The sequence below is a fragment of the Streptomyces sp. NPDC029466 genome (genome assembly GCF_055574515.1).
On sequence record NZ_JBVHZH010000008.1, the window covers coordinates 1 to 57,671 of the forward strand.

A 57,671-nucleotide genomic window follows, 5' to 3' on the forward strand; every position below is an offset into this window, starting at 1 on the left:
CCCCCCCCCCCCCCCCCCCCCCCCCCCCCCCCCCCCCCCCCCCCCCCCCCCCCAACCCCCCCCCCCCCCCCCCCCCCCCCCCCCCCCACGGCCGTTTTCCGCTTCCGGAGGGCGCCGTCCGGCCGCCCGGCGCCGGCTTCCGGATTCGTTTGTCAGTGGGTTGCACCACAATGGGTCGGGCGCGGAGCACTGCGCGGTGTGCGGGGCCGGGCACACCCGCACTCGGCGCGGCACGGGCAGGACGGAACGGCACAGGAACGGCGGACAGCGATGGCGGTATGGGACGACGTGGTCGGCCAGGACCGGGTGACGGCGCAGCTGGCCGCGGCCGCGCGCGATGCGGACGCCCTGGTCTCCGCGGAGCAGGCGGGGCCGGAGCCCGCGCGCGGTGCGGAGCCGCCGTCCGCTGAGCCCGGCGGCGCCTCCCAGATGACGCACGCCTGGCTGTTCACGGGCCCGCCCGGCTCCGGCCGGGCCACCGCGGCCCGCGCCTTCGCCGCCGCCCTGCAGTGCGTCAGCCCGGACCGCGCCCTCGGCGGCGCCCCCGGCTGCGGTTTCTGCGACGGCTGCCACACGGCCCTGATCGGCACCCACGCCGATGTCGAGATCGTCCGTACGGACCTGCTGTCCATCGGCGTCAAGGAGACCCGCGACCTGGTCCGCCGGTCCTCGCTCTCCCCGTCCGGCGGCCGCTGGCAGGTGATCGTCCTGGAGGACGCCGACCGCCTCACCGAAGGCGCCGGCAATGTCCTCCTCAAGGCCGTCGAGGAGCCCGCGCCCCGTACGGTCTGGCTGCTCTGCGCCCCCTCGGTGGAGGACGTCCTCCCCACCATCCGCTCGCGCTGCCGCCTGCTCTCGCTGCGTACGCCACCGGTCGACGCGGTCGCCGACGTCCTCGTCCGGCGGGACGGCATCGAGCCGGAAGCCGCCGGCCGGGCCGCCCGCGCCACCCAGGGGCATATCGGCCGGGCCCGCCGCCTCGCCACCGACGAGCGCGCCCGGGCCCGCCGGACGGCCGTACTGAAACTCCCCCTCCGCGTCGACGACATCGGCGGCTGCCTCAAGGCCGCCCAGGAGCTGATCGACGCCGCGGGGGAGGACGCCAAGCAGGTCGCGGAGGAGGTCGACACCAAGGAGACCGAGGAGCTGCGCGCCGCGCTCGGCGCCGCGGCCGGCACCAACGGACGGCTGCCGCGCGGCACGGCCGGCGCCATGAAGGAACTCCAGGACAAGCAGAAGCGCCGCTCGACCCGTACCCAGCGCGACAGCCTCGATCTGGCCCTGGTCGACCTCACCGGCTTCTACCGCGACGTCCTCGCCCTCCAGATGGGCGCTTCGGTACCCCTCGCCAACGACGAGGTCCGCGACAGCGTCCAGCGCATCGCCACCGCCTCGACCCCCGAACGCACCCTCCGCCGGATAGAAGCCGTCATCGCCTGCCGCGAGGCCCTGGACCGCAATGTGGCCCCCCTCCTCGCGGTCGAGGCGATGACGGTGGCTCTCCGGGCGGGCTGACGCCCTCACCCATCCATGGCGCCGGGCCTGCCGGCTGCCTGATCCCTGCCCACCGCGGCACCGGCGCCCGCCGGCCGCCCGAGCCCACCCGGCCACGGCACCGGCCCCGCCGGCCGCCCGAGCCTTCACTCCACGAGCCGCACACACCACGTCCTCGTCCGGATACTCTCCGTGCGAGAGCGTCACCGAACAACCGCCACCGTCACCGCCACCCGGCATCCACCACCCGCCGCCACTACGTACGGGCTCCACCGCACCCCACCCCAAGGACCGACACCGCACTCCACACCCCACACGCTCCAGGGACCGAGACCAAGGGACCGCCCAATGGCCACCAGCCGCCCGCTCCGCACCTCTGCCGCCGCCCTCGCGGCCACCGCTCTGCTGATCTCCGGCTGCTCCTCGGGGAGTTCGTCCCCCGACGGTGAGGCGTCCCCGGGCCGCGGGACGGCGGCCGGTGCCCAGCGCCCCGCCGGGGCCGCCTCCCTCGCGCCCCTCCCCGCCGCCACCCCGGCCCCCCTTCGCCCGTATTACGACCAGAAGCTGAGCTGGCGGCCCTGTGGGGTGGCGGGCTTCGAGTGCGCCACGATGAAGGCGCCCCTCGACTACTCCAAGCCCAGCGCGGACACCGACCTCAAGCTCACGGTGGCCCGCAGGAAGTCCACCGGCTCCGGTAGCAAGATCGGCTCCATCCAGGTCAATCCCGGCGGCCCCGGTGGTTCCGCGATCGAGTACCTCCAGCGGTACGCGCCCCAGCCCGCCGCGGTCCGCGCGCGGTACGACATGGTGGCGATGGACCCCCGCGGCGTGGGCCGCAGCGAACCGGTCGAGTGCCTGACCGACAAGCAGATGGACCGCTACACCCAGACCGATGTGACCCCGGACTCACCGGCCGAGGTCAACAAGCTCACCAGTGCCTACCGCAGCTTCGCCAAGGGCTGCGCCTCCCGCGCCGGCCAGCTGCTCCGCCATGTCTCCACCATCGAGGCCGCCCGCGACATGGACGTGCTGCGCGCCGTCCTGGGCGACAAGAAGCTCACCTACGTGGGCGCTTCCTACGGCACCTTCCTCGGCGCGACCTACGCCGGCCTCTACCCGTCCCGCGTCGGCCGGATGGTCCTGGACGGCGCGATGAACCCGGAGCTCGACTCCCGCACCGTCAACCTCAACCAGACCGCCGGCTTCGACACCGCCTTCCGGGCCTTCGCCGCGGACTGCATCAAGCACAAGGACTGCCCGCTCGGCACCAAGAGCGTCGACGACGCCGGCCGGCAGCTCTCCGCCCTCTTCAAGAAGCTGGACGCCCACCCGGTGCCCACGGGCGAGCAGCGCGAGCTCACCGAATCCCTCGCGACCACGGGCGTCGTCGCCGCCATGTATGACCAGCGCGCCTGGCCGGTCCTGCGCGAATACCTGGCCCAGGCCGAGGACGGCAACGGCCGCGGGCTGCTCACGCTCTCCGACAGCTACTACGAGCGCGACCCGAACGGCACCTACGCCAACCAGATGTACGCCAACCCCGCCGTCAACTGCCTCGACCTCGCCTCCGCCTTCAACGGCCCCGCGCAGGTCCGCGCCGCCCTGCCCAGCTTCCGCAAGGCCTCCCCGGTCTTCGGCGAAAACTTCGCCTGGGCCGCCTTGAACTGCGCGTACTGGCCGGTCAAGCCCACCGGCACGGCCCACCGCATCGAGGCCAAGGGCGCCGCCCCGATCCTCGTCGTCGGCACCACCCGCGACCCGGCCACCCCCTACGTCTGGGCCAAGGCCCTCGCCGCCCAGCTCTCCAGCGCCACCCTCCTCACCTACGACGGCGACGGCCACACCGCCTACGGCCGCGGCAGCAAGTGCATCGACACCGCGATCAACAACTACCTCCTCAAGGGCACCGTCCCCCCCAAGGGCACCCGCTGCAAGTGACCCACACCACACCCGCCCCCCTCTCCCCCCACCGCCCTCTGACCAGCTCCTGAACGAGTGACAAAGCACCCCTCCACGATGTGTAGACTGGGCCGCGCACCACGCCGCCTTAGCTCAGTTGGCCAGAGCAACGCACTCGTAATGCGTAGGTCTCGGGTTCGAATCCCGAAGGCGGCTCCACTTGCAACCCCAGCTCAGATGCTTTCTGAGCTGGGGTTTTGCGTTTCCTGGACTCGGCGTCGATGCGGGGGCCGGGGGCGTGCGGGTGCCGGCGGTCTCGGTTCTGGTCTCCGTCGCGGGGGTGGGCCGACGGCGCCGTCGGACTCCGCTGTCACGCATCCAGCCCCCAGCCCCTCACTCCGCTCGTGCCACCTGGGAAGGGTGGACGCGCAGGACGAGCAGGCCGGGGATGAGGACGCCCAGGAGGCCCAGGGCGGTGCAGCCGAGGGCTACCTGGGAGAGGGGGCCCCACGGTAGGAGGGGGAGTAGGCCCTGGGTCGGGAGGGACAGGCGGGAGGCGAGGCCCGTGAGGGAGAGGGTTACTACTGCGGTGGCGGTGGTGAGGCCGGTGAGTACGACGGCGGCGGACTCCCAGCCGAGCATGCGGAGGAGCTGGCCGCGGGTGCTTCCGGTGAGACGGAGGGTGGCGAACTCCTGTCGGCGGCGGCGGGTGGCGAGCAGCAGGGTGTTCAGGATGCCGATGGCGGAGAACGCGAGGAGGGGGACCATCAAGATGCGCAGGCCGACGGCGTTGCGCTCTTGGCGGGTGTCGGCCCGTGACGGTTGTTGCCGTGTCTCTTTGACGGCACGTTCCTGAGCTGTTTGCAGGGCCGCCGGTTCAGTGGTCCGGGGCGATGCTGACACGACGGCCGGGTGCGAATTCGTTTGCTGTGAGACGGAGTTGCCGCAGAGCAGTATCGCGCTGAGGCCCGCGGCGATGAGGACGGGGCCGGCCGTGGCAGCCACGCGGCGGGTGGCCGCCGCGCTGTTCGCCGCGGCCAGTGTGCCCGAGTAGCGGGAGAGCAGGCGGCCGGGGACGGCGCTCAGTGCGGCGATGGGGCGGACGAGGAGCGGGAGGAGCAGCCAGGCGGACAGGATCAGCAACAGGCAGAGCGCCATGGTGCCGTTGGTCGCCCCGTGCGGGCCGCCGCGGCGTCCGTACCAGTCCCAGGACGCCCAGGCGAGCCCGAGCATGACGAGCGCGCCAACGGCGCGTCCGGTCGGCATCGCGCGTCGCTCCACCTCGGCCTCGCGCAGGGCGGCGATCGGCGAGATCCGCAGCGGGCCGTTGGTCGCGGCCCACGCGGCGAGTACGGCGATGCCCGTCGTGCCCAGGAGGCCCGCGGTGAAGCCCGGCAGGGACGGCCCGCCCGTGGGCCCGGGCTCCAGAATGCCGTTGCGGATGAGCCAGGTCAGCGCGGGCCCGGCCGCGGCCAGGCCGAGGCCTGCGCCCGCCGCGGCTCCGGCGAGAGAGATCAGCAGGGCCTCGCCGACGATCCCGAGCCGCAGTTGGCGGGCCGTGGCCCCGATGGTCCGCAGTGCCCCGATCTCCCGGCGGCGCTGCTGCACCACCAGGGACAGGGTGTTGACGACGAGCAGCCAGGCGGTCAGGCCGGAGGTGCCGCCCACGAGGCCCAGTAGCGACCCGGCTGCTTTCTCGGCACCGCCCTCGGCGCTCACCTGGTGCACCCGGTCCAGCACCGTCGTCAGCGTGGTGGCCAGCGCCGCACTCATCACCACCACCACGAGCACTCCGGCGTACTGCCACAGCCGGGTGCGCAGGGAACCCAGTACGGGGAAGAACATCGTCAGACCCCCAGAGCGGCCATGCGGGCCGCGATGGTCTCGGCGGTGACCTCGGGGCCGGTGAGGCGGTCCACGAGGCGGCCGTCGGCGAGCACCAGCACCTCGTCCGCCCAGGCGGCGGCCTGCGGGTCGTGCGTGACCATGACGACGGTGGTGCTCAGGTCGTCGACCGCGTCGCGCAGCAGGTTGAGCACGTCGCGGCCGGAGGCCCGGTCCAGGGCGCCGGTCGGCTCGTCAGCGAAGACCACCTCGGGGTGGGTGACCAGCGCCCGGGCCAGGGCGGCACGCTGTTGCTGGCCGCCCGACAACTCGGCCGGCCGGCGGTGGCGCTTGTCCAACAGGCCCACGTGGGTGAGCAGTTCCTCCAGGCGGTGCGGGTCCGGGCGGCGTCCCGCCAGGCGCAGCGGCAGCGCCACGTTGGCGGCGACGCTCAGCGCGGGGACCAGGTGGAAGTCCTGGAAGACGAAGCCGATGCGGCCCCGGCGCAGCAGCGTCAACTGCCGCTCGGACAGTTCGGCGAGATCCTGCCCGGCCAGTGTCACCGAGCCGGAGGACGGGCGCTCAAGGCCCGCCGCGCAGTGCAGCAGCGTGGACTTCCCGGAGCCCGAAGGGCCCATCACCGCCGTGAACGACCCGCCGGGGATGGCGTGGTCGATGCCGTGCAGGGCGGTGACCGCCTGCCGGCCCCTGCCGTGCGTCTTCTGGAGGGACCGCAGGTCGACGGCCGGACTCCGGCCGGTGGCCGGCCTGTGGACGGTGCGGGGCGGCTGCGTGGTCTTCATGGCACGAGTCAATCCGCCCCAGGCGGCGATGTCGGTGGAGTGCGCTGGACAGCCGGGGTAGAGCGAGGTCTACCCTCGGTCCACTCCTCTGCCGGCGAAGGGCAAGAGGGCGGCAGGGAGGGCAGGTTGGGGACAAATGTCGGTGCGGCAGCAGTGCGCGGCGGCAGGTGGGCGATTACGCATCGGGAGCGTGCGGACGGCCCGGGCGGCGCTCTATCTGGCGTGCGGCTTCCCCGTCGGGCTGGCGTGGCTGACCTGCTGCGTGGTCCTGCTGGTGCCGGGCCTGGCGACGGCGCTGTTCCTCGTGGGCCTGCCGCTGATCGCCGCCGTGCTGCTGTCGGGCATCCCGCTGGGTGCGGTCGAGCGGGCCCGGCTGCGGATGTTCACCGGCACCGCCGTTCCCTCGCCGCACGCCCCGGCCTCCGGCGGCGGGCCGCGCGGCTGGCTCCGGCAGCGCGCGACCGAGCGGGCGACGTGGTGGGAACTGGCCTACGCGGTGGTCCACTGTGCACTGTCGCTCTGTGACTTCGTCCTGGTGACGGGAAGCCTGACGCTGTCCCTGGCACTGCTCGTCGCGCCGCTGCTGCGCCGCTTCACCCCGGACGGGCAGGTGCGGATCGCTGTCTTCCAGGCGCACTCGGACACGCAGGCCGTCCTGCTGGTGCTGTGCGGCGCGGTCCTGCTGGTCCTGACCCACCTCACGCTGACCAGGTACGCGGCCGCCCGTGCCCGGCTGGCCACCCGGGTCCTGACGAGACGTGATGGCGGCGCCGGTGACGGTCACGACGAACGCATCGGCCAGCTCGTCCGGTCCAGGGCGCGCATTCTGGACGCCTACGACGCGGAGCGCCGCCGGATCGAGCGCGATCTGCACGACGGTGCCCAGCAGCGCCTCACCGGCCTGATCATGACGCTGGGTCTCGCGCGGCTGGAGCTCGCCGGGGGCGACAGCGCGGCCCGTGAACTCGTCGACAAGGCCGCCGGGGAGGCGCGGACCACCCTCCGGGAACTCCGGGAACTCGTCCACGGCATCTACCCCGCGACGCTCACCGACCGGGGCCTGCCCGCCGCGCTCGCCGAGCTCGCGGAGGACGCGGTCCTGCCGGTGGAGACCGAGGTCGAGCTGGCCGAGCGCCCGCCGGAGGCCGTGGAGGCCGCCACGTACTTCGTGGCCTGCGAGGCGATGACCAACGTCACCAAGCACAGCGCCGCCACCGAGGCCCGGCTGTCGCTGCGCCGTACGGGCACCGGGCTCGTGCTGGAGGTGCGCGACAATGGCGTCGGTGGCGCCGACGCGGAGTCCGGGACCGGTCTGCTGGGGCTCGCGGACCGGGTCGCGGTCTTCGGCGGAACCGTTCATCTGTCGAGCCCGGTCGGCGGGCCGACCCTCGTGCATGTGGAGATTCCATGCGGATCGTGATGGCTGAGGATTCCTCCCTGCTCAGGGAGGGCCTGGTGCAGATCCTCACCAAGTTCGGTCACCAGGTCGTCGCCGCCGTCGACAATGCGCCCTCGCTCATCGCCGCGGTGCGGGAACACCGGCCCGATCTCGCCCTGGTGGACGTCCGATTACCGCCGGGCTTCAAGGACGAGGGCCTGCGCGCGGCCCTCGACCTGCGCGCGGAGCACCCCGGCCTCGGCGTGCTGGTGCTCTCGCAGTACCTGGACGCGGACTACGCGGCGGAGTTGCTGGAGGCGAACCCGTCGGGTGTGGGGTACCTGCTCAAGGACCGGGTGGGCGACATCCCGGAATTCCTCGGCTCGGTGCAGCGCGTGGCCGACGGCGGGACCGTGATCGACACGGAGATCATCCGGCGGCTGCTGGGCCGTCGCAGAGGTCAGTCCTCGGTGCAGAGCCTGACGCCGCGGGAGAAGGAGGTACTGGCCCTGATGGCCGAAGGCCGCTCCAACGCCTCCATAGCGAACTCCCTGTCCGTCAGCCAGGCGGCGGTGTCGAAGCACATCGGGAACATCTTCGACAAGCTCGGACTCCCCGAGAGCGGCGCCGATCACCGGCGCGTCCTGGCGGTGCTGGCCTACCTGCGGCAGTGACAGCGGAGCGGTGGCGATTGCGGCCGTCGGCTCCGCCCCGGCCGGCCCGAACGGTGCGTGGTGCAGTGCCGCGTAGGAGGCATCAGCAGCGCCCAGGGCCGTAACTCCTAGGCGGCGGCCTTCCCTTCGTGCTCGCCGCCCCCCGCCCCCACCGCCGCTATAGCGATCAGCGGCTTGTAGTGGCCCTTGGGGTGGGGTTCGCCGATGGGGTGGTTGTGGGCTTCTACCCAGGCGTGGGCGGCGAAGGGGTGGGTGCGGATGCCGGTGCACCAGGTGGGCCAGGAGCCGCGGGCGCGGCAGAGGAGGGCGGTGGCGATGGAGCGTTGCAGGCAGCCCTGGCCGGCGCAGCGCAGGCTGACCGAGACGACGGCGTCGCGGGCGGCGAGGGCCTGGTCGGGGGTGGCCGGGGGTGCGCCGCGGCGGGCGAATTCCAGGACGGTGCGCAGCCGGGCGGGTTTGGCCTTGGCCAGCAGGCGGGCGATGCCGACGGCCAGCAGGGGGACGAGGCGGCGGTGCAGCGGGAGTCTGCGCCGTTCGGACAGGGCGACGGGCAGGCTCACGCGATCACCAGCTGGGCGGTGCGGAGTTGCTCGATCACCGCGGTCACGTCGTGCTCGGCCCGGTGAAGGGCGATGCGGTGCCGGTTCGCGACCTCGGCGGCGATATGGGGGGCCTCGTGGCCGTCGAGCAGTTGGCGCAGGACCTGGCCGCCGGTGGCGTTGAGCTGCCAGTAGCGGCCGGTGCGTTCGTTGAGCAGGACCGTGCCGTCGTCGGTGTCGGTGGCTACCACGTCAGGGTGCAGGCGTACGGGCATCGTCGGACCTCCAAGCAGGGGTGGGGCGGGTGGCGGCGCGCAGCCAGAGTTCGCAGCCGATCAGGGGCTCCAGCGCGATGCCCATGGCGTTGTCGGCCTGGGGGGAGAGCAGTTGGGTGCGCAGTTTCCCGGGGTCGAGCAGGCCGTGGGCGGCCAGGGCGGAATCGGTGAACAGGTCGAGGATCGCGGGGAGGTTGTGGCGCAGCCCCGTGCCGGCCTCGTCGCTGAATTCGCCCTTGGTGCCGCGGCCCAGCACGCTCGCGGGGACGATGCCGCGCATCGCGTCGGCCAGCAGCGGCTTGTAGCGCCAGGGGCCGGCGTGCTCGTGCACCCGGACGCCCAGGACGGCCTCGACGACCCGGTCGTCGAAGAACGGGGCGTCGAGCTGCACTCCGGCCTCGGCGAACGGGCGGGCCAGCAGGCGGTACCAGGGCGCGCTGGTGCGCAGTGCGACCAGGGTCTGGTGCTGGCCCAGGTCGGTGGAGAGGGGGCGGGACCGGTCGGCTGCCTGCCGGAGTGCCTCGCGGGCCGCTTCGGTGGCCGTGCCGGTGGCCCAGGACGGTGCGCGCAGCGGCCACAGGCCCCAGCCGAGGCTGGGGCGGCGCTTGCGCAGGGGTGGGTCGGTGAGGTGCTCGGCCTGGGCGCGCCACCAGGCCGCCTCGTCCCCGGGGCGGGTCAGCGCGGCCAGGGTGTGCAGCACGGGCCAGCGTTTGAGGGCGGCGTAGCCGCGGACGTGCCGGAGGGCGGTCAGTGGACGGCGGCGGAGCAGCGGGTGCAGATAGCCGGGGAAGGGGGTGAACAGTTCGTCGCCGCCGTGGCCGGCCAGATGGCGGCGGGCGCCGCGGTCGGCGAGGAGCCGGGCGGTGTGCCGGGTGCGCGCTGCGGTGCGGACGAAGGGGTAGGGCTCCTCCGTGTCCATGAGGGCGTCCGGGTCGGCGAAGAGGGGTGGGAGCTCGCCGGGGGGAATCACGAGGTGTTCGGCGCGGTCGAGGGCGCTGATGGCGTCGGCGGCGAAGGCGGCGTCGTCGTTGCCCGCCTCGGCCTCGCCCCAGCGGAACGTCAGCAGATCCGGGGTGTTCCGGGCGGCGAGGAAGCAGAGGGAGGTGGAGTCCATGCCGCCGGACAGGTCGCTGCTGAGCCGGCCTGCGTCGGGCGTGCGGTCGTGCAGTGCCGTGGTGAGGGCGTCCCGTACGGCTTGTGCGCCGGCCGGCAGCGGGGCTTCGGGAGCGGGCGGCCGCCACCAGCGCAGCGTGCGGGCCCGTTCGCGGTCCCAGACCAGGCAGTGGTCCGGGTCCAGGGCGGCGATGCCGGACCACAGGGGCTGATCGGCGAGCGGGGACGGGATGAGGCCGCCGCAGGCGACGCGTACGGCCAGGGCGCCGGTGTCGATGCCGGCACCGGTCATCGCGGCGAGCACATCGGCCCGGTCCGCGGCGATGTCCACCCCGCCCATCCGGGTGTGGAAGACCCGGCGCAGTCCGGTCAGGCTGCCCTGGACGCGGACCTGTCCGCCGACCGAGGCCACCACATGGCAGGCGCCCGGCAGGGCGGCGGCCAGCGCGTCGACGTCGGACACCGTCCGTATCCGGGCGGTGAGTTCGGACAACCGGGTGGCGGTGACCGGGCAGACCCCGGCCACCGCCACCTGCACCGGGCCCGCGGTGGCCACCCGCAGTTCCGCGGGTGACCACACGCCCACCAGCCACGGCCGCCCCGACGCGTGCGAGAGCACCCGCGGGGACGCCCAGGGCGCCGCCGCGTGAGCCTCGGCCGCGGCCGCCGTGTCCGGAAGGACCACGAATCCGGCACCGGTCATCTGTACCTACTCCTGAGAGTGATCAGGGACGGGACGGTCAGCCGCCGTAGTGGCCGAAGATGTCCTTGCCCCAGCCGATGAAGCCCAGGGTGTCCTCGTTGAACTCGCCGACCTCGACCAGCATCGGGGCGGCGTAGGGCTCCACGGTGGACAGCTCGTTCTGCTCTTCCATCACAGCCTCCTTGAAGGGAAAGCGGGTGGTCATGCGGCCACCTGCGGTGAGTTGGCACCTCTGCCGGGTGGTGAGCAATCTGCGGATCAATCCGCTGATCGATCCCGGCTGAGGTGTCCGTGCGTGTCCCGCTCCGTGCGGGGCACGACGTTTCAGCAGCCGTCCGGTGCGGTTCGTGGTGAGGTGAACGGGCCGCTGCCGGACGGATGTGGGTGGGGAGCGCGCCGGGGGCGGGCTCCTACTGGCGCGTGAGTTCCTGGCGCGCGTCCAGTTCGGGGGTGAAGAACTCCTCCACCCCGATGACACCGGCCAGCGTGGCGAAGTAGCGGTCCATCAGCTCCTGGTCCCCGGCGACGGTGCGCAGCATGGACAGCCGGTGCTCGGGCACTTCGAGTTCCGCGACGGACAGCGTCGAGTGGTAGGCGTCGATGAGGATCTCGTCGCGCTGGTAGGCGTACTCCTCCAGCCCGTCGAGCAGTTTCTCGGGGTCGCGCAGACCGGTGCCGACGCAGTCCACCAGCAGCTGCGCCTGGCGGAAGGCGTCGGTGATACCGCGGGCGGTGATGGAGTCCTTGTGGTGGCCGGCGTCGCCCACCAGGGCCCAGCCGAGCCCGGCCGCCTCCCGGAAGTAGTTGCGCTGGTCGCCGGTGCCGTGCAGCCGCTCCAGCGGGGTCTGTGACGCGATCTTCGCGTAGAGCTCCGGGGCGGTGTCGCGGACCGCCTCCAGGTAGGCGCCCATCGCGTCCTTGCGGACCCGCTCGAACTCGGACTGCGGGAAGTACGCCGCGATCAGCGTGGTGTTGTCGTTCGTGGGCACGGTGCCGACCCAGCGGCCCGGTGCCTCGTAGAGCTCGAAGCGGTCGGTGACGCCTTCCCAGTACGTGTAGTAGGCGCAGGTCGCGGGCGGGTGCTCGGTGGTGATGCGGGAGTCGACCATGGTGGCGAAACGGGAGCGCATCCCGTCGGCGCCGACCACCAGCCGGGCGTGCTCCTCGGTGGTCGCGCCGTCGGAGGTGCGGCAGCGCACCCCGGTGGCCTGGCCCTCCTCGTCGGACAGCACCTCGGTGACGGTGCAGCCCTGGCGGAACTCCACGCCCGCGGCGACCGCGGCGTCCGCGAGGATCTCGTCCAGCAGATAACGGCGCGGGGCGTACGCGGCGCGGTGGCCGTCGACCGGGATCGAGCACCCCTCGATGCGGATGTCCGCGATCCGGTAGACCGCGCGGTCCAGTGGCGGACAGCCGGTGGCGATCACCTTGTCGAGGACCCCCCAGCGCCGCAGCAGCGCCACCCCGGGCTGGTGGATGTAGAGCGTGCTGAGCGTGTCCCGGGGGAATTCGGCGCGGTCCACCATCAGCACCTGATATCCGGCACGTGCGAAGAGCATGGCCGTAGAAGCACCGGCGCAGCGCGCCCCGACCACGATGACGTCGTACACAGTCGACTCCCTGACCCGCTCGTGACCCGCTGCTGGGCGGGCCGAGTTCCTGACCGGGACGTTAGGGAGGGCGGCAATCGCCGCGTCATTGTGTCGTTATTCCCGGCCGGTTTCCTGGTGGGATTCCTGGCTGGTTCCGTGGGGCCGTCGGGGTCTTGATACGGCGTCGATAGGGGCCTCCGCTAGCGTCCCCGGCCGAGTCCGGCCCCGGTCGTAGCTCCCCTGTGCCGTATCTCCCCGAAGGGTTGACCATGACTGTTTCCCGTGCCGCGAGGGGCGCGCAGCGCGCCCTTGACCAGGAGTGGTTCCGCCGTCCCCGGCCGGTGCCGGACCCCCGGCTGCGGCTGGTCTGCTTTCCGCACGCCGGCGGCGCGGCCAGCTTCTTCCGGGACTGGCCGCAGTGGCTGCCGGCGGATATCGAGGTCGTCGCGGTCTGTTATCCCGGCCGGGAGGACCGGATAGCGCTGCCCTCCGTCGAGACGATGGACGAGCTCGCCGGCCGGATCGCCGAGGAGCTGGGGCCCGCCCTGGACCGGCCGCTGGCCTTCTTCGGACACAGCATGGGGGCGTCGGTCGCGCACGAGGTGGCGCTGCGGATCGAGCGGCGGCACGGGCGGGTGCTGCGCCGGCTGCTGGTCTCCAGCCGCAGCGCACCGTCCCGGCTGCGGCCCTCCGGGATCTCCCGGGAGAGCGACGAGGTGCTGGTGGCCGACGTCATGGCGCTCGGCGGGACGTTCTCCGCCGCCCTCGACCACCCGGATCTGCGGGAGCTGCTGCTGCCCGCCATCCGCGCCGACTACCGGCTGATCGACGACTACCGGCCGCCCGTTCCGCTGCCCCGGCTCGGGGTGCCGGTGACCGCCCTGCTCGGCGACCGGGACCCGCATGTCCAGGAGGCGGACATGCGGGCCTGGGCGGAGGTGACCGAGGGGGACTTCGGGCTGCGGGTCCGCCCCGGGGACCACTTCTATCTGCTGGAGCGGGCGCCCTCTCTGGTGGCCGAGGTGGGCAGGCTGCTCACCAGCGGCTGAGGGGCCGGAAGACCCGCCGAGAAGCGGACCGCGAGGGTGCGCAACGCGTCCACCGTCCGGTCCGGGCCGTACCGTTCCGTCAGCTCCCGGGACACCAGATGGAATTCGGTGCAGCCCAGCACGACGCCGGTGCAGTCATGGCGCCGCATGAGGTGCTCCACTTCCGGCAGCGCCTCGTGCGGCAGCGGGCCGTGGCGCTTCATCCGGTAGATCAGCCGGTGGACCCGGGCCTGCGCGTCCTCGTCGGGGCGCACGACCCGGTGGGCCACGGCGTCCCAGCCGGGCTGCGACTCGAAGATCCGCGCCCGGCGGCTGCCCTCCGTGGACAGCATCAGGAACCGGCCGGTGGCACCGGCCAGTTCGGCCGCCGTGGTCTCCACCAGGGACACCACCCGCCCGCGCAGCACCGGATCGACCAGCGGGAGGAAGTGGTGCGCCGTGAAGCACAGCACGACCACCTGATCGGCGCCCCGCTCCAGCAGTTGCGCCAGCCGGTCCTCCAGCCGCTCGGTCATCTCCCGGGCCCTGCCCTGCCGGATGGCCTCGGTGCGGTCGGGGAAGGCCGGGTCGGAGTCCAGCAGCACCCGCGGGCGGGACTGCTCAGGACCGTGCCACTCGCCCGCGTACAGCGTCCGGAGGAATTCGGCCGAGGCGAGCGGGCCCATGCCGCCCAGGACGCCGAGGACTCCCGCGGCGGGGAGCACCGGGGTGGTCATCGGGTGCTCCCCGGCGCCGTGACGGCCGTGGCGCCTCCCGGCCCGGCGCTCCCCGGCCCGGCGCTCCCCGGCCCGGCGCTCCCCGTCCCGGCGATCCGCGGCGCGAGGACGGCGCAGATGTCCGCGGCCGGCTCCGGCTCCAGCATCCTGGCGTGCTCGCAGTCCACCTCGTGGATCTCCAGCTCGCCGTCGAGGAACTCCTTCCACGCCTGCGGGCTGGTCCACTCCTGCTGCTTCTGCGTGGCCACCACCAGCAGCATCGTGCCGCGGAACCGGTCGAGCCGGCGCACGTTGGTGAGCGTCACGTTGTTCACCATGATGTCCAGCGCCACGGCCCGCTGCGCGTCGTCGAGATGGCGCAGCTCGCTCTCGCCGCGGCCCAGCCAGTCGGTGATCCGGGCCCGCATCACCTCGGTGTCCGGCAGCTCCGGCGAGGCGCCCTCGGGCAGGCCGTAGATCCCGGCGTAGCCCTCGTACATCTGCGTGAGGATCTCCTCGGGGCCGCCGCTGCCGGGGCCGTCGGCCGGTGCCGGGTAGGCGTCGAGCACGGCGAGCAGCGCCACCTCCTGGCCCTGTGCCTGGAGCGCGGTGGCCACCGCATGCGCCATGATTCCGCCGAGCGACCAGCCCAGCAGGTGGTACGGGCCCTCGGGCTGCACCCGGCGGATCTCGCGGACGTAGTCCTCGGCCATCGCGTCGAGGGAGGGGGCGGGCGCTTCCGTGCCGTCCAGGCCCCGGGACTGCAGGGCGTACACCGGGTGGTCGGTGCTCAGGGCGCCGAGCAGCGCCGCGTAGCGCCAGCTGAATCCGGCGACCGGGTGCACACAGAACAGCGGCGCGGTGCGGCCCGCCGTGCGCAGCGGCAGCATCACCTCGAACGCGCTGCTGCCGCCGCCGTCGAGCTGGGCGGCGAGCCGGGCCGGGGTCGGCGCGGCGAACACATCGCGCAGCGCCGGGGCGCCGCCCAGCAGCGCCGCGAGCCGGCTCACCAGCCGGGTGGCCAGCAGCGAATGCCCGCCCAGCTCGAAGAAGTTGTCGTCCACGCCGACCTCTTCGGCCCCCAGGACCTCCGCGAAGAGCCGGCACAGCAGCTCCTCCTGCGGGGAGGCCGGCGGCCGGGTGGAGCGGCCGGTGACCGGGGCGGGCGCCGGCAGCGCCCGGTGGTCGAGCTTGCCGTTCGGCGTCAGCGGCCAGCTGTCGACGACGACGAACGCCGAGGGCGTCATGTACGAGGGCAGCAGCCTGGAGGTCTCGTCCCGTACGGCCGCCGGGCTCAACGGCGGTGCGTCCGGCGCCTGCTGGACGTACGCCACCAGACGGCGGTCGCCCGGCCGGTCCTCGCGGACGGTCACCACGGCGCGGCCCACCCCGGCGCACCGGCTCACCGCCGTCTGCACCTCGTCGAGTTCGATCCGGAAGCCGCGCACCTTGACCTGGCTGTCGGCCCGGCCGCAGAAGCGGAGCTGTCCTTCGCCGTCCCAGTACGCCAGGTCTCCGGTGCGGTACATCCGGGAGCCGGGGGCGCCGAACGGGTCGGCGACGAAGCGGTCCGCGGTCACCGCCGGCTGGTGCAGATACCCGCGGGCCACGCCGGTGCCGGAGACATACAGCTCGCCGACCACACCGGAGGGCACCGGCTGAAGGGCCGCGTCGAGCAGATACACCCGGGCGCCGTCGATCGGCCGCCCGATGACCGCGGTGCCGTCCGCGGTCCGCGGGTCACGGATCGCGAAGCTGACATCGCAGGTGGCCTCGGTGGGGCCGTAGGCGTTGATCAGCGTCCGGTCCCGGCCCCAGAACCCGGCGAGCTCCGCGGGCAGCACCTCCGCACCGGTGATCATCACCCGCAGCTCCGGCAGTGCGGTCCGGGGCACTTCGGCCAGCACCGACGGCGGGATCATCAGATGGCTGATCCGGCGCTCCCGGAGCACCTCGACCAGCTCCGCGCCCGTGGGAGTGCCCTCCGGTACGACCAGGCACCCGCCGCACAGCAGCGACCAGAAGAACTCCGCCACCGAGACATCGAAGCTGGGCGAGGCGAGCTGGAGCGCCCGGCTGCCCTCCCCGACGCCGTAGTGCGCGGCCTGGTTGGCGGCGAACGCGGCCAGCCCGGTGTGGGTGACCACGACGCCCTTGGGGCGGCCCGTGGTGCCGGAGGTGAAGATGGTGTACGCCGGGTGGTCGAGCCGCAGCGGGGCGGTCCGCTCGGCGTCGGTCAGGTCGGCGCCGGACAGCGCGGCGCACGCGGCAGCGGTGGCGGCGTCGTCCACCAGCAGCACCGGCACCGCACCGGTCTGCGGCAGCCGGTCCGCGAGCGCGGCCGTGGTCAGCAGCAGCACGGGCTCGGCGTCCGCGACCATGGCGGTCAGCCGCTCGGCCGGATAGCCCGGGTCCAGCGGCAGATAGACCGCACCGGTCTTCTGCACGGCGAGGACGGCCTCCACGAGGTGCCCGGACGGCGGCAGCGCGACCGCGACCGCACGCTCGGGGCCCGCGCCCCGCGCGGCCAGCAGCCGCGCCAACTGGTTGGCCCGCGCGTTGAGTTCCGCGTAGCTGAGCACGCCGTCCGTCTCCAGCGCGGGACGGTCCGGGGCGCTGTGCACCTGGCGCTCGAAGAGCTCGGCGAAGGTGGCGGCCGGCGGGGCCGGGCGCCGGTGCGGCCCGTCCTGGAGCAGGGCGTCGCGCTCGTCGGGGGAGAGCACCGCCAGGCGGCTGACCGGCAGCTCGGGGCCGGCGCAGGCATCGGCCAGCACCCGGGCCAGACGTGCGGTGAGCAGCCGGGCGGTCGCCGGGTCGAAGAGGTCAGCGGCGAATTCCAGCAGACCGCCGATCCCCGCCGGGCGGCCCTCGGCCGTACGGGACTCGCTCAGGTTGAACGCGAGGTCGACCTTGGCGGCCCCCTCGGCCTCGCCCTCGAAGGAGACGTCGAGGCCCGGCAGTTCGAGCGTGGTGCTGCCGGTGTTCTGGAGGATCAGCGCCACCTGGGCGAGCGGTGCGTGGGACAGCGTCCGGGTGGGGTTGACCGTCTCGACGACCCGCTCGAAGGGCACGTCCTGGTGTGCGTACGCGGCCAGATCGGTCTCGCGGACGCGCCCCAGCAGCTCCAGGAAGGTCGGGTCGCCGGACACATCGGTGCGCAGCACCAGGTTGTTGACGAAGTAGCCGACCAGCTCCTCCAGCGACTCGTCGGTGCGCCCCGCCACCACGGTGCTGACCGGGATGTCGCTGCCCGCGCCGAGCCGCGACAGCAGGACCGCGAGGCCGGCCTGGAGCACCATGAAGACCGTGGCATCGCACCGCCGGGCCAGCTCGACCAGCCGCTCGTGCGTCGCGGCGTCCAGGGTGAACGGCGCGGTCGCCCCGCGGTGACTGGCGACCGCGGGCCGGGGACGGTCCAGCGGCAGGTCCAGCAGCTCCGGCGCACCCGTCAACTGCTCACGCCAGTAAGCGAGTTGCTGCGCCAGCACGCTCTTCGGGTCGTCCTCGGCGCCCAGCAGCTCCCGCTGCCACAGCGCGTAGTCGGCGTACTGCACCGGCAGCGGCTGCCACCGGGGCACGCCGCCCCGCAGCCGCGCCCCGTAGGCCACCGACAGATCCCGGACCAGCGGCGCCAGCGAGGAACCGTCGCTCACGATGTGGTGCATGAGGAGCAGCAGCACATGCTCCCGGTCCGAGATCCGCAGCAGGGTGACCCGCAGCGGGAGTTCCCCGGCCAGGTCGAAGCCGCACCCGGTCCGCTCGGCCAGGGCGGCGGCCAGCTGCTCCTCGCCGTCGAGCGTCACATACTCCAGCTCCGGGCGCGCCTCCCCGACGGGGAGCACGATCTGGCAGGGCGCGCCGGCCACCTCGGCGAAGCGGGTGCGCAGCGCCTCGTGCCGCTCGATCACATCGCCCACCGCGGCCCGCAGCGCGTCCCGGTCCAGCGTTCCGCGCAGCCGCAGCGGCAGCGGGATGTTGTACGTCGGGCTCGTGCCCTCCAGCTGGAAGGCGAACCACAGACCGCGCTGGGCGTACGACATCGGCAGCCGGTCCGGGCGCACGGCCCGCACCAGGGCCGGGCGGGTGGTGTCCGCCTGCGCCAGCCGGGCGGCCAGCCCGGCCACGGTCGGCGACTCGAAGACGGACCGCACCGGCAGCTCCACGCCGAAGGCCGCGCGGATCCGGCTGAGCAGCCGGATCGCGGTGAGCGACTGCCCGCCCAGCGTGAAGAAGCTGTCGTCGACCCCCGGGCAGGGGCGGCCCAGCACGCTCTCGAAGAGGCCGCGGAGGATCTCCTCGGTGGCCGAGAACGCCGTCCTGGCGACCGGGGGCAGCACCTCGGTGCCGTCGTCGGTGTCCGGCCCGGGAGCCGGGGCGGCGGCGTCCAGTCGCCGGAAGGCGGCCGGCAGCGGGCAGGCGAGGCCGGCCACGGGCTGCCCGGGACCGGCCACGATCTCGCCCAGGACGCCTTCCAGCGCGCCGAGTACGGCCGCCGCCTCGTCCCGGTCGAAGAGGTCGGGACGGTACTCCAGCTCGATCTGGAGCCGCTGCCCGGTGAGACCGGCGACCACCCGCAGCGGGTAGTGCGCGGAGTCATGGCCCTCGGCGACCTCGACCCGCACCCCCGCGTACGAGGGCCGGGTGCCGTCGTCCCCGGGAGCGTTCTCGAACACCAGGAAGGTGTCGAAGAGATCGCCGGTCCCGGCCAGCCGCTGGATCCGGGCCAGGCTGAGGTGGTGCCGGCTGAGCAGCGCGGTCTGTTCGTCCTGGAGCCGTGCGAGGTTGTCCGCGACCGGGGCGCCCGCGTCGAGCCGTACCCGGACCGGGACGGTGTTGATGAACATCCCGACCATCGACTCGATCCCGGCGACCTCCGGCGGGCGGCCGGAGACCAGGGTTCCGAAGACCACGTCGTCGCGGCCGGTGAGCCGGCTGAGGACCACCGCCCAGGCGCCCTGGACCAGGGTGTTCACGGTCAGCCCGCGCTGCCGGGCGAAGTGTTCGAGGTCCCCGCCGAAGCCCTCGGGGAACGCGGCCACCACCCGCTCCGGTGCGACCGGCACCCGGCCCGGGTCGGCGGGCGCCATCAGCGAGGGGCCGGGCAGCGCGTCGAGCGCCTGCTGCCAGGCCCGCTCGCATCCGGCGTCGTCCTGGGCGGCCAGCCAGCTGAAGTAGCTGCGCTGCGGCACGACCGGCGGCAGGGCCCGGTCGTCGCCCCCGTGCTCGTACAGGGTGAACAGCTCCCGTACGAGGATCGGGGTGGACCAGCCGTCCAGCAGCAGATGGTGGTTGGAGAGCACCAGCCGGTGCCGGTCGGGCCCGAGCCGCACCAGGGTGAACCGCATCAGCGGCGGGCGGTCGAGCGGGAAGCGGCGGGCGCGGTCGGCGGTGAGGAACTCCGCCAGCCGCTCCGGGGCGTCGTCCTGTGCCGTGAGGTCGAGTTCCTCCCAGGGGAGCGGCACCTCGCGGTGGATCACCTGGAACGGCTGGCCGTTCGCCCGCTGCCTAAAGCCCGCCCGCAGGTTGGGGTGACGCTTGAGGAGCGCCGCCACCGATGCCTTGAGCAGGTCCGGGCGCAGCGGTCCGTCGAGGGCGAGGACCATCTGGACGCCGTAGACGTCGACCGCCTCGTCGTCGTACCAGGAGTGGAAGAACATCCCTTCCTGGAGCGGCGTCAGCGGAAGGACGTCTTCCAGCGCGGACTGCTTTTTCATCAGAGCATCCCCAGTTCTGCTTCAAGTGCGTCGATCTCGTCCTGGGAGAGCCCGAGGGAGAGATCGGAGGGTGTGTGACCGCCGGTTTCGGCGCCGGAGGTGTGGACGACCAGGGCGTCCAGCGCCTCGAACCAGAGCTCGGCGAGTTCGCGCACGGCCGGCTCCGGGAGGAGGCCGGCCGGCCAGGACCAGGTGGCGTTCAGCCGCGGCCCGCCGGGCAGGTCCTCGGTGAGGGCGTTGACCTCCAGCGCGTGCGGGACCGCGGCCCCGGCGTCCCGCGGGGCGGGGGAGGGCAGACCGTTCGCCATGGTCCACAGCTCGCCGTCGCTCCCGCCCGCCGCCGCGAACCGGCCCAGGTAGTTGAACCCGAGGCGGGGGACGGGGAGTCCGGCGAGCTGGGGCGCGGTGCGCGGGTTGAGGTAGCGGAGCATGCCGTACGAGACCCCGTTGCCCGGCAGCGCGCGCAGCTGCTCCTTGACCGCCTTCAGGGCCGCGCCCACGCCGGGGCCGCCCGCCCGCAGCTCCGTCCAGTCGACGGCCGCGGGGGCCAGCAGCGCCGGGTAGAGGCTGGTGAACCAGCCGACGGTGGCGGACAGGTCCGCGCCTTCGAGGATGTCCTCGCGGCCGTGGCCCTCCAGGTCGACCAGGACACCCGCCGCCGAGCGGTCGCCGCGCCGGCGGCGCCACTCCAGGACGGCGAGCGCGAAGCCGGTCAGCAGGACGTCGTTCACGTTCGCGTGGAAGGCGGCCGGGACCGTCGTCAGCAGCGGTTCGAGGCGCTCCGGCGGCAGTGCGAGCGTCAGATGGCGCACGGTCTCCGCGGTGTCCGTCCGCGGGTCCACCGGCCGTACGCCGGGCAGCGCGGCCGCCGCCGGGTCGCTCAGGACCGAGGTCCACACCCCGAGGCCGTCCGCCCAACGGGGCTGCTGCGCGCTCTCGTTCAGCCTCTGTGCCCACTGGCGGAACGAGGTGCGCACCTCGGCGAACGCCGGTACCCGCCCGTCCGCGGCGGCTTCCCATGCCGTCCGCAGATCCGGCAGCAGGATGCGCCAGGAGACACCGTCCACCGCGAGGTGGTGGATCAGGATCTGGAGCAGCCCCGGTGCCGCGTCCCCGGCGTCGTACCAGACGAGCTGGATCACCGAGCCGTCGTGCGGGGAGAGCCGCAGCCGGGCCTTCTCCCCGTGCTCGGCGAGCGCCAGGTCCCGGGCGTCGGCGGCCAGCCCGGCGATCTCCACCCGGCGCAGGACGGAGTCCGCGGTGACGGACCCGGGGGCGCCGACCGTGGGCCGCCCCGCGCCGTCCCCGTCCCGGGCCATCCGCAGCCGCAGCACGTCGTGATGGTCGAGCCAGCTCTGTACGGCGTCGGTGAGCCGCTGCTGCCCCAGCCCGGCCGGGACCCGGACCGTCACCGACTGGTTGAAGCCCGCCGTGGGTCCCTCCTGCTCGTACAGCCAGTGCATGATCGGCGTCATCGGGAAGTCACCCACACCGTCGTCCGCCGGGCGCGGTCCGGCGTCCTGGGCGGTCTCGGTGGCGACGGCGGCGAGCGCGGCGGCCGTACGGCACTCGAAGACCTGCCGGACCGTCACGTCCAGCCCCGCGGCCCGGGCCTGGGAGACCAGCCGGATGGAGCTGATGCTGTCCCCGCCGAGCTCGAAGAAGCTGTCGTCGATCCCGGCGTGCGCGATGCCGAGCACCTCCGCGAAGACCCGGCACAGGGTCTCCTCGCGGGCGGTGCGCGGAGCCCGCCCGGTGGTGCTGCCGGTGTACTCGGGCGCGGGCAGCGCCTTGTGGTCGAGCTTGCCGTTGGCGGTCAGCGGCAGGGCGTCCAGGGCGACGACGGCGGCCGGGACCATGTAGTCCGGCAGCGCGCCGGACAGGTGCTCGCGCAGCACGCCCGCGGCGGGCAGCCCGCCCGGCCCGGCCTCCGGGACCGCATAGCCGACCAGCCGCTTCTCGCCGGGCCCGTCCTCCCGGACGATCACCCGGGCCTGCGCCACCGCCGGATGTGACTCCAACGCGGCCTCGATCTCACCGAGTTCGATCCGGAAACCGCGCACCTTCACCTGGTCGTCGGCGCGCCCGAGGTATTCGAGCTGCCCGTCGGCGGTCCAGCGGGCCACGTCACCGGTGCGGTACATCCGGGAGCCCGGCGGGCCGAACGGGTCGGCCACGAACCGCCCGGCGCTGAGCGCCGGCTGGTGCAGATAGCCGCGGGCCAGTCCGGCGCCCGCCACATACATCTCGCCGGGCACGTTCGGCGGCAGCAACTCCAGCCGGTCGCCCAGCACATAAATCCGCAGATCCGGGATGCCCCGGCCGATCAGGCTCCGGGTCTGCCCGGCCGCCGCCCGCTCGTCCAGCGGCAGATGGCTGACGTGCACGGTGGTCTCGGTGATCCCGTACATGTTCACCAGGACCGGCGCGGTGTCCCCGTGGCGGCGGTACCACTCGGCCATCCGGCCCAGATCCAGCGCCTCGCCGCCGAACACGACGCGGCGCAGGGCCAGTTGAGCACCGAGGTCGGGGTGGTCCGCGTCGGCCTGCATCAGCTGGTAGAAGGCCGACGGCGTCTGGTTGAGGACCGTCACCCGCTCGTCGGCCAGCAGCCGCAGGAAGTCCTCCGGGGAGCGGCTCACCGCGTACGGCACCACGACCAGACGGCCGCCGTACAGCAGCGGACCCCACAGCTCCCACACCGAGAAGTCGAAGGCGTACGAGTGGAACAGCGTCCACACGTCGTCCGGGCCGAAGCCGAACCACTCCTCGGTCGCCGCGAACAGCCGCGCCACATTGCGGTGCGGGACGACGACGCCCTTGGGGCGGCCCGTGGAGCCCGAGGTGTAGATGACATAGGCGGCGTTCGACGGCGACAGCGGGCCGCCGCGGTCCGCGTCGGTCAGATCGCCGTCGTCGTACCCCGCCAGCGCACGGACGGTGCCGGGGTCGTCCAGCAGCAGGGTCCGGGGCCGGGACTCCGGCAGTCCGGCCGCGGCCCCGGCGGTGCTCAGCAGCAGCTCGGGGCCGGAGTCGGCGAGCATGTACGCGGTCCGGTCCGCCGGATAGGACGGGTCCACCGGGACATACGCCGCCCCGGACTTCACCACCGCCAGCAGCGCCACGACCAGCTCGGCGGTCCGCGGCAGGGCGAGTGCCACGAAGCGCTCCGGGCCGGCGCCGTGCGCCACCAGCAGCCGGGCCAGCCGGTTCGCCCGCGCGTTGAGCTCGCGGTATGTCAGCGACGCGCCCTCGTACGCCACCGCCACGGCATCGGGGGTACGTGCCACCTGTGCCTCGAACAGCTCCGGCAGCGAGGCCGGGGCCGCCTCCCCGGCGGTGCCGTTCCACTCCACCAGCAGCAGCTGCCGTTCGCCGGGCGCCAGCAGGTCGGCCTCGCTCACGGGGCGGTCCGGTGCGGCCGCGGCGGCCGTCAGCATCCGCTCCAGCCGCTCGGCGATCGCCCGCGCCCCGTCGCGGCCGAAGAGGTCCTCGGCGTACTCCAGGGAGCCGGTCAGGCCCGCGGGCGCACCGGCCTCGGTGAACCGCTCGCGCAGCCCGAAGGAAAGATCGGACTTGGCCGCCTCCAGCGTGGTCGGCTCGGTCGCCATCCGCACGCCGTCGTGCAGGCTGCCCGGCGCTTCCGCGTTGTTCTGGAGGTGCAGCATCACCTGGGCGAGCGGGATGTGCGAGAGCACCCGGGAGACCCGCGCCGCCTCGACGACGCGCTCGAAGGGCACGTCCTGGTGGGCGTAGGCGGCCAGGTCGGTGTCCCGGACCCGGGTGAGGAGTTCGCGGAAGGTCGGGTCTCCGGAGACATCGGTGCGCAGCACCAGGGTGTTGATGAACAGGCCGACGAGGTCGTCGAGGGCGTCGTCGGTGCGTCCGGCGACGGCGGTGCCCAGCGGGATGTCGGTGCCCGCGCCGAGCCGCGACAGCAGCGCGGCGACCGCCGTGTGCAGCACCATGAACAGCGTGGAGTCCGTGGCCTGCGCGAGCGCGACCAGCCCCTGGTGCACCTCGGCGTCGACGGCCAGCCCGACCGTGCTGCCCCGGTGGGAGGCGACGGCGGGCCGGGGGTGGTCGAGTGGCAGCTCCAGCAGCTCCGGGGCGCCCGCCAACTGAGCGCGCCAGTAGTCCAGTTGCTCCGCTATCAGGCTGTCCGGGTCGTCCTCGGAGCCCAGCACCTCCCGCTGCCACAGGGTGTAGTCGGCGTACTGGACGGCGAGGGGCCGCCAGGAGGGGGCGGTGCCCCGGTGGCGGGCGGTGTAGGCGGTGGACAGGTCGGTGAGGAGCGGGGCGATGGACCAGCCGTCGGCGGCGATGTGGTGCAGGAGGAGCAGCAGGACGTGGTCGTGTTCGCCCAGGCGGTAGAGGGTGGCGCGGAGCGGGTTCTCGTGGGTGAGGTCGAAGGCGTGGGCGGCCTGGTCGGCGAGGTGCTGGGGGAGTTGGTCCTCGGTGGTGGGGACGAGGGGGAGGCCGGGGCGCGCCTGGTCGGCGGGGACGACGGTCTGCCGGGGCTCCCCCTCGTGCTCGGTGATGCGGGTGCGCAGGGTCTCGTGGCGGTCGGTGAGGTCGGCGAGGGCCTCGGTGAGGGTGGCGTGGTCGAGCGGCCCGGTCAGGCGCAGGGCGTGCGGGATGTTGTAGGTGGGGCTGGGGCCTTCGAGTTGGTAGGCGAACCAGAGGCGGCGCTGCGCGGGGGAGAGGGGGAGGTGCGCCGGGCGTGGGTCGGCGGCCGCGAGGGGGGTGCGGGCCGTGTGGGCGCCGGTGAGGTGAGGTGCGAGCGCGGCGGCGGTGGGGTGCTCGAAGAGCGCGCGGAGCGGGATCTCGGCGTGCAGGGCGGTGCGGATCCGGCTGAGGAGGCGGGTGGCGAGCAGGGAGTGGCCGCCGAGGTGGAAGAAGCTGTCGTCGATGGTGACCGCGGGCAGGCCCAGGACCTCGGCGAAGAGCGCGGTGAGGGTTTCCTCGGTGGCGTTACGGGGCGCCCGGCCGCCGCTCTCCGCGTGCGCGGCGTAGTCAGGAGCGGGCAGTTGGCCCCGGTCCACCTTGCCATTGGGCGTCAGCGGCCACCGCTCCAGGACGACCACGGCGGACGGGACCATGTAGTCCGGCAGCGAGTCCGCGACCAGCTCCCGCAGCGCCGCCGGGTCGGGTGCGTCCGCACCGCCCGCGGCCGTCACATAGGCCACCAGCCGGCGCCCGGCGGCCGCGTCCTCATGCACCGTGACCAGCGCCTCGGCCACCCGCCCGGTGGCGCTCAGCGCGGCCTCGATCTCGCCGAGTTCGATGCGGAAGCCCCGGATCTTGACCTGGTGGTCGGTGCGGCCCAGGAACTCCAGCTGGCCGTCGGTACGCCAGCGCGCCAGGTCGCCCGTGCGGTACATCCGGCCGCCCGGGGCGCCGTACGGATCGGCGACGAACCGTTCCGACGTCAGCCCCGGCCGCCCGAGATAGCCCCGCGCGAGCCCCGAACCCGTGACATACAGCTCGCCCGCGACCCCCGCGGGCACCGGGCGCAGCGCGGCGTCCAGGACATAGACCCGGGCATTGCGGATCGGGCCGCCGATCGGCGGCACGTGGGCGCCCGACAGCGGTTCGCTCATGGTGGCGCAGACGGTGGCCTCGGTCGGGCCGTAGGCGTTCACCATCCGCCGGCCGGCCGACCAGCGCCCCACCAGTTCCGGGGCGGTGGCCTCGCCGGCCACGACCAGCGTCATCCCGTCCGGCAGGCCGTCCGGCCCGAGCACGCCGAGCGCGGCGGGCGGCAGCGTGGCATGGGTGACCCGCTGTTCCGCCAGCAGCCGGGCCAGCGGTTCGCCGGGCGCCAGCCGGGGCGCGGGGGCCACCACGAGGGCGGCGCCGGTGGTCAGCGCCATGATCAGTTCCCAGGCCGCGGCGTCGAAGCTCAGCGAGGCGAACTGGAGCACCCGGGACCGGGGTCCGACCGCGAAGGCCTCGGCGTGGGTGGCCGCCAGCGACGCCACTCCGGCGTGAGTGACCTCGACGCCCTTGGGGCGGCCGGTGGAGCCGGAGGTGTAGATGACGTAGGCGGGGTGCTGGAGGAGGGCGCGGGGGCCGAGCGGGGTGGCGGGCAGCTCGGTCAGCTCGGCGACGACGGCGGGGTCGTCCAGGAGCAGGCGGGGGCAGCCGGTTTCGGGCAGGGCGACGCCGCCGACGGTGAGCAGGCAGGTGGGGCGGGCGTCGTCGAGCATGTAGGCGATCCGCTCGGCGGGGTACTCCGGGTCGACGGGCAGATACGCCCCGCCCGCCTTGTGCACCGCCAGCGCGGCCACCACCATCTCCGGTGAGCGCGGCACGGCGAGCGCCACCACCCGCTCCGGGCCCACGCCGTGCCGGATCAGCAGCCGGGCCAGCCGGTTCGCCCGCTCCGCCACCTCCGCATAGCTCAGCACGAGGTCCTCGAACACCACGGCGGGCGCCTGCGGATCGGTGCCCACCCAGGTGTCGAAGAGCTCCGGCATCGTGGCCGGCGGGACCGGGTGGCCGGTCGCGTTGCGCTCCACGATCAGCTGGTGGTGCTCGGCCGCGTCGAGCACCGGAGCCTGGCTCACGGCCCGGTCCGGGGCCGCGGTCACCGCGTCCAGCACCCGTATCAGCCGCTGCGCCAGGATCTCGGCGCTCTCCTCCCGGAACAGGTCCACGGCGTACTGGATCTCGCCGACCATGCCCGCCGGGGCCTGCTCGGGGGTGTACCGCTCCTCCAGGTAGAAGGTGAGATCGGTCTTGGCCACCCCGGTCGCCACATCGCCGAAGGACGCCTCGACACCCGGGAGGGAGAAGGTGCTGTCCGCGTTGCTCTGCAGGGTCAGCAGCACCTGGAAGAGCGGGGTGTGCGACAGCGACCGGCCCGGGTTGACCTCCTCGACGACCCGCTCGAAGGGCACGTCCTGGTGGGCGTAGGCGGCCAGGTCGGTGTCCCGGACCCGGGCCACGAGTTCGCGGAAGGTCGGGTCACCGGAGAGATCGGTGCGCAGCACCAGGGTGTTGACGAAGAAGCCGACGAGGTCGTCCAGCGCCTCGTCCGTACGGCCCGCCACTGCGGTACCGACCGGGATGTCCCGCCCGGCCCCCAGCCGCGACAGCAGGACCGCGAGCCCGGCCTGGACGACCATGAAGACCGTGGCGTCGCACCCGCGGGCCAGCTTCACCAGCCGCCGGTGCAGGTCCGCGTCCAGGGTGTAGCGCACGGTCGCGCCCCGGTGGCTCGCCACCGCCGGACGCGGATGGTCCAGCGGCAGTTCGAGGAGCTCCGGCGCGCCCGCCAACTGCTGCTTCCAGTAAGCGAGTTGCTCCGACAGCAGGCTCTCCGGGTCGTCCTCGGAGCCCAGCACGTCCTGCTGCCACAGCGCGTAATCGGCGTACTGGACCGGCAGCGGCTCCCACTGTGGTCCGGCGTCCGCGCACCGGGCCGCGTACGCCTCCGACAGATCGCGGGCCAGCGGCGCCATCGACCAGCCGTCGGCCGCGATGTGGTGCATCAGCAGCAGCAGTACGTGCTCCCGCTCGGCGACCCGGTAGAGGGTGACCCGCAGCGGCACCTCGGCGGTGAGGTCGAAGCAGTGGCGCGCCTGCTCCGCGAGCGCCCCGGTCAGCGCTTCCTCCCCGGCCAGCTCCACGAACCGGACCTCCGGGCGCCCGTCCTCGGGGGACAGCACCACCTGGCAGGGCTCACCGGCCTCCTCCGCGAAGCGGGTCCGCAGCACCTCGTGCCGGCCGGTCACCTCCGCGACCGCGGCCACCAGCGCGTCCCGGTTCAGCTCGCCCGACAGGCGCACGTACAGCGGGCAGTTGTACGTCGGGCTGGGTCCCTCCAGCTGGAACGCGAACCACAGCCGGCGCTGGGCGAACGACATGGGGAACAAAGGGACTCCTTCAGGAACTCACAAAAGAGGGGACCGGCCGGGCGGACTGCACCACCGGTGGTTCAGGACGGCCGGCGGCGCATGGCACGGAGGGACGGGCGGGCCTTGCGGGCACCGTCGAGCTGCTGCGCGAGCTGGGCGACCGTCGGATTCTCGAAGATCGTCCGGACCGTGACCTCGGCGCCGAGCGCGGCCCGGATGCCGCTGATCAGCCGGGTCGCCAGCAGGGAGTGCCCGCCCAGCCGGAAGAAGCTGTCGTGGATGCCGACCTCCGGCAGCCCCAGCAGCTCGGCGAAGAGGCCGCAGAGCGTCTCCTCGCGCGGGGTCCGCGGTCCCTCGGATCCGGCGGACGGCGCCGGGCGGCCCGGCACGGGCAGCGCCTTGCGGTCGACCTTGCCGTTCGGCATCAGCGGCCACTGCTCCACCACGACGACCGCGGACGGCACCATGTGCCGGGGCAGACTGCCGGAGATCTGCTCCAGCAGCTCCTCGGCGGGCAGCGGACCGGACAGCTCCGGCAGCAGCTCGGTGTACGCCACGATGCGCTTGTCGCCGGGGCTGTCCTCACGGACCAGCGCCACCGTCTGCTTGACCCGCGGATGGGCGTCCAGCACCGCCTCGATCTCCCCGAGTTCGATACGGAAACCGCGCACCTTCACCTGGGCGTCCGTCCGGCCGACGTACTCCAGCTCGCCGTCGGCGCGTCGGCGCACCAGGTCCCCGGTGCGGTACATCCGCTCCCCGGGCGCCCCGTACGGGTTCGCCACGAAACGCTCCGCGGTCAGCGCGGCCCGGTTCCGGTAGCCCCGGGCGAGGCCGTGCCCGGCGAGGTACAGCTCGCCGGGGATACCGGCGGGCACCGGCCGCAGCCCCGCGTCCAGCACGTACACCCGGGTGTGGGCGACCGGGACGCCGATGGGCGGCACGCCCTCGCCGGACAGCGGGCGGCTCATCGTGGCGGCGACGGTGGACTCGGTCGGACCGTACGAGTTGATCATGCGGTACCGGGTGGCCCAGCGGCCCGCCAGCTCCACGCTCACCGCGTCCGCGCCGGTCACCAGGGTGCGCAGGTCCGGGAATTCACCGTCCGGGATCGTCGCCAGGGTGGCCGGCGGGATCAGGGTGTGGCTGATCCGGGTGTCCCGCAGGACCTCGGCCAGCGCCTCACCGGCCAGCGGCCCGCCGTCCGGGACCACCAGGGCGGCGCCGGTGGTGAGCGCCATGACCAGCTCGATCACCGAGGCGTCGAAGCTGGGCGAGGAGAGCTGGAGCACCCGGCTGTCGCCGTCCAGCAGGTAGTTCTCCCGCGCGGAGGCGGACAGCGCGGCCACTCCGGCGTGGGTGACCTCGACGCCCTTGGGGCGGCCGGTGGAGCCGGAGGTGTAGATGACGTAGGCGGGGTGCTGGAGCCCGGCGCGGGCGTCGAGGGGGGTGGCGGGCAGGTCGTTCAGGTCGGCGACCACGGTGGGGTCGTCCAGGAGCAGGCGGGGGCAGTCGGTTTCCGGGAGGGGGGTGCCGGTGAGGGTGAGCAGGCAGGTGGGGCGGGCGTCGTCGAGCATGTAGGCGATCCGCTCGGCGGGGTACTCCGGGTCGACGGGCAGATACGCCCCGCCCGCCGTGACCACCGCCAGCATCGCCACGATCAGGTCCGCCGACTTCGGCAGCGCCAGCGCCACCACCCGCTCCGGGCCCACGCCCTGCCGCATCAGCAGCCGCGCCAGCCGGTTGACCCGCTCCGCCACCTCCGCGTACCGGTAGGTACGGTCCCGGTGGACCAGTGCCGGGGCGTGCGGAGCCTGCGCCACCCGCTCCTCGAAGAGCGCGGGCAGGGTCGCCGCGGCCGTGCCGCGGGCGGTGTCGTTCCCGCCGGAGAGCAGCTGGTCGCGCTCCTGCGGCGCGAGGATCTCGATCTGCCCGACCGTGCGGTCCGGGTCGGCGACGGCCGCCCGCAGCACCCGCAGCAGCCGGTCCGCGAGGGTCACCGCGGTCCCGTGGTCGAACAGGTCGGTCGCGTACTTCACTTCGAGACCGATCCCGTCCGGGACCAGGTCAGCGTCCTGCCGCTCCTCCCAGAAGAAGATCAGGTCGAACTTGGCGATCTCATTGGTGACCTTCGGCGCGGTCGCCTCGGTGCCGGGGAAGTCCAGCGCGCCCCGCTGGTAGCTCTGGAGCGTCGTCACGACCTGGACGAGCGGGGAGTGGGACAGCACCCGGTCCGGGTTGACCGCCTCGACGACCCGCTCGAAGGGCACGTCCTGGTGGGCGTAGGCCGCCAGGTCGGTCTTCCGGGCGCGGGCCAGCAGCTCGCGGAAGGTCGGGTCGCCGGACAGATCGGTGCGCAGCACCAGCGTGTTGATGAAGAAGCCGACCAGGTCGTCCAGCGCCTCGTCCGTACGGCCCGCCACGGCGGTCCCGACCGGGATGTCGCTACCGGCCCCGAGCCGCGACAGCAGCGCCGCGATCGCCGCGTGCAGCACCATGAACAGCGTGGCACCGGAACTCTGCGCCAGCGCCACCAGCTGCCGGTGCAGCCCGGCGTCCAGCTCCAGCTGCACACTGCCGCCGTGGTGACTGGCCACCGCCGGGCGGGGCCGGTCCAGCGGCAGCGCGAGCAGCTCGGGCGCACCGGCCAGCTCCCGCTCCCAGAACGCCAGCTGCTGCGAGATCACACTGCCCGGGGTGTCCTCCGAGCCCAGCAGCTCCCGGTGCCACAGCGCGTAGTCCGCGTACTGGACGGGCAGCGCCTCCCGCTCCGGGCTCCGGCCCGCCAGGCGCGCGCCGTACGCCTCCGACAGATCGCGGGCCAGCGGCGCCATCGACCAGCCGTCGCTGGCGATGTGGTGCATCACCACCGCCAGCACATGCTCCCGCTCGTTCAGCGAGAACACACTGACCTGGAGGGGGAGTTCGCCGACCAGCCCGAACGGGTGGAGGGCCGCCTGCGCGAGCGCCTCGGTCAGCCCCGCTTCCCCCGCGACCGGGACGAAGGACACCTCCGGCGTCAGCTCACCGGCCGGCAGGACCTGCTGATACGGCTCACCGTCCGCCTCCGGGTAGACGGTGCGCAGCACCTCGTGCCGCGCCACCACGTCCGCGACCGCGGCCCGCAGCGCGTCCTGGTCCAGCGGGCCGGACAGCCGTATCCAGGTGGGGATGTTGTAGGTGACGCTGGAGCCCTGGAGGCGGTGGATGAACCACAGCCGCCGCTGGGCGAACGACAGCGGCACCCGCTCCGGGCGGTCCGCCGCCACCAGCGCGGGACGGGCCCGCTCCGCCTCGTCGAGCCGGGCCGCGAGCCCCGCCACCGTGGGCGTCTCGAAGACCGCCCGGATGGACAGTTCCACGCCCAGCGTGCCGCGCAGCCCGGCGATCAGCCGGGTCGCCAGCAGCGAATGGCCGCCCAGATCGAAGAAGTTGTCGTCCACGCCCACCCGCGGCAGGCCCAGGACCTCGGCGAACGCACCGCTGAGGATCTCCTCGTGCGCGGTGCGCGGACCCCGGCCCGGGGCGCGCGCCGATCCGTAGTCGGGCACCGGCAGCGCCCGGCGGTCCAGCTTCCGGTTGACGGTCAGCGGCAGCTCGTCGAGCAGCACGAAGGCCACCGGCACCATGTAGTCGGGCAGTTGCCGGGCGGCGTACCGGCGCAGCTCCGCCGGGTCCGGGGAGCACCCGGGCGCGGGGACCGCATAGCCGACCAGCCGCTTGTCTCCGGGCCGGTCCTCCCGCACGATCACCGCGGCCTGGGCGAGTTCGGGGTGGGCACCGAGAACGCCGTCGATCTCGCCGAGCTCGATCCGGAACCCCCGGAGCTTGACCTGGTCGTCGACCCGGGCGATGAACTCCAGCTGTCCGTCCGCCCGCCAACGGCCGAGGTCACCCGACCGGTACATCCGGCTGCCCGGCGGACCGAAGGGGTTGGCGACAAAGCGGGTGGAGGTCAGATCGGGGCGCCGGTGGTAGCCGCGGGTCACCAGGTCCCCGGCGATGTAGATCTCCCCGGGGCTGCCCACCGGGACGGGCTGGAGCCGCGCGTCCAGCACGAACATCTGGGTGTTCCAGACCGGCCGGCCGATGGTGACCACACCCGCCGGGACGGTGTCCCCCGGCTCGATCCGGTACTCCGAGCAGCCGACGGTGGTCTCCGTCGGCCCGTACTCGTTGATGACGGTCGCCCTGGGATGCCGGCCCCGCCACTCGTCCAGCACCTCGCCCATCAGCGACTCCCCGCCGAGCACCAGCTGCTCATCGGGCGAGAACGCGTCGGGGAGCTCGATCAGCAGCGGCAGATGGCTCGGGGTCGCCTTCACGAAGCTGGGGCTCTGCTGCCCCTCGGCCGCCGCGCTCGACGCGTCCAGCTCGATCAGCTGCACACAGCCGCCCGAGGTGAGCGGGGCGAACAGGCCGGTCGCCGTGAGGTCGAAGGCGACCGGCGAGTGCACCAGCGCGGTGCCCGCGACGCCCGGGTAGGCGGACCGGGTCCAGGACAGATAGCCGTCGAGGGAGCGGTGCTGGACCGTGACGCCCTTGGGGCGGCCGGTGGAGCCCGAAGTGAAGATCACGAAGGCGGCGTTGTCCAGCGACAGCGGCCCGTTGCGGTCCGCGTCGGTGAGGTCGGCGGCGGACATCGCCGCCGCCTCGGCGGCCGCACCCGGCTCGTCCAGCCGCAGCAGCGGGCACGGCGCCGGGACCTCCTCCATCACCCCGCGCCCGGTCAGCACCAGCACCGGGTCGACGTCCGCCAGCATGAAGCCGAGCCGGTCCGCCGGATAGGTCGGATCCAGCGGCAGATACGCGCCGCCGGCCTTCAGCACGGCCAGCAGCGCGACCACCAGCTCCACCGACCGCGGCATCGCCACGGCGACATAGCTCTCCGGCCCCACACCCCGCGCGGCCAGCACCCGGGCCAGCCGGTTGGCCCGTTCGTTCAGCTCGCGGTAGGTCAGCGCGGTGCCCTCGTGTACGACGGCGGGGGCGTCCGGAACATCCGCGGCCCGGTCCTCGAACAGCTCCGGCACCGTCCGCCCGGACAGCTCGCGCGCTTCGCCCTGCCAGGCGTGCAGCAGCCGGTCCCGCTCACCGGCGGTCAGCAGCTCCAGCTCCCCGACCGGCAGATCGGGCCCGGCGACCGCCGCGCCGAGCAGCCGCACCAGCCGGGCGACCAGCGCCTCGGCGGTGGCCGCGTCGAAGAGGTCGGTGGCGTACTCCAGCAGACCGTCCACCCCCGTCCAGGAGCCGTCGGCGGCCTGGCGCTCCCAGGTGTGGAAGGACAGATCGAACCGCGCGGTTCGCCGCGGTACTTCCTCCGGCACGGCGTTCAGCCCGGCCGTCGCGGCGCCGTGGTCCGGGATGTTCTGCGAGGTGAGCATCGTCTGGAACAGCGGGGTGTGGGAGAGCGTCCGCACCGGGTTGACCGCCTCGACGACGCGCTCGAAGGGCACGTCCTGGTGGGCGTAGGCGGCCAGATCGGTGTCCCGGACCCGGGCGAGCAGTTCGCGGAAGCTCGGATCGCCGGAGACATCGGTGCGCAGCACCAGCGTGTTGACGAAGAAGCCGACGAGGTCGTCGAGGGCGTCGTCGGTTCGTCCGGCGACGGCGGTGCCCAGCGGGATGTCGGTACCCGCGCCGAGCCGCGACAGCAGCGCGGCCACCGCGGCCTGGAACACCATGAAGACGGTGACATCACACTGCCGGGCCAGCCGCGCCACGCCCTGGTGCAGCCCGGCGTCCAGTGCGAAGCGCACACTCGCACCGCGATGGCTGGCGACAGCGGGACGCGGCCGGTCCAGCGGCAGCTCCAGCAGCTCCGGAAGGCCCTTCAACTGGTCCTGCCAGAAGTCGAGTTGAAGCCCGGCAAGACTCGTGGGGTCGTCCTCGGAGCCCAGGATCTCCCGCTGCCAGAGGGTGTAGTCGGCGTACTGGACGGCGAGTGGCTGCCAGGCGGGCGCGGTGCCGCCCCGGCGCGCGGTGTAGGCGGCGCCGAGGTCCTGGAGCAGCGGGCCCGTGGACCAGCCGTCGCTGGCGATGTGGTGGGTGAGGAGCAGCAGCACGTGCTCGTGCTCGGCCAGGCGGTAGAGCACGGCGCGCAGCGGATTCTCATGGCTGAGGTCGAAGGCGTGGGCGGCCTGCTCCGCGAGGTGCCGGGGGAGCTGGTCCTCGGTGGTGGCGACGAGGGGCAGCTCGGGACGCGCCTGCTCGGCCGGGAGGACTATCTGGTGGGGCTCCCCGTCCTGTTCCGCGATACGGGTGCGGAGGGTCTCGTGCCGAACCGTGAGGTCCGCCAGGGCGGTGGCCAGCGTCGGGTGGTCGAGGGGGCCGCCGATCCGGAACGCGTGCGGGATGTTGTAGGTGGGGCTGGGGCCTTCGAGCTGGTAGGCGAACCACAGCCGGCGCTGGGCGGGGGAGAGGGGGAGGTGCGACGGACGGGGCGTGACGGGCGCGAGCGGGCCGCGGGCGGTGGGGGCGGTGGAGAGCTCCGGCGCGAGTGCGGCCACGGTGGGGTGCTCGAAGAGCGCGCGGACGGTGAGATCGGCGTGCAGCGTGGCACGGATCCGGCTGATGAGACGGGTGGCGAGCAGCGAGTGCCCGCCGAGGTGGAAGAAGTTGTCATCGATGGTGACGGCGGGCAGGCCCAGCACGTCGGCGAAGAGCGTGGTAAGGGTCGCTTCCGTGGCGTTGCGGGGCGCCCGGCCGCCGCTCTCCGCCTGCGAGGCGTAGTCGGGGACGGGCAGTTGGCCCCGGTCCACCTTGCCATTGGGCGTCAGCGGCCACTGCTCCAGCACGACCACGGCCGACGGGACCATGTAGTCAGGCAGCGATTCCCCGACCAGCTCCCGCAGCACCGCCGGGTCGGGCGCTTCCGCGTCCCCCACCCCCGTCACATAGGCGACGATCCGCTGGTCGCCCTCGCGGTCCTCGCGGACCAGCACCACGGTCCGGGAGACCAGCGGATGCCGCATCAGCACCGCCTCGATCTCCCCCAGCTCCACCCGGTGCCCGCGCACCTTCACCTGGTGGTCGGTACGGCCCAGGAACTCCAGCTGCCCGTCCGCCCGCCAGCGCGCCAGGTCGCCCGTGCGGTACATCCGGCTGCCGGGCGCCCCGTACGGATCGGCCACGAACCGCTCCGACGTCAGCCCCGCCCGCCCCAGATACCCCCGCGCGAGCCCCGGCCCGGCGATGTAGAGCTCACCCGCGACACCCTCCCCAACCGGCCGCAGACCGGCGTCCAGGACATAGCCGCGGGCGTTGTCCATCAGCCGGCCCAGCGGCAGCACACCGTCCGGGGTCGGCTCACCGGGCTCCAGCCGGAACTCGGCCGCGTTGACGGTAACTTCGGTCGGCCCGTAGACATTCAGCACGGTGGCCGCCGGGTGCCGCCGCCGCCACTCGTCCAGAACGGAACCGATCAGCGCCTCACCGCCCAGCATCAGCTCCTCGGTGGGGGAGAACCCGGCCGGAAGCACGTCCAGCAGCGGCAGATGACTGGGCGTGGCCTTGAGGAAGGTGCACTCCGGCGTCCCGCCGAACGCGTCCGCCTCCAGCGGGCCCGCCAGCACCCGGCCACCGCTGACCAGCGGCACCCACAGCGAGGTGACGGTCATGTCGAAGGACACCGACGAATGCCACAGCGAGGTACCGCGGGCGCTCGGGTACGTCTGCCGTGACCAGCCGAGGTAGTCGGCGAGCGCCCGGTGCTCGATCACCACCGCCTTCGGCACGCCCGTGGAGCCCGAGGTGTAGATGACGTAGGCGGGATGCGCCGGACGCAGCGGGGCGGTCCGCTCCCCGTCACCGAGGTCCGTCGCCGCAGCCCGGGACAGCGCCTCCGCCACGTTCGGAGCGTCCAGCAGCACGGCCCGCCCGTCGAAGTCCTCCGCCGCCGCCCCGGCCCCGGCTGTGGTGAGCAGGCAGGCCGGGCGGGCGTCGGACAGCATGAAGGCGATGCGGTCCGCCGGGTAGTCGGTGTCCATCGGCAGATAGGCGGCCCCGGTCTTCGCCACCGCCAGCAGCGACACCACGAGATCGACGGACCGCGGCACCAGGACCGCGACGATCCGCTCGGGCCCCACGCCCCGCTCCGTCAGCAGCCGGGCCAGCCGGTTGGCGCGGGCGTTCAACTCCCGGTAGCTGAGCTGCTCATCACCACAGCCGAGCGCCGGCGCGTCAGGAGTACGCCGCACCTGGTCCTCGAAGAGCTCGGGAAGCGTCAGCGCGGCGAAGGGCCGCTCATTTCCCTGCCACTGCGCCTGGGCCTTCGGACCACTCATCGGGGAACTCCTTGTGCATCAGCAGAAACGCGGCACATCAACCGACCGGAGGCTAAGAACCTCGGGTTTCAGTGCGCTATTGAAGCCATTTCGCTTGCTGAGCTGGGGGTTTACCGCGTAGGGCCGGGGGGTCTGCCGACATGACAACGGCCCCCGCCGTGTGGCGAGGGCCGGTGATGCAGGGTCTGCTGCGGGTTCAGGCGGGGAACCCTCCACCCTTGACGGCAGCGACGAACGCCGACCAGCCGTTCGCGGTGAAGGTGAGTGCCGGGCCGTTGGGGTCCTTGCTGTCGCGGACGGGGACAGCGCCGGTGCCAGTGGCGGCAACCTCGATGCAGTCGCCGCCGTTGCTGCTGTAGGAGGACTTGAACCAGCGGAGGGATTCGGTCGTCACGGGATGCCCTTTCGCAACTGCTCGATCATGGCCACAGACGTCGCCTGTGACAGCGCTTCGGCCTGCAACTGATGGTATGCCGTCAACATGGGGAGCACGGCTGTGCTTTCGCGCTCCAGGTGCCCCCGTGCCTGTGACTCGGCATATGCGACCACGGACCTGTCGGCCAGAGTGAGGAGGTTCACCGGCAGGTTGAACGCCCGCCGTGCTCCTATGTTGAAGGGTGCCACTTGCAGTACCCAGTTGGGGAGGGAAGCGACTTCGACCAGTCGCCGAAGCTGACCTTCCATGACCTCGGTACCACCGATCTCGTGGCGGAGACAGCTCTCATCCATCACCACAAGCATCATGGGGGGCCGGGAGCGTACCAGCGCGGCTTGCCTCTCCGAGAGGAAGGAGACCCGCTCTTCAGCTTGTTCGGGCGTGATGGCCCCACGCTGCACATCGCCGTCGGCCACCGTCCGCGCGTACTCCGGTGTCTGCAACAAGCCGGGGACAAGCCCGATCTGGAACAGCCGGATCTCTACGGCCCGGCCCTCGTACCCGACGTACTCGGGAAATCCTTCCAACTGGCTGCCGTGCTTGATCTCGCGGTACTCACGCTCGAACGAGTCCGCTGTGCCCTCAAGGCCGAAGACACGGTCCACGCTACGCGAGAACCGGAGAGTTGGAGGTTTCCGACCGTTTTCGACGGCCGAAACATGCACACTGGAATACTCCGCGCGTTCGGCCAGGTCCTCTTGAGTCCAGCCACGCGCCTCTCGCAGGCTGCGTAAACGCGCTCCGTAGGCCGCTTCAGGGGAGGCGTCCGGGTTCAAGTCGTTGCGATTCAACGGGCGTTCACTGTCCTTCCGTCCGCAAGTGACACGTTGAATGCCCCCTGACTGTAGGCCACGCTGAGAACTCCTGGTAGTGGAACCACTACGGAGAGGAGTAGTCGTGTCCGGCAGTCTGACCCCACCCGTACAGCTCGGCGAACCCCGGCCCGACCCGAAGCCCGCGGCAGAGTGCGATGTCTGCCAGGCGCTGGTAAACGAGCGGCAGTTGGCAGAGGCACGGGGCGACAAGAGCAAGGTTGTCGACCTGAACATCGAACTCAGGAACCACCCCGAGCACGAGGGGCAGCGATGACTGCCGAAGTGGTGACCGAGGCGACCGAACCATGAGCGGCCCGAAGACTCCCGCCCCGGCGGCGGAACCTGGACAGTCGAGCAGCCGGGACGGGTGACCAACCGTGGAGGAAAACCTCTACGGCCCTATGGGTCATGCCCTCGACGGTACGGCGGCATGGCCCCTTGCGAAAGAGGAGGCTGGTAGATGAGCGCCTTGGCTGTCGAGACGTATGAGACGCGCACGCCCGACGCCGAAGGCTGGCGCGGAGTCCCGTTCATGCACCCCGCGGACATGGAGGCGGACGGCGGCAAGCACGACGGCGGGCCCATGCCCCCGGAGGCACCCCGCGAGCCGCAGCCGCAGGGCGGGGACGGCAAGTAGCGCCTGTGCGGGGGGGGGGGGGGGGGGGGGGGGGGGGGGGGGGGGGTTGGGGGGGGGGGGGGGGTGCTTCCCCCCCCCCCCCCCCCCCCCCCCCCCCCCCCGCCCCGCTCACGTCCGAGCCCGGTACTTCCACACAGACAGCGGCAAAAACACCGCGACCAGCCCCGCGATCCACAGCAGCGCGCCCTGCGCGGAGCCCGCGACGGGGCCGCCGATCATCAGGTTCCGGGACGCGTCGACGACCAGGGTCATCGGGTTGTGCTCGACGAAGACCCGCAGCCAGTCGGGCATGGTGTTCGGCGCGACGAAGACCGAACTGCCGAACTGGAGCGGCAGCATGGCGATGGTGCTCACGCTCTGCACCGTGTCGATGCTGCGGGCGGCCAGGCCGATGAAGGCGTTCACCCAGCACAGCGCGATGCCGTACAGGAGCAGCAGGCCGAAGGCGGCGAGGGTGGGCAGCAGGCCGTTGTCCGCGCGGAAGCCGATGAGCAGGGCGAAGGCGAAGACCGCCAGCTGGCTGATCAACAGCCGTACCGAGTCCGCCGAGACCCGGCCGATGAGGACCGCGGACCGGGCGACGGGCATCGACCGGTAGCGGTCCATCACCCCGGAGGAGAAGTCGGTGTTGAGGGCGATGCCCGCGGTGCGGGAGACGATGGTGTGGTTCAGGGCCATGATCCCCGGCATCAGATACTGCCGGTAGTCCGCGCTGTTCCCGGCGATCGCGCCGCCGAAGGCGTAGATGAAGATGACCGACAACACCACCGGCATCAGCGCGGTGTCCAGCACCTGCCCCGGACTCGCCAGCGACTTGCGCAGGTTGCGGCGCGAGAGCGCCAGTGAGTGACGTACCAGTGAACTCATGCCGCGCTCCTAGCGGCGACGGGTTCCCTGGCAGCCGCGGGTCCGGTGAGCTTGAGGAAGACCTCGTCAAGGCTCGGAATGTGGGTGTCCAGTGAGGCGAGCGGGATATCCGCCTCGCCGAGGGTGCGGACCACGGCGGTGAGCTGGCTGCCACCGCCGGTGAGCGGCAGTTGGAGCCGGCCCTCGTCCGTCATGACGGTGGCCTCGGTGTGGCCGGCGGCCACCAGGACCTGCCGGATCCGCGCCAGATCGCCGGGCTCCTCGGGCTGGATCCGCAGCATCTGCCCGCCCAGCCGCGCCCGCAGCTCGGCGGTGGAGCCGGACGCGATGACCCGGCCGCTGTCGATCACCACCAGGGAGTCGGCGAGCGCCTCCGCCTCCTCCATGTACTGGGTGGTGAGCAGCACGGTCGTGCCCTGTTCCGCGAGCCGGTTCACCTCCGCCCAGAGGCTGTTGCGGCTGTGCGGATCGAGGCCCGTGGTCGGTTCGTCGAGGACCAGGACGCGGGGGTCGCCGGTGAGGCTGGCCGCCAGGTCGAGCCGGCGGCGCATGCCGCCCGAGTAGCCGCCGACGGGCCGTTTGCCGGCCTCGGTGAGGCTGAAGCGTTCCAGCATCTCGTCGGCGCGGGCCCGGGCCTTGCGCCCGCGCAGATTGAACAGCCGGGCGATGAGGTAGAGGTTCTCCCAGCCCGAGATGTCCTCGTCCACCGAGGCGTATTGGCCGGTGAGTCCGATCAGCGGGCGCACCTTGGCGGCCTCGCGCACGACATCGTGCCCGTGCACCAGGATGCGCCCGCTGTCCGGGCGGATGAGCGTGGAGACCATGCGCACCAGCGTGGTCTTGCCGGCGCCGTTGGGGCCCAGCAGCCCGAGCACCCGGCCGGCCGGAACCTCCAGGCTGACGCCGCGGATCGCCGCCGTGCTGCCGAAGTTCTTCGTCAGATCCTCGATCCGGATGGCAGCGGTCATCGGCTCCGGGTCCTTTCGGGAAGTGCGGTACGGGGGCGGTCAGTCAAGGACGTAGCCGTCTCCGGCCCGGGAGCCGCGGGAGCGGCGCAGATCGGTGAGGACGAAGGTGCGCTGAAGCCAGCGGTCGCGGCCGTCGTAGCGCGGCTGGAAGGCGCTGCGCCCATGGGTGGTGACCCGGTTGTCGACGATCGCCAGATCGCCCGGGGCCAGCACCGTGCTCTGGCCGGTCCGCTCGAAGGCGTCCCCGAGCTCGTCCATCGCCCGGCGGGCCCGGTCGGTGACCGGCTCGGTGGCCGCGAAGTCGATCCGCAGATCCGGGTCCTCGGGCGCCCCGAAGATCACCGGGTGCGGCTCGGTGCCGCCGTCCGAGCCGCCGAAGGACGGCGGGGGAGCGGTGACGAACTCCGGTGCGGCCAGCACCGTCCGGGTCTCCTCGCTCAGCAGCGGCATCGCCGCGCGGATCCCGGCGGTGCGCAGCGCGGCGACCTTCTCGTGGTCGGCGCGCAGGCACAGCAGCATGACGAAGTCGGGGCGGTGCGGATGGAAGGCGTTCTCGTTGTGGAAGGTCAGCAGGACCGAGCCCGCGTTCCCCTGGAACTCCTCCTTCCCCGGCACCGGCACCACGTCCTGGACCAGGGCGCCGGTCTTCTCCGGCCGGAAGGCGGCCGGGTCGCCGAGACCGCAGGCCACCATCGTCAGCATCGCGGCGGCCACTGAGCCCGCCCGCTGTACGGAACCGGCGCCGGACGGGGTGTCGGGCAGCGCGGCCTCGTCCACCGGCAGACCGCGCAGCAGCAGCACTCCGCTGCGCCCGGAGTCGCGGCGGAACTCGTGCAGCGGGCGGCGCAGCCCGAGCGGCAGCTCCGACCAGCCGGTGCGCGCGGCATCGACCCAGCCGGCGCTGTCCACCAGTGCGGCACCGGAGGCCATCACCCGGCGGGCGGCCTGCTCGGCCGCCACGGATTCGTCCGGGGTGAGCGACGCGACCCGCGCCGCCGCCCCGGTGTCGAGGGTCACGGTCATCAGGACGCCGCCTTCGCGGTGCCCTCGGAGTCCTCCATCGCACGGACGAGACTCAGCGGACGCATATCGGTCCACTGCGCGGCGATGTACTCCAGGGCCTCGGCGCGGCCGGTCTCCGGCAGGGCGGCCTTCCAGCCGTCCGGGACCTCGGCGAACGCCGGCCAGAGGGAGTACTGGCCCTCGTCGTTGACCAGGGCCAGGTAGCGGCCCTCGGCGTCCTCGAACGGGTTGGTCATCGTATTGCCTCTCTCGTCTCATGACTGGGGTGCGCGGGCCCGAGGGTGTCCTCGCCGTAGACGCCCTGCACCCAGTTGGTGTGGTAAACGGTGTCGAGGTAGCGCTCGCCCATATCGGGCGAGATGGCGACCGAGGACAGCCCCGCCGGTCTGCCGCGCTCCGTCAGCCACCGGTCGGCGCCGCTGACGACCGTCCCGGTGGAGCCGCCGAACAGAAAGCCGCGCCCGGCCAGCCGGTGGCACATGCGCACGGTGTCCGGCTCCGGGACGAGCACCACATCGTCGATGAAGTCCTCGTCCAGCAGCGCCGGCCGGACCCCGGAGCCCAGGCCCGGGATCATCCGGGGGGACGGCGGGTGGCCGAAGGCGACCGAGCCGACGCTGTCGACGGCCACGATGCGGACCCCGGGCCGGTGCTCCTTGTACCAGCGGGCGCAGCCCATCAGGGTCCCGGTGGTCCCCGCCCCGACGAAGAGCACGTCCAGCGCGGGGTAGCTCCGGTGGATGGCGGGAGCCGTGTAGCGGTAATGCGCCCGCCAGTTGGCGGGGTTGACGTACTGGTTGAGCCAGACGTACCGCGCGTCCTCCTCGCACAGCTTGCGTACGTAGGCGATCCGCGCCCCGAGGAAGCCCCCCTCGGCCGCGGGCTCCGCGATGGTGTGGACGGTGGCGCCGAGCGCCTCCATCAGCCGCTTGGAGGCCAGATTGCACCGGGAGTCGGTGACGCAGACGAAGCGGTAGCCCTTGCTGGCCGCGATGACGCTCAGTGCGACGCCCAGATTGCCGGACGAGGATTCCACCAGGACGGAACCGGGGGACAGCCGCCCGGCCTCCTCCGCGGCCTCGACCATTGCCAGCGCGGCCTTCTGCTTCACCGAGCCGGTGAAATTGAAGCCCTCGCACTTGAGATGCAGCGGGATTCCGAGTACGGCGTCGAGATCGACGTACAGGTCTTCCTCGTTGAATTCCTGTGGAGCCGAAATAGTCGGCACGGGTGCCTCCCGCCCTAGCCGTAACGGCGCATCTCGTGAAAGAAATCGTCGACGATCTGCAACTCGCCGGATTCCTTCACGGATTCATAGACATGCCTGCCGAGTGCCAGATCCAGCACCCCCAGGCCGAACGGGGAGAAGATCACCGGCCGGTCGGCCGGCGGCTGCACCTTCCCGGTGAGGACGTCGTACAGCGTGCCGTCGAGGAAGTCCCGGTGGCCCACCCGCTGTTCCGCCAGGTGCACCGAGGTGTCCGCCTTCAGACAGTGCTCCACGTCGTCCACGAGGTTGGCCGCGCCGAGCACCACCTCGGGCGACAGATCGCGCAGCGAGACATGCAGGACCAGCGGGTTGTGCGCGAACCACCCGGGCTCGGTGACATGCGGGGTGCCGGCGACGGTGGCGAAGACCACCAGGTCGCAGGAGCGGATCAGCTCCTCGGCGGAGCCGTGCACGGTGACCGTGCCGGACTCGCCGGACTGGCGGAGGTAGTCGGCGAAGCCGCCCGCGTGCGCCGCCGACAGGTCGTGCACCCCGATCTCGTCGAACTCCCAGCCGGTGCGCGCCAGATAGGTGTGGATGTAGCGGGCGATCAGCCCGACGCCGAAGAACCCGATCCGGGCCGGCCGGGTGCCGCGCGCGGCGGAGATCCGGTCGGCGGCGAGCGCCGCGGACGCCGCGGTGCGCGCCGCGCTGATGATGGAGCTCTCCAGACACGCCAGCGGGTAGCCGGTGTCATGGTCGTTGAGGATCAGTACCGCCGAGGCGCGCGGGATGCCGGCCCCGACGTTCTCCGGGAAGCTGGAGATCCACTTCAGGCCGTCCGTGGGCCGCTCGCCGCCGATCGAGGCGGGCAGCGCGATGATCCGGGAGGACGGGCGGTCGGGGAAGCGGAGGAAGTACGACGGCGGGTTCACCGTCTCGCCTCCGCCGTGCAGCCGGTAGGCCGTCTCGATCAGGTCGACGACGCCCTGGTGGTGCGCGTCGAGGACCCGGTGCACCTGGGCTCCGGAGATGACGGAGAACGAAGGCGCAGCGTGCTGCTGGGGCATGTGAAGCTCCGTGGAACCGTAGAGGAGAGGAGGGAGGGCCGGCCTTCCGGACCGGCCCGGCCTGTCAGGTGGCGGACGGCAGGACGTGTCCGTCGAGGCGCACCGGGTCACCGAAGAGCGCCACGATCTCGCGGTCGCCCTCGTACGCCTCGCGGCTGTGCGCCATCCGCAGGTTGTCGACCACGAGCAGGTCGCCGGCCTGCCACGGCTCCCGTACGGTCGCCGCCGTGTACACCTCGTTGATGGTCTCGACGACCTGCGCCGGGACCGGCTCGCCGTCGCCGTGGAAGGTGGTGAACGGCAGCGCGTCCGGCCCGTACAGGGACACCAGGTACTCGCGCACCGCCGGGTCCATGGTCAGCTCGTTGAGGAAGGCGATCTGGTTGAACCAGAGCCGCTCGCCGGTGGCGGGGTGGCGCACCACGGCCGCGCGGTGCTGCACGGTGCGCAGCGAGCCGTCCGGCAGCCACTCGTGGTCCAGGGCGTGCGCCCGGCAGTACGCGTCGACCTGCCGGGGGTCCTCGGTGCCGAACGATTCGCTCCAGCTGACGCCGATGTCACGGTAGCTGCGGGCCAGCCGCCAGCCCTCGCGGGCGAAGCGCTCCACCAGATCGTCGGGCAGCGCCGCCAGCACGGTACGGGCGTCGGCCACGGCGGTCGCGCCGCCGGAGCGGGGCGCCGTCAGACAGCCGAACAGCGCGATGCCGGGCACCTCGTCGCCGTAACTGCGCTCGTGGTGCATGCACATCGGCTCGTCGGCCGGCCACTCCGAGGCGCCGTAGACGCCGTTGCCGAAGTAGGTCCGGCCGGTGAAGCCCTCCCGCTCGGTCATCGGGGTCACCCCGAGCGCCCGCGCGGCCCGGCCCAGATCGGCGGGGGCCGCCAGAGCCAGGCCCCGGACGAGCAGGGCGCCGTGCCGGGCGAGCAGATCGCGGACGGTCTTGTCGGGGAGGTCCGGACCGGTCAGCCGGAGGACCGGCGTCCGGCCCTCGCCGAGGAGCAACTCGGCGCCGTCGCCGAGGGTTTCGGGGACGGCCGGGCCGTCAAACGTGGCTGTCAACTGGCTGCCTTCCTGGATTCGGAGCCTCGGCGGCCCGGCGGTCGAGCAATGCCGCACAGTCCGCGAGAACCGGGTGCTGCTGGAGTTCGACGGGCGTCACCACACGGTCCAGCGCGATCGCCAGCCGCAGCATGGACAGTGAGGTCCCGCCGCTGTCGAAGAAATGGGAGTCCCGGCCGATGCGGCCGGCCGGCACCTTCAGGACCTGGGACCACAGCTCGGCGAGCCGCCGCTCGGTGCCGGTGCGCAGCTCCACGCCGCCGTCCGCGGACTCCTCCTGCCCGGCGAGCCGGGTCAGCGCCTTGCGGTCGATCTTGCCGTTGGCGGTGAGTGGCAGGACGTCGAGCCGGCGGAACCGGCTGGGGATCATATAGCCGGGCAGCGCCGCGCCGAGCGCTTTCAGGAGCCGCTCGTCGGACAGTTCCTCGCCGCTGTGGAAGGCCACCAGCTGCCGGCTCTCACCCTCCCCGGTGACGACGACGGCGCTGTCCCGCACCCCGTCGACCCGGAGCAGCTGGTTCTCCACCTCGCCGATCTCGATCCGGAAGCCGCGGATCTTGACCTGGGCGTCCCGGCGGCCGAGGAACTCCAGCCGTCCGTCCGGCAGCCACCGTCCGAAGTCCCCGGAGCGGTACATCCGTTCACCGGGCAGCAGCGGATCGGGCATGAAGGCGGCCCGGGTGCGCTCCTCGTCGTTGACGTAGCCCCGGCCCACGCAGACGCCGGAGAACAGGATCTCGCCCGGGGAGCCGAGCGGCACCGGACGCAGCCGTTCGTCGACGATATGGATCCGCACATTGGCGACCGGCCGGCCCAGCGGCACCGAGCCCTGTTCGGGCACCCGGCGCATCACCTCGTGGTTGGTGTCGTCCGAGGTCTCGGTCAGGCCGTACGCGTTGACCAGCGCGACCTCGGGGAACGTGGCGAACCAGCGCTCCACCAGCTCCTTCTTGAGCGCCTCGCCGGTCGCCGACACATGACGCAGCCGGGGCAGCGCGCGGGGGCTGCGCTCCAGCTCCGTCAGTACCACTTCGAGATAGGAGGGCACGGCCTGGAGGACCTCGACCCCGCCGGTGGCGAGCGTCTCGATGAAGCGTGCCGTGTCCAGGATGTCCGGCTGCCCGATGATCAGGGTGCGTCCGCCGACGGCCAGTGCGGCCACCAGCTGCCACAGGGAGATGTCGAAGCACTGCGGCGCGGTCTGGGCGACCACCCGGCCCTCGGTGATCTCCAGATCGTCGATCTTGGCGAGCAGATGGTTGAGGAACCCCGCGTGCTCGCACACGGCACCCTTGGGCGCCCCGGTCGAGCCCGAGGTGAAGTAGATGTACGCGCTCTGCCCGGCGGCCACCGGCACACCGGGGTCGGTGACCGGATGGTCTGTGGCGAGCAGCTCCGTCAGATGGTCCGCGTGCACGCCCGGCAGCCCGGCCAGCGCCTCGGCCAGGCCCGGGGACGCGTCCCGCTCGGTCAGCACCCGGCGGCAGTCGGCGCGCACCAGCATGCCGGTGATCCGGTCGGCCGGGAAGTGCGGCTCCACCGGCAGATAGACGCCACCGGCCTTGAAGACGGCCAGCACGGCGACCAGCCAGGGGAGATTGCGTTCGGTGACCACCGCGACGACGTCCTCGTCGCGCAGTCCGCCGTGGCGCAGCGCGTGGGCGACGCGGTTGGCGCGCTCGTTGAGCTCACGGTAGGTCCAGGACTCGGTGCCGTGGACGGCGGCGATGTCGTCCGGCCGCAACCGCACCTGGTCCTCGAACAGTTCATGCACCCGGCGGTCCGGCAGCTCCCGCTGCGGGCCCGCGAACTCGGCCAGCTGCTGGGCGATCTCCCGCTCCGGCACCGGGCTCCACTCCTGGTGGTCCGCCTCGGGCCGCTCGGCCAGTTCGCGCAGCGCGGCGAGCAGATAGCCGGCGAACCGGCCGGCCTGTGCGCCGTCCAGTGCGCCGGGGCGGTGGCTCAGCACCAGGTCCAGCCGGTCCCCGGTCCGGGAGAGGCCGGCGGCGAGCACGGTACCGGCGCTCAGGTCCTCGGGTCCGGCCGCCCGGCCGTCGACCAGGACGGTGTCGAACAGCGGCTCCGTGCGGCCCGTCTCGGTGCGCAGCGCGTCGAGGACCCGCGGGGAGTGCCGCCGCACCCCGTCCGCCCACTGGGCGACCTCGGTGGCGAGTTCCGCCCACGAGCCGCCGGAAAGGGCGGCCCAGAGCGGCAACGGGCCGTTCTCCGGGTCGTTTTGCGGGTCGCTTTGCGGGTCTTTCCGCGCTACCTTTCCGGGCGGACATCCGGCGGGCAGATATCCGGTCACCACGGAGGAATCACCCGTGACCGCCGCCAGTACCCGCACATAGGCGGTCAGCAGCAGGTCGTCGGGGGAAAGCCCTTGCCCTTCCGACCGGAGAAGCAGCGCCTGCGCGGTGTCGGCGGGTATAGCGGTGCGGCATACGGCAGCGGAATCCGCCGGATTCCCCGGCCACCGGGGCAACGGGGTGTATCCGCCGCCGAGAACTCTTTGCCAGAATGCGCGGTCCGCAGCCGTCACCGCAACCTCCCTTGTGGCCATGCCGGTTGTCATGGCTCGGTACTGTCCATGAGCGAACAAGACGCTAGGTCGGCGGCTTATTGGCGAGATATCGCGCCGCCGACCACGGGCGATACTCCGAAGGGCACCGGCCGGAAAGGGCGACCGGCCGCGAGAGCGACCGGCCACGCGGGCGACCGGCCGCGCGGCGCTCACCTCAGGCGTCCGCCCGGAGCGGAGCACCCTGGAGGGCGGGGACGGCCGGGCCGTCGGATTCCGCGGACGGGCCGTCACCCTCCCCGGGTGGGGGCTCCGGCGGTTCCGTGCCCAGCAGCTTGAGCAGCGGGCCGGTCATCGCGGTGGTGCCGATCGCCATGAGGACCAGCACCGTCAGGCCCGACGTACTGATCAGATGGCGCTGCCAGCCGATGCCGGCGACCACCAGCTCGGTGACGCCGCGGCAGTTCATCAGCGTGCCGAAGCGCAGTGCTTCCTTCGGCCGGTAGCCCATCATCCGGGCGGCGCCCCCCGCACCGACGAGCTTCGTCAGGGTCGCCACGACGATGACGGCGGCGAGAACCAGCCAGTGCCACGGGTCCCGTCCCAGGGCCCCGACCGACACATTGAGCCCCACACCGGCGAAGAACAGCGGCAGCAGCACGGTCAGTGTGAAGCCCTGGAGCTGCTGGTTCATCCGCTCGGTGACCCTGGAGTCCCGCGGGATCGCCGTACCGAACAGGAACGCCCCGATGACCGCGTGCAGCCCCAGCAGATGCGTCAGTACGGCATAGCTGATGGCGCCGACCAGCAGCAGCGGCAGCAGCGTCCCCTTGCCGGGCCGCTCCTCCGCCCGGCGCACCGCGGTCGCCAGCAGCGGACGCACCACGAGCGCGGTGAACACCACCAGGGCCACCACCAGCGCGATCGTGCTGCCCATGTCGGAGGAGGCACCGGACCCGGTCGCCGCGAGGATCACGGTCAGCGCGAGCCAGGCGATCCCGTCGCCCACCGCCGCACTGGCCAGCGCGAACTGGCCGATGGGGGTGCGGTCCAGCCGCAGGTCGGTGAGGATCCTGGCGAGCACCGGCAGGGCGGTCACCGACAGGGCCAGCCCGAAGAAGCAGAGGTAGCCGACGGTGTGCGGGGACGAGCCCTGCAGCATGTCGGGGGCCGCCGCGGCGAGCCCGAGCCCGGCCACGAACGGCAGGCCCATCGCGCCGAGCACGCTCACCCCGAGCGTCCCGACGGCCTTCTTGGGGCTCTCCATGCGCAGCTCGCAGCCGAGCAGGAACATGAAGACGATCAGCCCGAGCTGCGCCACCGTGTTGAGGGCGGAGACGACATCGGGGGAGAGCAGCCAGGACTGCCCGGACGGCCACACCCAGCCCAGCAGCGAGGGGCCGAGCAGCAGACCGCCGAGGATCTCACCGATCACCAGGGGCTGGCCGAGCCGGCCCAGCAGCGCGCCCAGCAGATGGCTGAGCAGAATGATCACCATGACGGCGAGCAGGAACCTGGCCGTCGTGTCGACCTCGGTCGACGACCCGCCGGAGCCCAGCCGGCCCCACCACAGCCCCACGGCACCGAGCAGCAGGACGACGCCTGCGACGACCTTCAGCACGAGGTCACCGGGGTGCCGACGGCGAGCGGCGCGGCGGGGACCTCGCCGCCGGGCCAGGACGCGAAGCGCCGCGCCCCATACAGCAGCGGCGTCCCGGGCTGCTGGGTGACCCCGGTGACCGCGCCCACCACCAAGGTGTGGTCGCTCACCTCGACCAGCTTCGTCACCCGGCACTCGGCGACCGCGAAGGCGTCGTCGACCAGCCACGGCAGCCCGGCGTCCGGCGAGCGCCGCCAGCCGACCTGGGCGAAGCGGTCCGCGACCTGGTGCGCGAAGACCTCACCGGCCCGCTCCCCGCGGTCGTGCAGCAGATTCACCGCGAAGGCGCCGTAGGCGCGCAGCGCCCCCAGGGTCTCGCCCCGGGTGGTCAGCCAGACCGAGAGGGTCGGCGGCGCGGTGGTCACGCTCGACAGCGAACTGCACGTCAGCCCACGGGGCCGGTCGTCCGCCCCGTAGGTGGTGATCACCGCGACGCCGGTGGGAAAGGCGCCCATCAGCGAACGGAAGTCGTCGGCCGGCACCGGGCGGGAGGCCGTGTCCGGTGCGGACGAGGGTGGGGGAAGGCTAGCCATGGTGAGGTCGTCCTCCGGTTGGGGCGCCGGGCCGTCCCGGGACCGGCCCCGGACTCCCGGCCGCACGGGCGGGTGAAGCGCCGACGCCCTTACCCGCCGGGGGGATGGGGGTAGGGGCGTCGGCAGCGGAAGTGAGCCCGGTGGCTCAGCTGTTGAGCGAGGCGATGTACTCGTAGCAACTGGGCAGGGCGGCGACCAGCTCGTCCGCGTCCGCCTTGAGCCGCGCGAGCTCGGCGCGCGCGTTCGTCGGGTCGATGTGGGCGAGGGAGGGGCGCGGCCGCTCCGGCTCATGGCCGAGGCCCAGCATCATCGTGATCCAGGAGTACTGCTCGAAGCCGTGGTACGGCTGGTAGATGGTGCGCTCGTCGAGCAGGTGCGAGGTGCCGATGGCGAGGCGCTCGGCGAGCCCGTCGGGCAGGGCGCGGGTCTTGGCCTCCTTCCAGTACGGAGTGTCCTCGCGCTGCGCCGCCTTGTAGTGCAGGACCAGGAACTCCTTGACCCCGTCCAGGACCTCGGCGACCCGGTTGTTGTAGTCGTCGGCCAGCGCCGGGTCCCAGCGCTCGTCCGGGAAGTTCTTCACCAGCTGCTCGATGCCGTGCTGGATGAAGAAGATGCCGGTGGACTCCAGCGGCTCCACGAAGGCGCTGGACAGGCCGATGGCCACACAGTTGTTGACCCACGAGCGGCGGTTGCGCCCGATGCGCATCCGGATGTGGTTGGCCTCCAGGTCGTCCTGGCCGGGGGCGACGTGGTTGCGCAGGGTGCGCTCCGCCTCCTCCGGGGTGCAGAACTCGTCGGAGTACACATAGCCGTTGCCGTTCCGCCCGAACAGCGGGATGTTCCAGATCCAGCCGGCGTCCATCGCGGTCGCCGTGGTGTACGGGTTCATCCCCGTGGTGGCCTGGTCGGGCTGCGGGACGCGCAGCGCGACGGCGCGGTTGTTCGGCAGCACGTCCTGGAAGGACTCGAACGGCTCGTCCAGGGTCTCGTTGATGAGCATGCCCTTGAAGCCGGTGCAGTCGATGAACAGGTCACCGGTGAGGTCGCCGTGCCCGCGGGTGGCGACATGGCTGATCCAGCCGCGCTCGTCGCGGCCCACGTTGGTCACGTCGTCGACGACGTGGCGGACGCCGCGGTCGGTGCCGTACTTGGTCAGGAACTTCGCCAGCAGGGCCGCGTCGAAGTGGTACGCGTACGGGAACTGGGCCCGCTGCTCCTCCAGCGTCGAGCGGCCCAGTGAGCCGTCGAGACCGCCCGCGAACAGGGAACCGTCGAGCAGCCGCGGCGAGCGCTTGGCCTCGCACAGCGCCGGCGTGATGAAGCAGGAACGGTCGAACGGCTCGCTGCGGTCGCCCTCCTGAAGCCACCAGTCGGCCAGGGTGTACCCGTCGGACGTCCGCAGCCGCTCGAAGGGGTGGTAGAAGTGGTGCCCCGGCTGACGCCAGTTCTCGAACCGGATGCCCAGCTTGTACGAACCGGAGCACTCCGGCATCCATTCGCGCTCGTCCAGGCCGAGATAGTCGAAGAAATGCCGGACGGTGCTGAACGTCGCTTCACCGACGCCGATGGTCGGGACGCGGTCGGATTCCACCAGAGTGACGTTGATGCGGTCACCGTACGCCGCCTTGAGGTACGAGGCGCTCATCCATCCCGCAGTGCCGCCGCCGACAATGACCACTGAATTAATCACGCTGTGACTCCTGTTGTTCGTGAACGGGCCTCAGAAGGGCGGGTGGGCTGATTCACGCACAGAAGCTAGACAGGTGCATTTTTACTTCGTTATCGGGAAACGGGCGATCTATATTAGTCACGCCGGGCCGTCATCGGCAGATTCTTCGCGCCATACATTCCACGGGCGTGATAGGCGACGTCGCGGCCGTGGTCGACCCGCAGTTCACGGAAGGTGTCCAGCAGGGCATTCAGCGCCACCTCCGCCTCCAGCCGGGCCAGCGGCGCCCCCACGCAGAAGTGTCCGCCGCGCCCGAAGGCGACATGCCGGTTGGGTGTCCGCCGGATATCGAAGCGGTGCGCGTCCGGGAACTGGTCCTCGTCATGATTCGCCGAAATCACCCACGGCGTGACCATCCGGTCGGCCGGGATGAGCCGGCCGCCCACCTCGACGTCGGACACGGTGACCCGGCTGACCGTGGTGAAAGGCGAGCGGAACCGCAGCACTTCCTCCATCGCGGAGGGGATCAGTGAGCGGTCGGCGCGCAATTCCGCATAGGCGTCCGGATGGCTGTCGAGACACTGCATGGCATTGCCGATCAGCAGTGTCGTCGTGAGGTGCCCGGTCAGAAAGAGGATTCCGGTGAATTTCACGACTTCGTCGTCGGTGAGCCGTTCCCCGTCGATCTCGGCGGTGGCCAGCCGGCTGATCAGGTCGTCCTTCGGGTCCGTCCGGCGCTGTCGGCAATGGCCCAGCAGATACTCGTCCATCTCACGGGTCGCGGCCTGGAACGTGGCGACGAAATCCTCCGGCGCGATCGGCTGGTCGCCGAGTGCGATGAAGCGGTCCGCCCACACCCGGAACAGCTCGCGGTCCGAGGCGGGCACCCCCAGCAGCTCACTGATGACGATCACCGGCAGCGGATACGTCAGCACGTCCACCAGGTCGAACCGCTCCGCGTCGACCGCGGCCAGCAGTTCGTTCGTCACCGCCGCGATGCGGGGTTCGAGCCCGGCCACCGTCTTCGGGGTGAAGGCCTGGTTGACCAGCCGGCGCAGCTTGCCGTGGTCCGGCGGGTCCATCGAGTTGATGTTGCCCTCGGTCAGCGGCTTCAGATGCGGCATGACCCGGCTGGAGTCGTTGGAGAACGTCTTCGGGTCGGAGATGACCTGCTGCACGTCCTCGTAGCGGAAGACGTGGTACGGCCCGTCCCCCTCCTGCCACACGGGGTGCTCGGACCGCATCCTGCCGAGCCAGTCGAACAGCTCGTTGCTGCCGTCGGCATCCGGGACGGCGATCTCGTCGCGCCCGGTCTCCTCGCGCACAGTCATCTGAACCTCAATCGGTGGTGCCGGCTCGAACGGCAGCGGACGCTACCCAGCACCGTTTTCCGCGCGTTATCGGCCCGGCACCCCCATCGCCGCCCCCCGGGTCACCGCCCCGGCAGCGTCCGCCCCCCGCAGGTCTCCGCCGACAGCCGGCTGATGTCCGCGCTCGCCTGCAACTCCCCCCACACGGAACCGATCTCGTGGAAGGTGTTGCGCGCGATCAGCAGATGCTGGCTCGCCCGGGTGAGCTGGTTCAGCTGCTGGCTGCACGCGCCGAGCGCCAGATGGACCTTGGCGAGGAGGAAGAGGTCGTCGACCCGCTCCGCGATCTCCAGGGCGTCCGCCAGAATGCTCTCCGCCTCGACATACTGGCCCCAGGCCACCAGGGTCTCCCCGAGGCCCATCAGCGCATACGCCTCACCGCGGGTGTCGCCCTTGCTGCGCACGATCCGCAGCACCCCGTCGTACGACTGCTTGGCGGCCTCGAAACGGCGCTGCTTCACATAGGCGGCGGCCAGCCGGTTGAGCGCCTGGGCGGCGCCGCGGGTCTCGCCCAGCGCGGTGGCGATCCGCACGGCCTCCAGCGAGAGCCGTACCGCCGCGTCCGGGTTCCCCCACTCCAGTTCGATCTGCGACATCTGGTTGAGGGTGTGTGCCTCGGCGGACGCGTCGCCCACCACCCGGAAGGTGTTGCGCGCCTCGTCCAGCCGGCTCATGGCCGACCGGAGACCGCCCTGCACCCGGTCGGTGATCGCCATGTTCCGCAGTGTCAGCGCGCGCCCGTGCACCTCCCGCACGCTGTCGAAGAGCTGGAAGGCCCGGTTGAAGAGCGGCATGGCGGCGTCGAAGCGCTGCTGGAACATCTCCACGGAGGCGAGTTCGTAGCACATCGCCGCCTCACCGCGGACGTTGCCCGCGTTCCGGTTCGCCTCCAGCGCCTTCTCGCTGACCGCCCGCCAGTCGTCGTAGTAGTTGCGCGTCTCGAAGAGCACCACGCTGGACATCGCCAGGTCCCAGGCGAGCTCCTCCATCCGGAGCGTGCAGGACTGCAGGATCGAGGCCACCAGGGACGGACGCTCGGCCTCGAACCAGTCGAGCGGCGACCTGAGGAGCCCGGCGACGAGCGGGGCATCGAGGTGCCGGCGCGGCGTCGACCCGTGGATGATCGCGAAATCGCCGCCGTACTCCCGGATATGGCCCTGCTCCGCCAGCGTGAGATAGGTACGGAAGACCCGGTGCAGCGCGGCGCGGCGCTTGTCCTCGGACTCGTCGGACTCGGCCCGCTCCCGTGCGTACAGCCGCAGCAGATCGTGGAAGCGGTAGCGCATGGTGCCGGTGGCGTCGCTGCCGACCGGGGTGAGCAGATGGGCGTCCACCAGCCGCTCGATCATGTCCTCGGCGTCGGCCGGCGAGACATCGAGCAGCGCGCCGCCCACCCACGCCGGGAAGTCCGGTACGTCGAGCAGCCCGAGCAGGCGGTACATCCGCGCCGTCTGCTCGGTCAGGCCGCGGTAGCTGAGGGCGAAGCTGGCGCGCACCTCCAGGCCGCCGGTGCTGAGTTCATCGAGCCGGCGGTGCTCGTCGCGCAGCCGGTCCACCAGGTGCTGTACGGACCAGTGCTGCTTGGCGACCAGACGGGCGGCGGCGATCCGCAGGGCGAGCGGAAGCCCGTCGCACAGCAGGCAGAGCTCGTTGACCGCGGCCCGCTCCGCGGTGGCCCGGTCCGCACCGGCGATTTTGGTGATCAGGGTCTGGGACTCATGGGAGGTCATCAGCCCCAGATCGACCCGGACCGTGCCGGAATCGGCCGCGAGCTGTTCCCGGCTGGCCGCGAGGACACTGCTGCGGCCGCTGCCCGGAAGGAGCGGGGTGATCTGGTGCATCGCGCGAACGTTGTCAAGCACGATGAGCGATTTCCGGTCGGCGAGCACACTGCGGTAGAGCGAGGCGAGCTCGGCGGGATCGGACGGTATCTGGTCCCCGGGCACACCGAGCGCCCGGAGGAAACGCCCCTGGAGGGCGGCCGCGACGAAGGCCGGCTCCTTGCCGTCGTACTGCGCCAGATCGGCGTACAGCTGACCGTCCGGGAATTCCGCGGCGACCTTATGGGCCCAGTGCACGATGAGGCCGGTCTTGCCGACTCCGGCCACGCCGGTGATCAGGCCGATACGCGGGGATTTCTCCCCGAGCAGCCGGTCGAGCCGCGCGAGTTCCGCCGCCCGGCCCTGGAAAAGGTCGACGTCCGGCGGCAGCTGCGCGGGCACCACCATGGGCTTGACTTGCACCGGAAGTGTCAGTCCCGGGTCGTCCTGAAGAATGGAGGCGTGCAATTCCTTTATTGCCACGCTCGGTTCGAGGCCCAGTTCATCGACGAAGTTGCGCCGCCACATCCGGAAACCCTCGGTCGCCTCGGCCCGGAGACCGGCGCGGTACTGGGCGAGCATGAGGTTGTACCGGAGCTGTTCGTGCAGCGGGGAACTGTTCGCGATGGTGGTCAGCTCGGAGATGATGTCCTGGTGGTGGCCCAGCGCGAGTTCGACCTCGGACCAGGCCTCGTAGGCCGCGTAGCGCCGCTCGTCGAGCCGGGTCGCCTCGTCCTCGACCGGCCGCCCCGTCACCCCCGCGAGCGCCGGCCCCTTCCACAGGTCGAGGGCCTGCCGGTACAGGGCCCGGCCCTGCTCGTGGCGGCCCTGCTTGACCTGCGCGGCGGCCTCGGCGACGAGGGAGGTGAACTGGAGCGCGTCGAGTTCGCTCCCGGCGGTCTCCAGCCGGTAGCCGGGATGGGTCGTCAGAATGACATCGCCGTCGACCCCCGCCTGTTTGAAGGACTTGCGCAGCGCCCCGATGCAAATGGCCACCTGCGTCCTGGCCGTGGCCGGAGGCTCATCTCCCCATACCGCGTCGACCAGGCTGTCGACCGATACGACGCGACCCCAGGCGAGGATCAGCATGGTGAGAATGGTGCGCTGCCGGGGACCGTGGACCCCTACGATCCGGCCACTGTCGGTGATGACCAATAGCGGTCGGAGTACGGAGTATTTGACGGCGCGAGGTATGGAACGGTCTTCTGGCATGGCTGTGTTACCCCCCGTGTAGCACGACCGCTAGGCCCGTGATCCAGCCACTATAGGGATCGTAACGCGATCACTGAGCGTGGCTCCTGCCGAAGCCCTGGCCAGAGGTCTACTCCACCACTTTTGCGGGCTTTCGCGCCGTGATTTTTGTTGCCGAACGGGGCATCGCAGCGGCCGGGTGCTGGCCGGGAACCGCCGTTGCGGAGCACCCCCGAGGAGGGGAGGGTGTCCTGCGGGCGCCGGGCGGGCCGATCCGGCCGGAGGGTGGCCGATCGTCCCCGTTGCCCTGACGCCCAATCAAAACCCATTGACAAAAGGCGCATCGGGTCAATCAATTCCCGAATCCGGCCTCGTTGCACCGGAGTTCACCGTACCGACACCCGTACGCAGCCCCGGACTGTCGGACTGAAGGACCACGGCTTCCTCCCGGCCGACCCGGAAAAGCCGGCCAATAACGATGTGAAGCCGTCTCCGGATAAATTCATGCCTCATGGCATCGACGGTCGACCACCGTTCGTGCACGTATTCACTAGGGGGAATCATGACCGCGATACTTGGCGCCACTACCCAGCGTGCCATTCTCGTGCTCGCACCGGCCCTTATCGCCTGCGCCACCTTAGAGTTGCCCGATACCGTCCGCGTCTCGCACCAGGCCGTATCCGCGCGACCCCTGGCCAACCAGGACTGGGTGTGACAGCAGGGCAGGGGGCCCGGGAGTCGCTCACCGGGCCCGCCCGCGCCCCGGGCCGGTGCGGTCCCCGGCCCGCACCGGGTAGTCGACCCCCTACCTGAGAGCTACCGCGAAGAGCGCTCCGCAGCGTGATTCCTTTCGCCGGTCATGTCATTAACCTCCTCTTCCAGTTCCCCGAACGGACAGGAAGGACGGCCGGCGATGCGCGCTGCACGTCTCAGGCGTGGGCTGGCGATGGCCCTCACCGCATGCTCCATCGTGGTGACGGTCGCCGCCGCGGCACGGTCCACCGTGCCGGGCACGCCGGTGCGGCCCGAACTCCCCGCCGTCCGGGCGGACAACCTGGCGGCCCGGTACGCGGCGAACCACCGCTTCATCGCCGCGTCACAACGCGCGGCCCGCGACATGGGCGACGACGGCCGGGCGAAAGTACTCGGCCAACTTGCGCGGAAGGACCGCCACTTCCTCTCGTTCAGCCCGCGGGGCGACGGTCAGGTCGTGGAGGTGCTCGGCGACCTCGCCCACGCCGACCGGATCGCGGTCGTGGTGCCCGGTTCGGACACCACCGTCGACACCTTCGACCACCTGGGCACCGTCTACGCCTCGCTGAACGGCGGCGCCCGCGCGCTGCACGCCGAGATGACCAGGCTCCAGCCGCGGCGGAAGACCGCGGTGGTGGCCTGGTACGGCTACCCGGCGCCCCGCACCATGAGCCGCGACATCGTGTCCACCGACCGCGCCCTGGACGGCGGGCGCCGGCTGGCCGGACTGGTCGGGGACCTGCGGACGGTGAACGCCGCGGCCCCCGTGACCCTGCTCTGCCACTCCTACGGATCCGTGGTGTGCGCGACCGCCCTGCGCCGCATGGACGCGCCGGCCGAGTCCTCCCTCGCGGACGTGGTGCTCTTCGGCAGCCCGGGAACGGGCGTGCGCTCCCGGGCCGAACTGCGCACCCGGGTCCCGGTGTGGGCGGGCCGGGGAGCCACCGACTGGATCGAAGGCGTGCCCCACGTCAGCCTCGATCTGCTGGGCGAACAGGTCGGGTTCGGCACCGACCCGGTCACCGGCGCGTTCGGAGCGCGGATCTTCCCCGCGGGCCCCGGCAGCCACAGCGACTATCTCCGCCCCGGGGGACTCCCGCTGCGCAACATATCCCTGATCGCGCTCGGCCGGGGCACGGAGGTCTCCGATGACTGATCTGGAACTGCGCCCGCCGGCAACGGCCCCCGAGCCCCCACGGTCCACCGGCCCGCTGCGCGCCCTTCCCCCGCGGCGCACCCCCTGGCAGGCCCTGCACGCGGCGGTGCTGCGCATCGACGCGGCGACCCCGGCCGGACGGGACCGGGCGGCGGATGTGCTGCGCGCACTGGCGATCGCGGGGGTGGTCCTGGGCCACTGGCTGGTGAGCGGTGTCGTCCTCCAGGCCGGCGGCCACCTGGTCGGGGGCAGCCCGCTGGGCGATCGGCCCGGACTCGCCCCGGTGACCTGGTTATTGCAGCCGCTGGCCGTGTTCTTCCTGGTGGGCGGCCGGGTCAGCGCCCGTAGCTACGAGGCGGCGCTGGCCCGCGGGACCGGCTACCGGACCTGGCTGAGGCAGCGGCTGCGGAGTCTGCTCCGCCCGGCGACGGCGTTCGCCCTCACCTGGGGCCTGGTCTGGCTGGGCCTGGTGCTGGCCGGCACCGCGCACGAGACGATCCACACGCTGATGTGGCTGGCGTACTCCCCCCTCTGGTTCCTCGGCGTCTACGCGCTGCTGATCGCGGCAACTCCGCTGGTGCACCGGGCAGGTGCCCGCCTCGCGGTGGCGGCCTGCCTCGTCGTGGCCGCGCTGGACGGCTCGCACCTGGCGTTCCCGGACAGCGGCTGGGCCGACGCCCTCCGCCTGCTGAACCTCCCGGCGGGCTGGCTGGTCCCGTACTGCCTCGGCGCGGTCTGGGCGGCCGGCGGATTCACCCGCCGCCGGAGCGCGCTGGCGCTGCTGCTCGGCGGGGGCGCTGCCCTGGCGGCGCTGATCTGCTGGGGCGGCTATCCCGCGAGCATGGTCGGCGTCCCGGGCGCCACCCTCTCCAACCTCAACCCGCCCACCGTCGCCGCGGTCGCCTTCGGCCTGGCACAGACGGGCGCGGCCCTGCTGCTGCGCGCCCCCCTGCGCAGCGCGGTGACCGCTCCGGCCGCCCCCGCGACGCCCCGAACCCGCGCGACCCCGG

The 57,671-nt window shown here is 72.5% G+C and carries 35 protein-coding genes and 1 tRNA gene (1 of these 36 running past the window's edge); 10 read left to right on the plus strand and 26 right to left on the minus strand.

From position 1 onward, the window contains the following. The first annotated feature begins 270 nt into the window (after window positions 1-270). The 3 genes from ACZ4XD_RS09220 to ACZ4XD_RS09230 all read left to right on the plus strand — a co-directional run bounded on the left by ACZ4XD_RS09220 (window position 271) and on the right by ACZ4XD_RS09230 (window position 3,612). Window positions 271-1,515, plus strand: coding sequence for a DNA polymerase III subunit delta' (locus ACZ4XD_RS09220; RefSeq protein ID WP_468039773.1), 1,245 nt, complete (start codon window positions 271-273; stop codon window positions 1,513-1,515). 327 nt (window positions 1,516-1,842) lie between these two features. Next, on the plus strand, window positions 1,843-3,432 hold the full coding sequence (locus tag ACZ4XD_RS09225; protein WP_468039776.1) for an alpha/beta hydrolase: 1,590 nt from the start codon (window positions 1,843-1,845) through the stop codon (window positions 3,430-3,432). 103 nt (window positions 3,433-3,535) lie between these two features. Continuing rightward, window positions 3,536-3,612: transfer RNA gene (locus tag ACZ4XD_RS09230), tRNA-Thr, on the plus strand. A gap of 174 nt (window positions 3,613-3,786) precedes the next feature. Here ACZ4XD_RS09230 and ACZ4XD_RS09235 read toward each other — a convergent pair. Continuing rightward, window positions 3,787-5,238, minus strand: coding sequence for an FtsX-like permease family protein (locus ACZ4XD_RS09235; RefSeq protein ID WP_468039779.1), 1,452 nt, complete (start codon window positions 5,236-5,238; stop codon window positions 3,787-3,789). Window positions 5,239-5,240: 2 nt separating this feature from the next. Beyond that, on the minus strand, window positions 5,241-6,020 hold the full coding sequence (locus ACZ4XD_RS09240; RefSeq protein WP_468039781.1) for an ABC transporter ATP-binding protein: 780 nt from the start codon (window positions 6,018-6,020) through the stop codon (window positions 5,241-5,243). A gap of 190 nt (window positions 6,021-6,210) precedes the next feature. On the opposite strand from ACZ4XD_RS09240, the gene ACZ4XD_RS09245 reads away from it, so the two are divergent. Beyond that, the gene (locus ACZ4XD_RS09245) at window positions 6,211-7,440 is read left to right on the plus strand and encodes a sensor histidine kinase (RefSeq protein WP_468039783.1); all 1,230 of its coding nucleotides are present in this window, start codon (window positions 6,211-6,213) and stop codon (window positions 7,438-7,440) included. Beyond that, a complete protein-coding gene (locus tag ACZ4XD_RS09250) occupies window positions 7,428-8,072 on the plus strand; it encodes a response regulator transcription factor (RefSeq protein ID WP_468039785.1) in 645 nt (214 codons plus the stop codon). Before ACZ4XD_RS09245 ends, ACZ4XD_RS09250 begins: the two co-directional genes overlap by 13 nt. Window positions 8,073-8,179: 107 nt before the next feature. Here the strand turns inward: ACZ4XD_RS09250 and ACZ4XD_RS09255 are convergent, their stop codons facing one another. The 5 genes from ACZ4XD_RS09255 to ACZ4XD_RS09275 form a co-directional block, all read right to left on the minus strand. Continuing rightward, a complete protein-coding gene (locus tag ACZ4XD_RS09255) occupies window positions 8,180-8,632 on the minus strand; it encodes a lasso peptide biosynthesis B2 protein (protein WP_468039788.1) in 453 nt (150 codons plus the stop codon). Continuing rightward, on the minus strand, window positions 8,629-8,886 hold the full coding sequence (locus ACZ4XD_RS09260) for a lasso peptide biosynthesis PqqD family chaperone (protein ID WP_468039791.1): 258 nt from the start codon (window positions 8,884-8,886) through the stop codon (window positions 8,629-8,631). The genes ACZ4XD_RS09255 and ACZ4XD_RS09260 overlap by 4 nt, the downstream gene beginning before the upstream one ends. Then, window positions 8,864-10,702, minus strand: coding sequence for a lasso peptide isopeptide bond-forming cyclase (locus ACZ4XD_RS09265; protein WP_468039793.1), 1,839 nt, complete (start codon window positions 10,700-10,702; stop codon window positions 8,864-8,866). Before ACZ4XD_RS09265 ends, ACZ4XD_RS09260 begins: the two co-directional genes overlap by 23 nt. Window positions 10,703-10,739: 37 nt before the next feature. After that, entirely contained in the window at window positions 10,740-10,874 is a 135-nt protein-coding gene (locus ACZ4XD_RS09270; protein WP_018090024.1) for a lasso RiPP family leader peptide-containing protein, read from the minus strand. Between the two features lie 238 nt (window positions 10,875-11,112). Continuing rightward, window positions 11,113-12,312: an NAD(P)/FAD-dependent oxidoreductase gene (locus ACZ4XD_RS09275; protein WP_468039796.1), complete on the minus strand. Its 1,200-nt coding sequence runs from the start codon at window positions 12,310-12,312 to the stop codon at window positions 11,113-11,115. Between the two features lie 251 nt (window positions 12,313-12,563). On the opposite strand from ACZ4XD_RS09275, the gene ACZ4XD_RS09280 reads away from it, so the two are divergent. Further along, complete coding sequence (locus ACZ4XD_RS09280) at window positions 12,564-13,343, plus strand: thioesterase II family protein (protein WP_468039798.1); 780 nt, start codon at window positions 12,564-12,566, stop codon at window positions 13,341-13,343. Here ACZ4XD_RS09280 and ACZ4XD_RS09285 read toward each other — a convergent pair. The 6 genes from ACZ4XD_RS09285 to ACZ4XD_RS09310 all read right to left on the minus strand — a co-directional run bounded on the left by ACZ4XD_RS09285 (window position 13,280) and on the right by ACZ4XD_RS09310 (window position 37,129). Then, window positions 13,280-14,059, minus strand: coding sequence for an aspartate/glutamate racemase family protein (locus ACZ4XD_RS09285; protein ID WP_468039800.1), 780 nt, complete (start codon window positions 14,057-14,059; stop codon window positions 13,280-13,282). The two genes, ACZ4XD_RS09280 and ACZ4XD_RS09285, sit on opposite strands and share 64 nt — an antisense overlap. Next, window positions 14,056-19,752, minus strand: coding sequence for an amino acid adenylation domain-containing protein (locus tag ACZ4XD_RS09290; RefSeq protein ID WP_468039802.1), 5,697 nt, complete (start codon window positions 19,750-19,752; stop codon window positions 14,056-14,058). The genes ACZ4XD_RS09285 and ACZ4XD_RS09290 overlap by 4 nt, the downstream gene beginning before the upstream one ends. Next, complete coding sequence (locus ACZ4XD_RS09295; RefSeq protein ID WP_468039804.1) at window positions 19,752-27,626, minus strand: amino acid adenylation domain-containing protein; 7,875 nt, start codon at window positions 27,624-27,626, stop codon at window positions 19,752-19,754. The genes ACZ4XD_RS09290 and ACZ4XD_RS09295 overlap by 1 nt, the downstream gene beginning before the upstream one ends. 71 nt (window positions 27,627-27,697) lie before the next feature. After that, window positions 27,698-35,902 carry a non-ribosomal peptide synthetase gene (locus ACZ4XD_RS09300; protein ID WP_468039806.1) on the minus strand — a complete coding sequence of 2,735 codons (8,205 nt, stop codon included), beginning with the start codon at window positions 35,900-35,902 and terminating at the stop codon, window positions 27,698-27,700. 196 nt (window positions 35,903-36,098) lie between these two features. Then, a complete protein-coding gene (locus ACZ4XD_RS09305; protein WP_468039808.1) occupies window positions 36,099-36,296 on the minus strand; it encodes a DUF397 domain-containing protein in 198 nt (65 codons plus the stop codon). After that, the gene (locus tag ACZ4XD_RS09310) at window positions 36,293-37,129 is read right to left on the minus strand and encodes a helix-turn-helix domain-containing protein (RefSeq protein WP_468039810.1); all 837 of its coding nucleotides are present in this window, start codon (window positions 37,127-37,129) and stop codon (window positions 36,293-36,295) included. The genes ACZ4XD_RS09305 and ACZ4XD_RS09310 overlap by 4 nt, the downstream gene beginning before the upstream one ends. A 106-nt stretch (window positions 37,130-37,235) precedes the next feature. On the opposite strand from ACZ4XD_RS09310, the gene ACZ4XD_RS09315 reads away from it, so the two are divergent. Both ACZ4XD_RS09315 and ACZ4XD_RS09320 read left to right on the plus strand, forming a co-directional pair. Next, entirely contained in the window at window positions 37,236-37,427 is a 192-nt protein-coding gene (locus ACZ4XD_RS09315; RefSeq protein WP_468039813.1) for a hypothetical protein, read from the plus strand. A 186-nt stretch (window positions 37,428-37,613) separates the two neighbouring features. Beyond that, window positions 37,614-37,790 (plus strand): hypothetical protein, encoded by a 177-nt coding sequence (locus ACZ4XD_RS09320; RefSeq protein WP_235468077.1) that lies wholly within the window; start codon window positions 37,614-37,616, stop codon window positions 37,788-37,790. Between the two features lie 108 nt (window positions 37,791-37,898). On the opposite strand, the gene ACZ4XD_RS09325 is transcribed toward ACZ4XD_RS09320, so the two are convergent. The 13 genes from ACZ4XD_RS09325 to ACZ4XD_RS09385 form a co-directional block, all read right to left on the minus strand. Further along, window positions 37,899-38,657 (minus strand): ABC transporter permease, encoded by a 759-nt coding sequence (locus tag ACZ4XD_RS09325; RefSeq protein ID WP_468039815.1) that lies wholly within the window; start codon window positions 38,655-38,657, stop codon window positions 37,899-37,901. Then, a complete protein-coding gene (locus ACZ4XD_RS09330; protein ID WP_468039817.1) occupies window positions 38,654-39,625 on the minus strand; it encodes an ATP-binding cassette domain-containing protein in 972 nt (323 codons plus the stop codon). Before ACZ4XD_RS09330 ends, ACZ4XD_RS09325 begins: the two co-directional genes overlap by 4 nt. 39 nt (window positions 39,626-39,664) lie before the next feature. Continuing rightward, window positions 39,665-40,648, minus strand: coding sequence for a TauD/TfdA family dioxygenase (locus ACZ4XD_RS09335; RefSeq protein WP_468039819.1), 984 nt, complete (start codon window positions 40,646-40,648; stop codon window positions 39,665-39,667). Next, window positions 40,648-40,884, minus strand: a complete 237-nt coding sequence (locus ACZ4XD_RS09340) for an MbtH family protein (protein ID WP_468039822.1) — start codon at window positions 40,882-40,884, stop codon at window positions 40,648-40,650. The genes ACZ4XD_RS09335 and ACZ4XD_RS09340 overlap by 1 nt, the downstream gene beginning before the upstream one ends. Beyond that, window positions 40,881-41,876 (minus strand): 2,3-diaminopropionate biosynthesis protein SbnA, encoded by a 996-nt coding sequence (sbnA, locus tag ACZ4XD_RS09345; RefSeq protein ID WP_468039824.1) that lies wholly within the window; start codon window positions 41,874-41,876, stop codon window positions 40,881-40,883. The genes ACZ4XD_RS09340 and sbnA overlap by 4 nt, the downstream gene beginning before the upstream one ends. 14 nt (window positions 41,877-41,890) lie before the next feature. Then, window positions 41,891-42,928: a 2,3-diaminopropionate biosynthesis protein SbnB gene (sbnB, locus tag ACZ4XD_RS09350; RefSeq protein ID WP_468039826.1), complete on the minus strand. Its 1,038-nt coding sequence runs from the start codon at window positions 42,926-42,928 to the stop codon at window positions 41,891-41,893. Between the two features lie 64 nt (window positions 42,929-42,992). Next, window positions 42,993-43,988 (minus strand): TauD/TfdA family dioxygenase, encoded by a 996-nt coding sequence (locus ACZ4XD_RS09355; RefSeq protein WP_468039828.1) that lies wholly within the window; start codon window positions 43,986-43,988, stop codon window positions 42,993-42,995. Further along, complete coding sequence (locus tag ACZ4XD_RS09360) at window positions 43,972-46,203, minus strand: non-ribosomal peptide synthetase (RefSeq protein WP_468040092.1); 2,232 nt, start codon at window positions 46,201-46,203, stop codon at window positions 43,972-43,974. Before ACZ4XD_RS09360 ends, ACZ4XD_RS09355 begins: the two co-directional genes overlap by 17 nt. A gap of 523 nt (window positions 46,204-46,726) precedes the next feature. Continuing rightward, entirely contained in the window at window positions 46,727-48,130 is a 1,404-nt protein-coding gene (locus ACZ4XD_RS09365) for a cation:proton antiporter (protein ID WP_468039830.1), read from the minus strand. Next, complete coding sequence (locus tag ACZ4XD_RS09370; RefSeq protein ID WP_468039832.1) at window positions 48,124-48,702, minus strand: flavin reductase family protein; 579 nt, start codon at window positions 48,700-48,702, stop codon at window positions 48,124-48,126. Before ACZ4XD_RS09370 ends, ACZ4XD_RS09365 begins: the two co-directional genes overlap by 7 nt. Window positions 48,703-48,847: 145 nt before the next feature. Beyond that, a complete protein-coding gene (locus ACZ4XD_RS09375; protein WP_468039834.1) occupies window positions 48,848-50,392 on the minus strand; it encodes a tryptophan halogenase family protein in 1,545 nt (514 codons plus the stop codon). 113 nt (window positions 50,393-50,505) lie between these two features. Then, window positions 50,506-51,702, minus strand: coding sequence for a cytochrome P450 (locus ACZ4XD_RS09380; protein ID WP_468039836.1), 1,197 nt, complete (start codon window positions 51,700-51,702; stop codon window positions 50,506-50,508). A gap of 101 nt (window positions 51,703-51,803) precedes the next feature. Beyond that, window positions 51,804-54,773 carry an AfsR/SARP family transcriptional regulator gene (locus ACZ4XD_RS09385; protein ID WP_468039838.1) on the minus strand — a complete coding sequence of 990 codons (2,970 nt, stop codon included), beginning with the start codon at window positions 54,771-54,773 and terminating at the stop codon, window positions 51,804-51,806. A gap of 892 nt (window positions 54,774-55,665) precedes the next feature. Between ACZ4XD_RS09385 and ACZ4XD_RS09390 the strand changes: the two genes are divergently transcribed. Continuing rightward, window positions 55,666-56,661 (plus strand): alpha/beta hydrolase, encoded by a 996-nt coding sequence (locus ACZ4XD_RS09390; RefSeq protein ID WP_468039840.1) that lies wholly within the window; start codon window positions 55,666-55,668, stop codon window positions 56,659-56,661. Further along, window positions 56,654-57,671: the 5' portion of an acyltransferase family protein gene (locus tag ACZ4XD_RS09395; RefSeq protein WP_468039842.1), read on the plus strand. It continues 263 nt past the right edge of the window; 1,018 of the gene's 1,281 nt are visible here — the first part of the coding sequence; it begins with the start codon at window positions 56,654-56,656; its stop codon lies off the right edge, out of view. The genes ACZ4XD_RS09390 and ACZ4XD_RS09395 overlap by 8 nt, the downstream gene beginning before the upstream one ends.

What these genes read in the sequence shown, in the direction of transcription:
- ACZ4XD_RS09220 (WP_468039773.1), top strand. Translation starts at nt 271, where the DNA reads ATGGCGGTATGGGACGACGTGGTCGGCCAGGACCGGGTGACGGCGCAG.
- ACZ4XD_RS09225 (WP_468039776.1), top strand. Translation starts at nt 1,843, where the DNA reads ATGGCCACCAGCCGCCCGCTCCGCACCTCTGCCGCCGCCCTCGCGGCC.
- ACZ4XD_RS09235 (WP_468039779.1), bottom strand. Translation starts at nt 5,238, where the DNA reads ATGTTCTTCCCCGTACTGGGTTCCCTGCGCACCCGGCTGTGGCAGTAC.
- ACZ4XD_RS09240 (WP_468039781.1), bottom strand. Translation starts at nt 6,020, where the DNA reads ATGAAGACCACGCAGCCGCCCCGCACCGTCCACAGGCCGGCCACCGGC.
- ACZ4XD_RS09250 (WP_468039785.1), top strand. Translation starts at nt 7,428, where the DNA reads ATGCGGATCGTGATGGCTGAGGATTCCTCCCTGCTCAGGGAGGGCCTG.
- ACZ4XD_RS09260 (WP_468039791.1), bottom strand. Translation starts at nt 8,886, where the DNA reads ATGCCCGTACGCCTGCACCCTGACGTGGTAGCCACCGACACCGACGAC.
- ACZ4XD_RS09265 (WP_468039793.1), bottom strand. Translation starts at nt 10,702, where the DNA reads ATGACCGGTGCCGGATTCGTGGTCCTTCCGGACACGGCGGCCGCGGCC.
- ACZ4XD_RS09270 (WP_018090024.1), bottom strand. Translation starts at nt 10,874, where the DNA reads ATGGAAGAGCAGAACGAGCTGTCCACCGTGGAGCCCTACGCCGCCCCG.
- ACZ4XD_RS09280 (WP_468039798.1), top strand. Translation starts at nt 12,564, where the DNA reads ATGACTGTTTCCCGTGCCGCGAGGGGCGCGCAGCGCGCCCTTGACCAG.
- ACZ4XD_RS09285 (WP_468039800.1), bottom strand. Translation starts at nt 14,059, where the DNA reads ATGACCACCCCGGTGCTCCCCGCCGCGGGAGTCCTCGGCGTCCTGGGC.
- ACZ4XD_RS09290 (WP_468039802.1), bottom strand. Translation starts at nt 19,752, where the DNA reads ATGAAAAAGCAGTCCGCGCTGGAAGACGTCCTTCCGCTGACGCCGCTC.
- ACZ4XD_RS09295 (WP_468039804.1), bottom strand. Translation starts at nt 27,626, where the DNA reads ATGTCGTTCGCCCAGCGCCGGCTGTGGTTCGCGTTCCAGCTGGAGGGA.
- ACZ4XD_RS09300 (WP_468039806.1), bottom strand. Translation starts at nt 35,902, where the DNA reads ATGAGTGGTCCGAAGGCCCAGGCGCAGTGGCAGGGAAATGAGCGGCCC.
- ACZ4XD_RS09320 (WP_235468077.1), top strand. Translation starts at nt 37,614, where the DNA reads ATGAGCGCCTTGGCTGTCGAGACGTATGAGACGCGCACGCCCGACGCC.
- ACZ4XD_RS09325 (WP_468039815.1), bottom strand. Translation starts at nt 38,657, where the DNA reads ATGAGTTCACTGGTACGTCACTCACTGGCGCTCTCGCGCCGCAACCTG.
- ACZ4XD_RS09330 (WP_468039817.1), bottom strand. Translation starts at nt 39,625, where the DNA reads ATGACCGCTGCCATCCGGATCGAGGATCTGACGAAGAACTTCGGCAGC.
- ACZ4XD_RS09335 (WP_468039819.1), bottom strand. Translation starts at nt 40,648, where the DNA reads ATGACCGTGACCCTCGACACCGGGGCGGCGGCGCGGGTCGCGTCGCTC.
- ACZ4XD_RS09340 (WP_468039822.1), bottom strand. Translation starts at nt 40,884, where the DNA reads ATGACCAACCCGTTCGAGGACGCCGAGGGCCGCTACCTGGCCCTGGTC.
- sbnB (WP_468039826.1), bottom strand. Translation starts at nt 42,928, where the DNA reads ATGCCCCAGCAGCACGCTGCGCCTTCGTTCTCCGTCATCTCCGGAGCC.
- ACZ4XD_RS09370 (WP_468039832.1), bottom strand. Translation starts at nt 48,702, where the DNA reads ATGGCTAGCCTTCCCCCACCCTCGTCCGCACCGGACACGGCCTCCCGC.
- ACZ4XD_RS09380 (WP_468039836.1), bottom strand. Translation starts at nt 51,702, where the DNA reads ATGACTGTGCGCGAGGAGACCGGGCGCGACGAGATCGCCGTCCCGGAT.
- ACZ4XD_RS09385 (WP_468039838.1), bottom strand. Translation starts at nt 54,773, where the DNA reads ATGCCAGAAGACCGTTCCATACCTCGCGCCGTCAAATACTCCGTACTC.
- ACZ4XD_RS09390 (WP_468039840.1), top strand. Translation starts at nt 55,666, where the DNA reads ATGCGCGCTGCACGTCTCAGGCGTGGGCTGGCGATGGCCCTCACCGCA.